A 50,017-nucleotide genomic window follows, 5' to 3' on the forward strand; every position below is an offset into this window, starting at 1 on the left:
CTAAGTGTATGTCTGAGGCCTTATCGATGGGGTTGTTGCTAAGTAAGTCTGTTGCGGGTTTACCATCAAACACATCGAGAACGTTGCTCTGAAGAGTTTGTGGGTGCTCACTAAAGTTACACAGAGCCAACAGTTTTTGCCCATCATCTGCTACCCGGCAGTATACAAAGCAATGCTGGTTGGCAGTTTGTAAAATATGGGTGCGGGCCTTACCAAACACAGCATGTTCTTTGCGCAAATTAATCAGCTGTTTGATTCCGGCAAAAATCGCTTTTTGGGTTTTTCGCTCGAGTGAGTCAGTGGCTGTTGGCGCAGCTTCAATATCGTCGATGTGTGCTGAGGTGACGGCAATTCTGTTTACCCAGCGATCATCGTGAGCTTTGGCCGGATCGTCACGATAACTGTAGTCATTAAGTAAACCCATTTCATCACCGGAATAAAGCAAAGGTATGCCGCCGATGCTCATAATTACCCCGTGAACCAGCATGATGCGACGCATAGCGGTGTCGATTGCCTGTTGATCATTGGCCTGTAACGCCCCTTCCAGGCCGCATAACGATGCCAGTGATCCACACACCCGGCAATCACCGTTTGACGGATTTTCTGCAAACGGCACGCCGTTGGCAAATGAGCCCTCGAAGCGACCGGTAAAGAACTGATTCAGGAAAAAGCGATGATCGTAGGGGTTAATGCCCAGTTGGTGGGCCACAGCGTCATCAAAAGTCCAGCCGATATCATCATGGCAGCGTACATAGTTTACCCAGCTGCAATCCTGTTCAATAGCAAAGCTCTTTTGCATTGAACTGGTGAGCAGGCGCGTCTTGCGCGTAGCCAGGCTGTTCCAGATAAGGGCCATTAACAGTGGATTATAGGAAAGCTGGCATTCATCCTGACGAATATATTTAAGCACTTCGTCGGGGTGAACAATGGCTTCTGACTTAAACACCACCGCCGGTGCTGTGATTTGCAGGCAGCAGTTAAACGCCTGGATCAGTTTGTGTGCATTTGGCTGGTTTTCGCAGTTGGTGCCCATCTGCTTCCAGATGAAAGCCAGCGCATCCAGGCGTAATGCTGCGCAACCAATGTTTGCCAGAAACAACATTTCTTCGGTAATGGCGTTAAATACTGCCGGGTTGCTGTAGTTAAGATCCCACTGAAAACTGTTGAAGGTCGTCCAGACCCACTTTTGCATTGTCTCGTTCCAGGTAAAGCTGCCACGGCGAACTTGCGGAAATATCTCACGCAGACTCTGCTCATACTGGTCGGGGATAGTGCGGTCATCAAACAGGTAGTAATAGTTCTGGTAATTTTCGTCGCCTGTCAGGGCGGCTTTTGCCCAGCGGTGTTCGTCGGAGGTGTGGTTAAATACAAAATCCAGGACCAGATTAATACCGGCATCCCGTAACGCTTTAGACAGCGCCTCGAGCTCTTTCATATTGCCCAGTACCGGGTTGACTTTACGATAGTCAGACACGGCATAACCGCCGTCGCTGTCACCTTCCGGCGAGGCATAAAGCGGCATAAGGTGCAGATAAGTAAGCCCGAGTGACTTAAAATAAGGGATCTTAGCCTGCAATTCGGTGAGGGTAGGGCCCATCAGATCCACATAGCAAGCCATACCTACCTGGTTCTCTTGCTGGTGCCACAGCTTGTCATCGTGGCTTCTGGCCTTATCCAGGCGTTTGAGATCGGCTTTACGGTTTTTAAGCCCCATGGCCAGCGACAGCACCAACTGTGACAAATGATAATAACAGTCGAACTGATGTCCGTAGACATCCACATAACGTGTGAACAATTCGTGAAAGTGGCTGTTAAGACGATTGGTGAAAAGCTTGAGATCGCGCTGTGACAAAAACGATAAGTCTAACCCTGCCAGTATTCTGCTCAGGCATTGTTCACTCGACGCCGCGTAATTCATCAGTATTCTCCAGCCAACTGACTTGCTTCAGGTGGTTTTACAAAAGTTTCACAAATTTGTTTACAGCAAAACTAAGCTTTGCTAGCTTTAATCTTAAACGATTAAGTTAATTTAGCAAGAAATTTACAAGTAAATATCTATCGAAAGTCATGGCTTACTGGTAAGGGCTTTATTTGATTACTAATTTCTTAATTTAAGTTAAAAGATTAAGTTTTTGTGTTTGTGTTATTTTTGTTAATTGTCGGCTTCTGGTTGTGCAGGCACAATCTTTGGCCTGATACTTAACACGCAGCAAACTCAACGGATATAAATTCAACCGAAACGATGTCATGATAATCCGCAGCAATACTGTGGGTTTATTGAACAACGCTTGCAGAACTTTGAGGCAATAGCAGATGGCGTTAACTGATCCTTATTACGCGGTGATTGAAGCCGGCGGTACCAAATTTAACTGTGCAGTAGTGACTCCCGGGCGCGATATCATGGCGGAAATTCGCATTCCAACCACAACCCCCGAAGAGACCTTAGCTAAAACGGTGGCGTTTTTTCAGCAGCAGCGTGACGCGGGCCATGCTTTTACTCAGATGGGGATTGCCAGTTTTGGCCCCCTGGATCTGAATCCTGCGTCGGCCACCTATGGTTACATAACAAAAACACCCAAGCCAGACTGGAGTCATACCAATTTAGCTGGTCACCTTGCTGCTCAACTGGCGTGTGAAGTGACCATTGATACCGATGTTAACGGTGCGGCGCTGGGCGAATATCGCTGGGGCGCTGCTCAGGATACCAACGTGGCGGTATATGTTACAGTAGGCACCGGTGTGGGCGGCGGCGTGGTAATCAACGGCAAACCCTTGCACGGACTGGTGCATCCGGAAATTGGTCACATGCTGGTGCAGCCTCCTGCTGGCATTCAGGGTGTGTGCCCCTTTCATCAAAACTGTGTTGAAGGGTTAGCTTCGGGTACCGCGCTGGGCAAAATATGGTCGCAGCCTTCTGACACGTTTGCCGATGATCATCCGGGCTGGGATGGTCTCAGTGAAGTATTGGGAGATATGTGCCATAACCTGATGGTGACGTTAAGTGCTGAAAAAATCATCCTGGGCGGCGGCGTGATGCAAAAACATGGCCTGGTTGAAAAAGTGATTGCGGCTGCCCGTGGCAAACTGAATGACTATATTGTTATGCCCGAAGGGATAAGCCTGGAAGACATCATTTGTTTACCAGGCCTGGAGACGCGCTCCGGGCTGTTTGGTGCATTGGCGTTACTGGACAGCTAAATTTCGTAGAGCTCCAGTGGTAAGCCATCAGGATCGTTAAAGAAAGTGAAGCGGCGCTGGGTGTAAGGATCTACCCTGACCGGTTCACATTCAACCTGATGGCCGGCCAGATGTTTGATAGCAGCATCGATATCCGAGACTTTAAACGCCAGGTGTCGAAGCCCCTGGGCTTCCGGCCGACTGGGTCTGGTTGGCGCACCGGGAAAAGAGAACAGCTCAATCTGTGTGCCATCGGCTAACGCCAGGTCACATTTATAAGAATCGCGCTCAGCCCGGTAATTCTCAGCCACTACCTGAAACCCCAGCACCTGTTGATAAAACGCCTTGGATGTTGGGTAATCGTTACAGATAATGGCTACGTGGTGTATAGCGTTAAACATATTATGGCACTTCCTGACCGCGGGCAGATTCGAACAGCTGATACCAGTGTTCACGGGATAGGGTTAGTGTTTCTGCTTCTGCGCAGGCCGCTATACGCTGCGGATTAGTGGTACCAATGACCGGTTGGATACCGGCCGGGTGGCGCATTAGCCAGCCCAACACAATCGCTTCTCTGCTCACGCCATAACTGCTGGCTAATTCACTTACCAGTTTGCTGGTGGGGCAGTCTGCATCGCCATTGCCAGAATACTTGCCCTGTGCCAATGGTGCCCAGGCCTGTAACTGCACGCCCTGTTGCTGACAATATTCCAGCGTGCCCGGTGTATAACCGTTCTGGCTATTATGCGGGCTATTGGTGCAGATCCCTTCTTCTACCCAGTCACGGTAACCGAGACTCATTTCCAGCTGATTAGCAATCACCGGAAATGGCAACAGCTTATTAAGTGCATCAATCTGATACCAGTGCATATTAGACACGCCCAGGTAGCCAAATTTACCTTCCTGATGTAATCGTGTGAGGCACTCGGCCACCTCGGGTAAATCGGCCAGTGGATCCGGGCGGTGTAGCAATAACACATCAAGATGTTCTATATTGAGTCTGCTCAGAATGCCTTCCACCGAAGCTGAGATCCACTCTGGTGAAAAGTCGTAGCGCTTTGGCCCCTGATTGTCTTCAAAGCGGATCCCGCATTTAGACTGAATGATCATATTATCGCGCCAGTCCGGCTGATTGTTCAGCACGTCGGCAAAAACCTTTTCGGCGTTGCCATGGGTATAAATATCGGCGTGGTCGAACACCGTAATACCCGATGATAACGCTTGCTCAACAGCCTGGGTCGCCAGATTCAGATCGGCTTTGGTGTAGGGTTGGTGAGACCAGTTCCCGCCCAGTCCCATACAACCGAAGATAAGTTTGGAGGCATGTGGAAATTGTGTTTTTAGCATAATGATTTTCTATTTTCTTATATTGGCAACACCCTATCTTAAACCTTTAAGTGATACAAACATAGTTGACGCTCGTATTGAGGGCTGACATCAGTTTTGGTTACAAGGAATTATTATGTTTCGTTTTTTAACGGTCCTTTCCACTGTGTGGTTAGTGTTCGGGTGTACGTCGGTGCCGGAAGGCGTTAAACCGGTGCAGGGCTTTGAGGCCGACCGCTATCTGGGAACCTGGTACGAAATCGCCCGGTTTGATCATAGTTTCGAGCGTGGCCTTTCGCAAATTACGGCCAACTACTCTATGCGCGATGACGGTGGTATTCGGGTACTTAACCGTGGCTACAACGCCGAGGAAGGCGAGTGGAATGAGGCTGAGGGTAAGGCCTATTTTGTTGAGGATGAGCAGACGGGGCATTTAAAAGTGTCTTTTTTCGGTCCCTTTTATGCCAGTTATGTGGTGGCTGAACTCGACAAGGAAAATTATCGCTATTCGCTGGTGACCGGCCCCGATAAAACGTATCTGTGGATACTGGCGCGAACGCCGGAGTTACCTCAGGAAGTCCTGGATAGTTTACTTGGCAAAGCAAAAGCGCTGGGGTTTGATACATCCAAATTGATTTGGGTTGAGCACAAGGATAGCTCAAGCTAAATAGGTGTATTGCTTATTATAAAATACATGGCTTGTGCTATACTCGCGTTTTTTTACTTTCGGGCAGAGACAATGGCAAACGAACAAGCAGTATTTAAACGTGCAAATGACGCATGTGAGTTATGTGGCAACAGTGAAGGACTGAGCCTTTATATGGTGCCAGAATCACCCAATGACTCAGATAATTGCGCAATAGCAGTTTGTTCGACCTGTTTACCGCAGTTAAACGACGAGAATGAGGTGGATGTGAATCACTGGCGCTGTCTGAATGATGCTATGTGGTCTCAGGTGCCGGCAGTTCAGGTGGTTTCATGGCGAATGTTAAAACAGCTGGAAAGCGAAACCTGGGCTCAGGATTTACTCGATATGTTGTACCTCGACGATGACACGCTGGAGTGGGCTAAAGCGGGAATTGATGACAGAGAGCCTACTCTGGACAGCAATGGCGATGTACTCAAAGCGGGGGACTCAGTGCACCTGATTAAAGATCTCACCGTTAAAGGCGCCAACTTTACAGCCAAGCGTGGCACCCCGGTTCGAAATATTCGCCTGACTAACAACCCATTGCATATCGAAGGCAAGGTTAACGGCCAAACCATAGTAATCATCGCAGCATATACTAAGAAATAGCCCAACCTCCGGTTGGGCTATTTCTTACCCCGGAAACACCGAAGGTGTTATCCGGGGCCTCCTTAAATTGTATTACTCCCGAAATATCATGCTAAGAGGTCCCCGCCAAGAGCACGCGGGGATGACGTAGTTGTTGTATCTGAATTGCTCGCCGAGTTGTTACCCTTTATTTCTGAATTCAGTCGGCGTCATGCCGGTCCAGTCCTTAAAAGCATGCCGGAAATTGGAGGTATCCTTGAACCCTAAAGATTCGGCAATATCATCAAAAGAGAGTTGGGTTTCACGGATATATTGCTTGGCGAAACTTTGTTTTACGGTGGCGCAAATTGTTGAGAAAGAAGTGCCTTGCTCCGAGAGTTTTCGTCTTAAGGTGCGCTCAGAAACAAACAATTCCTGCGCGATACGATCTATTTTTAGCTCATTGTGGATGTTTTTCGATACCCAGTTATACACCCGCTCAACGATTTCATCTTCGTGAGCAAAGTCGGGTATATGTTGCTCGCACATTTGTAATAAAAGCGGCACTGCCAGAGGGTTGGATTTTAAAGGGGATTTGGTGAGATCTTCTTCGCATAACTCAATAAATGTATTCTCTTGCCCGTAAAGCACTTCACTTCCAATAAAATCTTCAAGTTTTTCAGAGTAAGACGGTCTGTTAAATTCAAAACTTACTCTTACGGGAGAGAAATCCGGGGTTCCGAGCACTTCGCGAATTAGTGTCAAATTAATCGCAATTTGCATTTCCAGGTTAAAGCTTTTTATCTCGGGTGCAAACAGAATATCTGAGCACCCGTAAATGCGCTTTCCGTCTTTTGGGGGCTCAAGATAAAGGCGGGTGGTGCGGGTAACCAATGTATGATATTTGATAGAGAACAGCAGAGCGTCCGCCAGAGTCCTTTTACATAAAAGGGTGCAGCCATACAAACCATAATCACCACAGGATATGCGACTGCCTATCCTGAGCCCGATAGCAGGGGTGTCGATTTTGGATAACCTGGTGTACAGCGTTAACAGATCCTGAAACACCACTGTTTGTTTATGTTCGTCTGCTGGATTAAGTTTTGCCAGAAGAGATTCTAAAAAGGGGTCTGATTCAATGCCAATTTCCGTCAGAGACTTTTGAATAAAATGCAATTTTTGCGCACTTACGCGGACTTCTTTACCGCAATCTGACGACTTATTTATCATCTTTTTACCACCTGAGGCTACGCTGAATTGATCTATGTTGTCCGTTTTCCACATTAAGAATGGCCACTTATAACACAGTGTGAATGTTATTCAAATGTTACCGTTGTGTGAATGGGGGCCTGGCGTGTGTTGATGGTGGGCTCCCTATACGCATTTGGAATACACATAAACATTAAAAAACAACTGTGTTGTGGAGAGTTCGCTATGAAATTATGCCGTTTAGCAACAGTAATATCGATAGCTCTGTATGGAGTATCAGTGAGTGCTTTGTCTCAGGAAAACCCGTCGAATGAGGCCGCCCGAAATGTGGAGGCTAGTGACACGCCTCAGGTTGAGTTAATCGAAGTCACTTCACAACGCAGGGTGCAAAATATTCAGGACGTGCCCATTTCTGTGCAGGCCTTCGGCGCTGCTCAATTGGAGCGTGCATCCATTGATAAAATCGAAGATCTGCAATTGTATGTGCCAAACCTTAATCTCGCAGAATCGGGGCTCAGTACTCAGTTATTCATCCGTGGTATTGGTTCTGGTAACAATCAGGGGTTTGAGCAGTCCGTTGTTCAGTTTGTGGACGGCGTTTCTTATGCTCGCCAACAACTCAGCCGGGCGCCATTTTTTGATATGGAAAGAGCGGAGGTGTTGCGCGGCCCTCAAAGTATTTTGTTTGGTAAAAATGCCATTGGTGGAGCGCTCAATTTTACCACTGCTTCGGTAGAGGAATACACCAGCGCCCGATTGTTTGCTCAGGTAGGGGAGTTTGGGATCAGGGAATATCAAGGGGTAATTAACGGGGCGCTTTGGGGTGATAACCTGTATGGCCGTTTGTCGGTGAGACATTACGAGGAAGATGGCTACATTGACAACGTTACCCTCAACCGTTCTGAGCCAAACCGCAAGGACCAGACGATAAGGGCAAAGCTACTCTACAACGTTAACAACGACTGGAGCCTGCACTTCAAGTACGAGAAAAACGATTTTGAAACCGTAGGCCGCCAGATTGAAATCCTGCAGGATGAAGGCAATCCTGGCAATCCATTTGGGGCAACCCTGGCCGTGGGGTTTGGTTTACCCAATGCGCTGCCTGAGACCAACCACGACTATTCGCGGGTCAGTAATGGCGACAGCAGTTTCAATAGTTCGCAGAACCTGACCTTTGAAGTAAAAGGGATGTTGGGGGAGCTGGAGTTCGAATCCAGAACCTCATCATTGCAGTACGATTTTCAGGATATCTGTGATTGCGACTACCTCGGGGCCAATATTTTTACTGTGCCAATGGATGAAGATTATAAGCAGTTTAGTCAGGAGTTCAGAGTTGCCTCGGATTCTGCCAACCGGTTCTTCTGGCAAGCTGGTGTATTTTACCAAACCAGCGAACTGGTGTTTTCTGACGCCATTGTGCTGCCCACCGCCGAGATTGGGCAAACCGATCTTGGCGTGCTTCCTACCGCGGTATTCGCGCTTACTGGCAGTGCTGTGCAAGGTGAAGCCTTATCGGGCATTAGTGCCAGACGTGACTTCACCCAGGATACCGATGCCTTGTCAGCGTTTGCACAGCTGACCTATAAAGTCACCGATGCGACGCAGGTAACGCTAGGAGCTCGTTTGTCCAGAGAAGAAAAAGAAGGCTTTCGCACGATTAATGCGAACGACACCAGCACCGGTCTGCCTACCACTAACCCAGTTTCACCGCTGGTGCTCAACGGCTTATTTGCTATCGAAAGCGAACAAACCAGTGGCCACTACTTAACTGGCGAAAGAACGGAAACCGCATTTGATCCCAGTATCAATATTCAGCATTACCTGAATGACGATGTGATGCTGTATGCGAGCTGGTCAAAAGGTTCAAAGGCCGGAGGGTTTGATGCGCGTGCCAATACAGTCAGCTCATTTGAATTTGAAGATGAGCAGGCTACGGCTTTTGAGCTGGGTATGAAGAGTACTTTCTGGAACAGGCGGGCGAAACTTAATGTCACTGCTTTTGCTACCGACTATAAAGGCCTGCAGGTCAGTCAGTTTGATGGCACCCTTGGCTTTGTGGTGGGTAATGCCGATGCCGAAATGCAAGGGATAGAAATTGAAGGTTCCTTTGCGATAACCGAAGACCTGACATTCTCTTACTCAGGTGCTTACCTGGATCATGAATTTACCAATTACGAAGAGGGTAATTGCTATTACCGACAGCAGTTTGATACTGACAACCCGGATATGGCGGCCCGTTACAACGAAGAGACCGGGCTGTGCAGTTACAATGGTTTAACCGGACAGTACGTCCCTGAGTTTAGTGCTAATACCAATTTAGATTACTACACCGATATAACGGCAGACTCGGTGCTGCATATCAATCTGAACTATAACTATTCCTCGAAACAAAATACCCACCAGAACCTCGACCCTGTGTTCGAACAAGACGCCATCGGTCGTGTGGATGTGAATATCGCTATTGAGTTTAATGATTGGGGAATAGAGCTGTTAGGCAGAAATATCACCGATGAAAAATTTGTTACCTATTCGGGTAATAGTCCGCTTTCCGGAACTTTCGGAGCCGACACTATCTATGGGTTCGTCGCGGCTCCTGCAACCTGGTCACTGCGCGCCTATTACAATTTTCAGTAAATATAGAAATGAGTGGTAAATCGATATGAATAAAATAGAAACACTCGGCGACTTCGTTGAATCAGCGATGGATCGATATGCTGACAAAGTCGCCTTTCAATGTGCAGGCCACCGATTAACGTTTACTGAACTTGAAAGATTAAGTCGGCATGTAGCAGTTTGGCTGCAGGCCAGATTTAATTCTGGCGATCGAATAGCTATTCAGTTACCAAACATAAATCAGTATCCGATCATTGCTATGGGGATACTCAGGGCCGGTATGGTAGTAGTAAACACTAATCCTCTCTACACACCACGGGAAATGAAACATCAGTTCAAAGACTCTGGTGCAAAGGCTTTGTTTATTCTTTCGCCTTTACTTGGCGCGTTGTCGCAAATCCTTGACGACACCTTACTTTCAGACGTCGTTGCAGTGGACCCGGTTGATTTAATTAAGGAGCCTGAACCACAGAAAGATTGTTACCGGTTATACGATGTGCTCAAATCCACTCCATCAGGCCTGCTAGCCACCCGAACAGGGCAAACTGGTAATGATATTGCGATGTTGCAATATACTGGAGGAACAACAGGAGCCGCGAAAGGTGCTTGCCTGACGCACTTAAATCTGTTGAGTAACATTGAGCAAATCCGGCATAGGCTAAGCCCTGTGTGTACTGAAGGGCAGGAACTTTTCGTTTGCCCGTTGCCGCTTTATCATATCTATGCGTTTACCGTTAACCTCTTGTATTTGTTAGGTATTGGGGCTTGCAACGTGTTAATCCCTAATCCCAGAGACATTGATGGGTTTGTCAATCAGCTCAAAGAGCATTCTTTTACAGGGATGTCGGGTATAAATACATTGTTCTTGGGCCTTATGGCTCATGAACAATTCAGAGAACTCGATTTTAGTCATCTTAAGATGACTATTTCCGGCGGCACAACACTTGTAGCTGATGTGGCCAATTTATGGACCAAAGTCACGGGCTCGTCCATTACAGAAGGTTATGGCCTGACTGAAACGAGCCCGGTTGCGCTATTCAATATACCCGGCCAGGAAGAAATTGGTGCCATAGGCGTTCCGGTGAAGGATACTGAGGTTGCTATCCGTGATGGCAAAGGCGAGCCGGTTAAACAAGGAGAGGCGGGTGAGTTGCTGGTTCGGGGGCCGCAAGTAATGATGGGATACTGGCAAAACCGTCAGGCCACTGCGAATGCATTTACACACGATGGATTTTTTAAAACTGGTGATATTGCGCTTCAACAAGCCAATGGCAACTATAAAATCGTCGATCGATTGAAAGACATGATTTTGGTGTCTGGTTTTAATGTTTACCCCAATGAAATTGAAGGCGTGCTGAGTTCTCACGCAAATGTGATGGAAACCGCGGTAGTAGGCGGACCGTCAGTAAAAACAGGCGAAGAAGTGCTGGCTTATGTAACGACCTCTGGAGAGGTAACTTCTGAGACGCTATTAGCATATTGCCGGGAAAACCTGACAGCATATAAAGTCCCAAAGAAAATTACGATTTTAGATGAATTGCCAAAATCAGCGGTTGGCAAAATTTTAAGGCGGGAGCTACGAAACACTGTATAGGACGGTACTCTCATGAAAGTAGTTTTTGCCATACTAAGCAATGCTCAATCAACAATATCATGCAAAGAGATCCCCGCCAAGAGCACGCGGGGATGACGGGTTTATTCCGTCATACCGGTCTTTGTGCCGGTATCTCCTGAAAAGCTTGTTTAGCCTGCATTTCAGTGTGTTGGTTAATGTACTCTTTAAAGCTCTCGAATTTTACCGGTTTGGAATAAAAGTAACCCTGCGCATAATCGCAGCCTAACGCTTTTAACTTTGCAGCGGTTTGTTCATCTTCTACCCCTTCAGCCACCACAGAGCAGTTCAGCTTATGGACAAGAAAGGCGGTTGACTCCACTATGGCAAAGTCGGAGTTTGACTGAGCCATCTGACTGACAAATGAGCGGTCAATCTTAATTTGCCCAATGGGTAAATCACGCAATATTGCTAAAGAAGAAAAGCCGGTACCGAAATCGTCAATGCTAAACACCAATCCTGCTTCTGAAATACGTGACATGGTGTGGCATACCTGATCGATATTGGTCATCATTGCACTCTCGGTTACTTCGAGCATAAGCTGATGCTGTGACAGAGAATGTTCATCAAGGATTTTGCGAACGTTAGGCACAATCAAATCTGACTGTAAATCACGAACCGATAAATTAATATGAACGCACAAATCAAATCCGCATTGTTTAATCGCTTATATATCTTTTGTGACCTGAGTAAAAAACCAGTCGGTGATTCGATTGATAAGTGAGCTTTGCTCCGCAATGGCAATGAATTTTTCTGGTGAGATGAAGCTGCCATCGGGCTGAGGCCAACGGATAAGGGCCTCTGCTCCATGTATCTCGTTGGTTTGTAAATCAATGATTGGCTGATACCAAAGCTCAAACTCTTCTTCATCGAGAGCGTGTTTGAGACGTGCCGAAATCTCAACTCTCTGCGCGGCGTCAGATTCCAACGACGGTTCATAGGTCTTGTACAGTTCACCCTTGTTTTTCGCTGCATACATGGCGAGGTCGGCCATTAATATCAGGTGATTTTTATCGCGACTATTTTGTGGAAAGTGGCTTATACCGATACTTGCGCCCACACTTAGCTCGTAGTTGTCTATTTCAAAGTGCTGCTCTAACGATTGGTGCATAGCCAGTACAAAATGCTGAAGCTGAGTTGGCGGCATAAGAGGAATTACAATGGAAAACTCATCACCACCAAGTCGGTAGATGGTTGCGCCTGGTGGGAGTGTAGCTTTAAATCGTTTGCCGACCTCTACCAGGACAAAGTCACCATAATAATGACCAAGCGCATCATTAATTTGTTTAAACCTGTCGAGATCGATAAGCAGTAAACTAAATGGTTTACCTTCTTTTTGCTTTGCTTCCAGCGTCTCGTGTAAGTACTTGCGGTTTGCTAAACCTGTCAGATTGTCATGCAATGCGTTGTAACGTTGTTCGTTTACTGCGCGCTCAATCTTTAAAATACTCTCCGGCTGTTTTGGTTAAAATTAATTACAAATTAAACAGTTACCTTAGCGATGAAAACGTTTATCTTAATTTGTGTATTCAACGCAATCGTAAGCGAACACGCTAATGAGGAATAAAAATGACTAATAAACAAAGCCTTGAACAGCAGCGCATGGATTTTGCGAACCGCCGCTTAATTGCTACCCCGATAGCCAGCCTTATAGCCTGGTGTGTGGTGGCTGTTGGTTCGCTGTTCCTGGAGCCGGTAGCGCTTAGCCTGCTAACTTTCGCAGCAACCGGTTCAATTGTCTATTTGGGGCTTTTAGTTTCTAAATTTACCGGTGAAAATTTTCTGGACAAAAGCCGCCCCAAAAACACGTTTGATAACTTGTTTATGTTATCTGTTGGAATGGCTGTGCTGGTTTACGCCATTGCAATACCGTTTTTTTTGGTTGATTACACCTCGTTACCACTGACTATTGGTGTCTTAACAGGGCTTATGTGGTTACCCATTTCCTGGATCATTCAGCACTGGATAGGCATTGTGCGTGGTGTAATGCGAACGGTACTGATAGTGGCAGTATGGTATCTGTTCCCGGAAGATCGCTTCCTGGCTGTTTCACTGGTGATTATTGGGTTATATGTCTTTGCCATTACAGTGCTGGAAATGCGCTGGCGAGCTTTGCAGATTAAATGAGGGGAGCTTCCGGCGAAGAGCTCCATATTATAGAGCCTGATATCCGAATCTATAGGGGCGTGGTACAATTGGCGTTTTAAAAAGCCAAACGAAACCTCCATGTTGTATCACATCCTGGGAGCCATAAGCGCACTATTATTTATTCTTACCTGGCTAGGGTTATGGGCGCAAATTAGCAATATATACCGGCATCGCAAACAAAACGGCTCAGGCACCCAAAGCTTATCGCTTAACCAATTCGGGTCCAGTTTTTTTGCCTTTTATGCCAATTTTATTTTTGGCATTTCAGTTGAGCCATTTAACCATTATCTGGTTTGGACACGATGCGGTGCTCTGCTGCTTACACTGTTTATTTTGTGGCATATCTGGCAGGAGCGTCATAACAAAGTAACAGCGCTAACGCTATTGGCTGCAACAGTTGCTCTTGTTGCAGGCTTTGCATCGATAACGTTCAGGCCTTTTCCTGTATTTGCTCAACTTGGCGCCAACGGCTTAATGCTCGTCGTGACCCTTATATTGATACAAGGAACCTATCACCAATGGTTACTACTGTATAAATACAAGCAAATCGGCGCGCTATCGTTTGGGTTGTTCAGAAGTATTTTGGTGAAAGATATCAGCACATTACTTTTCGGGCTGACCATGCCGCTTAACCAGGCATGGCCGTTGTTGGTACTAAATGGTGCCAGCGTGATAATGCGGGGCGCCGTGTTGATTCAAATGGAAGTGATTAAGCGCAGAAACCACTGCAACGTACTCCAGGATTAACTAATCGGGAAGTGTTTAAGGTACTTCGCTGATTATCTTGCTATACTGCGCCGGATTTTCTTTAGCTGAGTTTCCGGGGGCATCAGACCATGCAAAGTATCACTATTCGTCAGCCAGATGACTGGCATCTTCACTTTCGCGATAATGAAATGTTAGCTGAAACCGTGCCGGCAACGGCCCGTTGTTTTGCTCGCGCAATTGTAATGCCCAACCTGGTGCCGCCGGTAACGAATGCATCGCTCGCTATGGCTTACAAAGAGCGGATCCTGGCAGCACGCCCTGAAGGAAGTCAGTTTGAGCCGTTAATGACGCTGTACCTGACAAACGAAACTACCCCTGCAGATATTACCGAAGCCAAAGCGGCCGGGGTTACGGCGTGTAAACTCTATCCTGCTGGTGCAACCACCAACTCTGATGCGGCGGTAAAGGGCATTAACGCGCTGTATCCGGTGTTTGAGCAAATGCAGAAAGAAGGTGTTTTGCTGCTGGTGCATGGTGAAGTTACCGAATCCCATGTGGATATCTTCGACCGTGAAAAAGTGTTTATCGACGAGTACATGGTGAAGATTGTTAAGGATTTTCCGGCGCTGAAAGTGGTCTTTGAGCATATCACCACGGCCGATGCGGCCGATTTTGTACTGGCCCACGGTGATAACGTTGGCGCGACCATTACCCCACAACACTTATTACTCAATCGTAATGATTTGCTGGTGGGCGGAGTTCGCCCGCACAACTACTGTTTACCGGTATTAAAACGTAATACTCACCAGGCACGACTGCGAGAGGTGGTTGCGGCAGGTTCGAAAAAATTCTTTTTAGGCACCGATTCAGCGCCCCATGCCAAGCACCGTAAAGAAAATGCTTGTGGCTGTGCGGGGTGCTACAGCGCATGGAGTGCCATTGAACTCTATGCTGAAGTGTTTGAGCAACTGGGTGCTATAGACAAGTTCGAAGATTTTGCCAGTAATAACGGACCGGATTTCTACGGACTACCACGCAACAAAGGCACTATTACACTGGTAAAGGAAAGCTGGCAGGTGCCTGAACTGGTTACCCTGGCCGATGGTACTGAAATGGTGCCGTTTTTTGCCGGACAAACCCTTAACTGGAAACTGGCTTAATTTATTTATGAGTGAACTGTTTAGCGACTACAATCTGCGCCCTGAATTAATATCGGCAATTGCTCGTGCGGGTTATACTGCACCTCGTCCTGTGCAGCAGGCGAGTATGCCGGCCATTCTGGCCGGACGGGATGTGTTAGCCCAGGCACAGACGGGATCGGGGAAAACCCTGGCCTTTGCAGTAGGTTGCTTGCAGCAACTCAACTTCAACAAAAACGCCATGCAGGCTATCGTGCTGTGCCCCACCCGGGAGTTAGCTGAGCAGGTGGCAGAGCAGTGTCGTGTGCTGGCCAAGGATATGCCAAATGCTAAGGTGCTGACGCTGTGTGGTGGTCAGCCAATGGGGCCACAAATTAACTCGCTACGACATGGATGCCACATCATTGTAGGCACTCCAGGGCGGGTTATGGACCATGTCCAGAAAAAACGCATCACGCTTAAGCATTTAAAAGTGCGCGTATTCGATGAAGCCGACCGCATGTTGGATATGGGCTTTACCGACGACCTCGCGGTGATTTTTGCCGGCTTACGCGGGCCGGTTCAAACCTTGTTCTTTTCAGCCACCTTTACCGAGGCAACTACTGCTTTGGCGCAGGCCTATTTACGCGACCCGGAATCGATTAAAGTGGATTCTGAGCAGCGTGCTAACGTGAGTGAGCTGGTATACACGGTGGAAGATGGTCAGCGGTTTAATGCCTTAAAAGCGTTACTTACCACTGAACAACCCAACAGCGCCATGGTGTTCTGCCGAACCAAACGAACCACCCAGGAAGTTGCCGATATGCTGGCCCAGGAAGGCTTTGTGGTGGCGGCAATTCAGGGTGATATGGAGCAGGTAGACCGTAACCGGGTGCTGATGCGCTTTGCCAGTGACTGCTTGAATGTGCTGGTGGCTACTGATGTGGCTGCCCGTGGTTTGGATATCGCGGGTGTGGATTGTGTGGTGAATTATGAAGTCAGCGAAAACCCGGATGCGCATATTCACCGCATCGGTCGCGCTGGCCGGGCCCAGCAGCCGGGTATGGCTTTTACGCTGATGAGTGAGAGTGAAGGTGCGGCGCTGGCGGCGATTGAAATTCACACTAAACAGGATTTAAAAAAGAAAGGCGCACAGAGTCTGCGTTTTCATGCCAATCGGATTATTGAGCCGGAGTTTGTCTGTCTGAATCTCAACGAAGGTAAGAAAGCGAAATTGCGACCCGGTGATATTCTGGGCGCGCTCACTAAAGATGCCGATGTACCGGGCGAGGACATTGGTAAAATTAAAGTGCAGGCCAACGAGAGTTTTGTGGCAGTTAAGCGGCGCAGCGTGAAGCGCGCATTAAAGCTATTTCGGGAAGGTAAAATCAAAGGTAAACGGGTTAGAGCGTTTAAACTGTAAGGGGAAGTTATGACAGGGGAAACAGATTTAGATACGCTGCTTGGTGGGCTTAATCCGGTACTACAGCCAGAATCCTGGGTATTTGTCAGCATCCTGGTGCTGGACCCGGAAGTGTTTGTGAGACTCGACCCTAAGGTAATGTTCCGCGAAAAAGAGGGCGTGACCCTGGTATTGTTACAGTCGGTGGCCGACGCCGAAGGCTTTGCCTATGAGACGGTGTTTAATTGCATTACCTGCGAAATCCACTCCAGCCTGGAGGCGGTCGGGTTAACTGCGGCAATGTCTAAGGCACTTACCGAGCAGGGGATTAGCTCAAACGTAATAGCCGCTTTTTATCATGATCATATTTTTGTCCCGCAGGCCGATGCTGAGCGGGCGATCGCAGCCCTCAAAGCACTGACCGCCGAACATAATTAATGTTACTTCATATATTCATCGAGCCAGGCAATCACTTCCTGCTGCATGGTCTGACGGTTTTTAACCAGGCCATGATTGTCGCCTTCATAGATAACCAGTTTGTTTTTGTGCCCCACGTTGTCCAAGGCGGCAGCCAGTAAACGGGATTGCTCCGGGTTGACCCGCTTGTCTTCGCTGCCATGGAGCAGTAACACCGGTGCATCGGGCAGTTCGTCCAGCCAGTTTATTACCGAGCGAGCAGCGAGGGCGGCTGATTTACTGTTGTCGTAGTCGGGAATGCGGCCGCGGCACACTTTTTCCATCATCAGGCGCCAGTTAAGCTCCTTTTCCAGATCGGCAACGCCGGCAATGCCGACAATCGCCTGCACATTATCCAGCTCTCTGGCCGCAAGGTATGATTGCATCGCGCCGCGACTCCAGCCTACCAGTGCAATATTACTGGTGTCTGCCATAGGAATATCGGCCGCTACATCGACCAGTGCAGTTACATCCTGTACATCAGCGCCACCGAATTCATCGGCCCCGTTATTACTAGTAAGACGTGCGCTTGCGCCGCGATACTGACTGCCACTACCTACATACATGGCCCAGGGCAAGTTTTGCCTGAAGCAGTAACTTTTTGGCAAACATCATATAACCAAATCCGGCATTGCCGCTGCGATTACATATGATTACCGTAAGGCGGTCTGGGGCTCTTTAGCCGCGAGGTAATAGCCTTCGACGGTCAACCCAACTACTTCATAGATAAAATCATAGCAATCCACGGATTGTTTGATGTGGTTGTATTTTGTTCGGGAAACGCCCATTTGAAGGCCTCTTTTTTAAAATTTGGCTTTTTACTGGCAAGGGTGTTTTTCCATGTTTCGCTACATAATAGCTGCTGAACAGACCGCGGAAACAATCTTTCACTGTCGCGCTTTCAAAGGTTGCCTGAACAACAACTGATCAAGCAACAGAAAAGTAACCGTAATTTAGTTAACATCATGTTAAGTCTTTTTTGATGAGAAGAGTTAGGTTTAAGCGGCCATAGCTTAACCAATGACCGCAGCGGTTCTACCTCTTATGTGTGAATCCGTGTAAAAAATATGAAGCGACTCCCACCGGCCAAATGAATAACCATGCTCATAATAGGTGCATTACTTTGCATCGTATTGGGCCATCAAAGGTTAACCATTGAGTTATTTGTACCCGATTTGTGCGTAAAGTTCACACAATCGTCTACTATTAGTAGTTAATCGTATATTTTATAAGTTTAACCCTGTCTGTGAACAAGCTGGCACCGGCGGTGCATCCGTATGCGCATCCATTAGTTTTTAGGGGTTTTTTCGTTGAATCATCACACTATGAGCCGTCGGGCATTGCTGGGCTGGATAGGTAAAACAGCGGGCGCAGGTGCAATGTATCAGGCCATGACGTCCTTGGGCTTTGCGGCAGAGTCATCACACCCGGATAAGTTAAATCTGGGCGGGGCAAAAAAAGGCGCCACGGTGTTGGTGCTGGGGGCGGGACTGGCCGGAATGACATCGGCTTACGAGCTAAGGAAAGCAGGCTACAAGGTAAAAGTACTCGAATTTAATGGCCGTGCCGGTGGGCGCTGCTGGACGCTGCGTGGCGGCGATACCTATACCGAACTAGGCGGCGAGACCCAACAATGCCAGTTTGCCGAGGGTAATTATATTAACCCGGGGCCATGGCGAGTGCCCTATCACCATCATCATGTGATGTCATACATCAATGAGTTCAATATCGCCATAGAGCCTTTTGTCCAGGTTAATTACAACGCCCTGGTGCATTCTACTAAGGCGTTTGGGGGGAAACCACAGCGGTATCGTGAAGTACAGGCCGACTATCAGGGCTATGCCGCTGAACTGCTTGGGAAAGCATTAAATCAAAATGCGTTGGATGAAGCGTTGACCCATGAGGATCGGGAAAAGCTTTTTGAATCGTTGCGCCACTGGGGGGCTCTGGATGCTAAGGGGGATTATAAAAAATCCCATGAAGTCAGTTTGCGTCGTGGCTTTGCCATTCCCCCGGGCGGCGGGTTATCACCGAAGCCAGAACCCAGTGAGCCTTTTGATCAAAGCACCCTAATACAATCTGAGTTATGGAAATACATCGTTAACGGTCAGGATATTGAGTTTCAAAGCAGTATTTTTCAGCCCGTTGGCGGCATGGACAATATCGCCAAAGCGTTTGAGAAGCGCGTGGGCGAGCTGATTGAATACAATGCCAAAGTCACCAAAATTGCTCAGAGCGACACCGGTGTAACGGTAAATTACGAACAACAGGGCGTAGCAAAAACCGCCCAGGCAGACTGGTGTGTGTGTACCATTCCTTTATCCATCCTTAGCCAGATTCCGGTGCAGACCAGCAGCGGTATGCAGGCCGCTATTCGCTCTTTACCCTATGCCGCCTCAGTAAAAGTGGGCCTGGAATTTAAGCGCCGTTTCTGGGAACAGGATGAAGCCATTTACGGTGGCGTGAGCTACACCAACCTGCCGATCACCAATATCAGTTACCCCAGCACCAAATTCTGCGACAAGGGCAAAGGCGTACTGCTGGGGGCCTATGTGTGGGGCGCTAATGCTTTTGAATTTACTTCCCTGTCACCTAAGGAACGAGTAAAGAAAGCGGTGGAATATGGCAAGCAAATTCATCCGCAGTATGCCGAGGAATTTGATAACGGTATCTCCGTGGGTTGGCACCGTGTGCCATGGACCCAGGGCTGCTATGGCCTGTGGACGGAAGAAAAGCGCGCAGAGCATTACGAGAATCTTTGTCAGGTTGACGGCCGCCTGGTGCTGGCAGGAGAGCACGCTTCTAATTTACCAGCCTGGCAGGAGGGCGCTATCTCTTCGGCCCACGACGCAATTAAACGACTTCACCAGAAAGCCCTGAGTACGATGGCTTAATAATTTGAGGATACACTCATGAATAAAACTATAAAATTATTAATATCAGTGTTTTTATTGTTTGTAAGCACTTGCTTATATGCTACTGATGATGCCGGGTTTTCCGAAGGCGCTAACTTCGAGGAAGTCACCGGCGAAGCCCTTTATCATGCCATTTGCCAGGGCTGTCATATGACTAATGCCGAAGGCGCACAAGGTGCCGGGAAGTATCCGGCATTAGCCAAAAACCCCAAGCTGGCTGCCGGTGCTTATGTGATTTATATGGTCAGCAACGGCATGGGCGGTATGCCGCCGCTCAAACAATATCTGTCTGATGAACAAATTGCCGAAGTGGTGAATTACACCCGCAGCCATTTTGGTAATCACTTTACCGACGTAGTCGACGCCGACGACGTTAAAACCATTGCACAACGATAAACACTAACCAGAATACAGGAACACAACATGAAAAAATTATTCCTTGCTCCACTGCTGCTAAGTGCAGTATTTGCCACTACCGGATGTAATGATGCCGATGCCACTTCGCCGGCCAAAGAAACGGTTATTCGCCACGGCCTGATTGGGTCTGACTTCCCCATCCTGCGCGCTTCGGAAGTACCGGCTACCAGCACCATTGTGTTTTTAAGCGGGTCAGTGCCCGGGGTCAGTAATCCTGATGCGCCAAAGGGCAGTATGGAAGCCTATGGTGATACTGAAATGCAAACCGTCAGTGTGCTGAACCGCATTGAGGAAAACCTGAAAAGCCTGGATCTGACCATGGGGGATGTAATGAAAATGCAGGTGTTTTTAGTCGGCGATCCGGCGATGGAAGGTAAAATGGACTTCGCTGGTTTTATGCGTGGCTATAAACAATTTTTCGGTACCGAAGAGCAGCCTAATCTGCCTTCCCGCTCGGCTTTTCAGGTGGCAGGCCTGGCCAACCCTAATTACCTGGTAGAAATTGAAGTTACCGCTGTTCGCCCTTAATAAGCAGGGATGGCTATCAGGCCTGCACCACAGGCCAGGTAAACAGCAACAGGTGGGTGGTATTGAGTCCCCAGTGACAAAGTACCGCCCACAGTAACCGGCCGGTGAGCAGATAAACCAGGCCGTACAGCAATCCGGCTAATGTGGCCAGCAGCATATACCAACCGCCACCGGCAATGTGAGCGAGGCCAAACAGGCCACTGGCAATCGCCAGCCCGCCAAACATCCCCAATTTTTTGTGCAGGAAATTTTGCAGCCCCCCGCGAAACAGTAACTCTTCGGTAAAACAGGTATTAAGCAGGTTAGATAAGATGATGATTGCCAGCAATCCGGAAAACCCCGGTTGCCATTGCAGTAAGCCAAGCTGAACAGCCAATAGCATGATTAACGGAATTGCCAGCAATGGTAGTGTTAGCCTGACCCATGCTGCCACGTGCGGGGCGGTGTGAACATTTTTTTGCCATACCGGTATCCACTGTAATAACGCCCAGGCGATCAGCACCTTGTCGGTATTCAGGTAAACGCTGGCCGCCAGGCTATTGGCTTTTACCTGGGTGTTATCGGTTAAAAGAAACCCCTGGTAACCCGGCAGCAGGTGAGTGAGCAATCCAACGCTAAAAACGCCCCACAGGACCCAGGCTATTATCTTCGGCCACCGGCCTGACAGGCGTTGTTGATGCAGCAAATAAGTAAGGCCGATATAGGCCGTCGCCTGCACGGCAAAAAGCAAGCTTCCAGCAAAACTTAACGATAACCACACGGCCGCCACTGGTATACCGAAACGGATAGCGGCTTTTGTTGAGCCGGTACAAAGTAGTAATAAGGCTGAATAAAGCAGCGCGGCCAACAAGTGGTAATCAGGCAGAGTCATGGGCTGGTTGGTTAATCGTCTGTTTGGGGCCAAGATAACACAGGCAGTGATAATGAAAATACACGCTATCTACTCCTCAATCGGAGCAGGGTTGTTATAGTGGTGATCCTTTAATCTGTTATGTTATCAGGGAGAACGTAATGACCATCGAATTTTCATCTGTCTCAACATGCGAATATGCCGATGCACTGCCGCGGGAGCAATTTATGGATTATGCCATCCATTCACTGTGGCAACCTGCGCCTAAAATTTCGGGCCCTGCGTTTACCGTTAAATGCCAGCCAGGCGATCACCTGATGTTACATGCGGCTATTTACCGGGCAAACCCGGGGGATATCATTGTGGTGGAAGCTGACGATCAGTTTGCGGTATCCGGAGGTAACGTGTGCGCGATTGCCCAACGCCGAGGCATAGCCGGCTTTGTGGTAGATGGTGTGATCAGGGATTTAGCCGAAGTGCGTGAGATGGGCTTTCCGGTGTTTGCCCGCGGCGTGATCCCTAAACCCGGTGCGAAGAAATGCGTTGACCCACTCAACCAACCGATCAACTGTGGTGGTGTGACAGTACATCCCGGTGATATCATTGTCGCTGACGAAGAAGGTATTGCCGTCGTTCCACAAGCCTCTGCTGCCGAAGCCTTTGATATAGCTAAAAAACGCGCCGACAAAGACAGCAGTATGACTCTGGATGAATGGCAAGCCAAACACCACGACAATGTGGAAGCTATCCTCAGCAAACTGGGGTTCAGCGACACCTGATAATAAGCAAAAGGCCTGATGTTTTCTTTTTTTGAGCGATTAACCAACCCATTTCCAGCCGAAACTCCAACCCAGCCACCAACCGGTATGGTGGCTTTTTGTAAGCATTATACCAAGGGAATGTGGGCGGTATTGCTTACGGTTTCATTGCTCAGCGCTATTGTAGCGATACTCGAAGTGACATTATTTGGTTTTATGGGCAAGCTGGTGGACTGGTTTGCCGAAAGAGATCGCGCCACCTTTGTTGAGCAGGAGAGCAGCACGCTTATCCTGATGGGCATCGTGGTATTAGTGCTCATACCGGGCTTTATATTGTTACGCTCATTGTTTTCCCGCCAGTCGCTTTTGGGGAACTATCCCATGCGAATTCGCTGGCAGGCCCACCGTTATCTGCTTGGTCAGAGCTTATCGTTTTTCCACAACGAATTTGCCGGCCGGGTAGCCACCAAGGTAATGCAAACCGCCCTGTCGGTGCGCGAAACGGTAATGAAACTGCTCGATTTAATGGTGTATATCGGCGTTTACTTTATTTCCATGGTGGTACTGATTTTTACCGCAGACTGGCGTCTGGCGTTACCGCTGGTGGTGTGGCTTGGCGTGTACATCGGCATTTTGCGGGTACTGGTCCCCAAGTTAAAGCAAGTGTCACAATATCAGGCCGATGCGCGCTCGTTGATGACCGGCAGAATTGTAGATAGTTACACTAATATTTCCACGGTAAAACTGTTCTCTCACAGCCAGCGCGAAGCCAGTTATGCTCAGGAGAGCATGGATAAATTCCTGCATACCGTGTATCCGCAAATGCGCCTGGTGACGATCCTTGAGTTCTGCGTGGAGCTGAGTAATGCATTACTGATCTTTAGTGTCGGCGCGTTGTCGGTATATTTATGGTTACAGCAACTCGTCACGCCTGGTGAAATCGCGCTGGCAGTGAGTTTATGTTTACGTTTAAACGGCATGTCGCACTGGGTGATGTGGGAAGTGGCGTCATTATTTGAAAACCTGGGTACCGTACAGGACGGGATTAATACACTGGCCCAACCCATTGCAGTGAAAAATGTAGACAAAGCCCCGGCGCTAAACGTGAGTGGCGGGCAAATTCACTTTAAGAATATGAGCTTCAGCTATCCCGGAGCCAATGACCAGCCGGTGCCGGTATTTAAAAACCTCGACTTAAATATTAAACCGGGTGAGAAAGTTGGTTTGGTAGGGCGTTCCGGCGCGGGTAAGTCAACTTTGGTGAATTTACTATTGCGCTTTTACGATACCACTGATGGGCAAATACTGATCGATGGGCAGGATATCAGCCGGGTCGATCAGGAGTCGTTACGGGCACAAATTAGCATGGTGACCCAGGATACCTCACTTATGCACCGCTCAGTGCGGGATAACATTATCTACGGCCGTAACGATGCCGATGATGCCGCCATGATCAAAGCCGCAGAACAAGCCGAAGCCTATGAATTTATCCAGCAACTATCCGATAAAGATGGCCGCACAGGGTTTGATGCGCAGGTTGGCGAACGTGGTGTAAAGTTGTCTGGTGGCCAGCGTCAGCGCATTGCGATTGCCCGTGTGCTACTTAAAGATGCACCGGTGCTTATTCTCGATGAAGCGACTTCAGCGTTGGATTCTGAAGTGGAGTCGGCGATTCAGGAATGCCTGAATAAGGTAATGGAAAATAAAACGGTACTGGCCATCGCCCACCGTTTATCCACCATTGCACAAATGGACCGCCTACTGGTGCTCGACAATGGCGAAATAGTAGAGCAGGGCACTCACCAGGAACTACTGGAAAAAGGCGGCATTTACGCCAAGTTATGGGCTCACCAGACAGGTGGATTTCTCGGTCTTGAATAAGCACGCTGGCGTGCTTATTCAGACCTTAGAAATCCCCTGTCCCGGAATGCGCGCAGCGCATATCCGGGACCCCTGAAAAGGTTTTATAATCGAATGAGACCCAGGAAACCTCCCGTCCCGTAAAATCGACACCGTCGTCCCGGAAAGTGCACAGCACTTATCCGGGATCTCCTTTACAGGCTGGCTCACCCACAACTACCTTTCTGCGAAGGTCGATTAGACACTACGATAACAGGCAAGGAGATCCCCGCTCAAAAGCCTGCGGGGATGACGGATATTTGTAATCAACATCGTCGTCCCGGAAAGTGCACAGCACTTATCCGGGATCTCCTGAACAGGCTGGCTCACCCAAAACTACCTTTCTGCAAAGGTTGATTAGACACTACGATAACAGGCAAGGGGGTCCCCGCTCAGGAGCATGCGGGGATGACAGTTGTTTTTTAGTGCGGGGATGAAGGGTGTTTTATTAGTGCAGGGATGACGGAGTATTTGTAATCAACACCGTCGTCCCGGAAAGTGCTTTGCACTTATCCGGGACCTCCTGAAAAGTCTGCCTCATCCAAAACAACCCTTCCGCGAAGGTCATTTAAAGCCAACGATAACAGGCAAGGAGATCCCCGCCCAAAAGCATGCGGGGATGACGGTTTTCTTGTAGTGCGGGGATGACGGATATTTTGAACTTCGGGATGACGGGGTATTTGTAATCAACATCGTCGTCCCGGAAAGAGCGAAGCTGTTATCCGGGATCTCCTGAACAGGCTGGCTGACCCAATCTAACTTCCGGCAAAAGTTATTATATTCAGTGATATTCCGCTTTATTCCACTCGTTATTCCTGAAAGACTAGCTAAGACTATATGCGAATTGTTAACCAAGGGATCCGTTTATGACATTAGGACATCGCATTAAGCAATTACGGCAGGAGTTTGAACTCAGCCAGCCGGAACTGGCAGATAAAATAGGTATAGAGCAGTCTTATCTGTCGAAACTGGAGAATGACAAAGCGTTGCCGTCTAAAGATATTTTTGCGGGTATTCTGACTGCATTTGATATGACGACGGGGCAACTATTGCAGCCATTAATGGCTGAGGGGCTCGATGCAAAGTTGTTGCAAATCACGCAGATTGAGCAGTACTACCAACAGTGTAAACGAAGCGGAATGAATCAGTTAAAACGTTATGTCATTACCTGTATCGCTTTAATAGCCGTCGGGTGTGGCTGTCTGTATGTCAATTTTTCTAAAAGCGTATTCCCCGAAACCATGTATGAGTACATGTCGGAAGGGGTAGTACTAGCTGGTGAGCCCGAAGATGTTTTTGTTGCGTGGCGAAGGTTAACAGAAGATAGTCGTGACGCCTTTGAACAAAAGCAACGGGAGATGATTGCTCGTGAAAGCGTAGATATTCTTTTACTGCCTGCATATGCTGGTAGAAAATTTCTTACCCCGGTATCAGGCGGTAACCGTTTCTATCGTTTTCAGGAGCCGGTAGTGGTAACCCGCCCGGTTAATGGCTTGTTCGGGATGGGCGGTGTTGTACTGTTTATTATGGGGATACTCGGGCTGGTATTTGAACGCAGGCTATTTAAATCGGGCGTCTCTGACAGGTACTTATTGTCACATTAAAAGGCCAAAAACAAAGTCGTCATTTACTGTTATTTTCGCTAGTGAGGGCGGTGTTTTGGCGTTATCCCCGTTTTGAACGGGGATAAAACTATTGGGCTTAGAGTTATAAAGCCCTATTGTGGGCTCAACGTAAAATATTGATCCCGTGTTCTGGTGCCACACATGCCTCTGCCGATGCCAAAGTCTTCGATAACTAACGTGTCGTAACCTGCTTTTTCAATGGTCAGATGATAGAAACCGTTGCGGTCGCCTAGCATGGCAATTTTCTCATCGTCTTCACATGAAGGGGCGTCATTAACAAACGTCTCAGTGAAGCCTGCTTCATCTGATACGGTTACCGTTGTTCCACAGCCAATAGGGTCGTATGTATCTTCATCGACAATGGTTAGCTTCAGTGAGTCGTCTACTACCCACGCAGCACAGCTTAACTGATCTGCCGGAATGACAACGTCTACCGTAATCGTATATTCGTCATCTGCAACTTGTTCATTGCGGTCGACCCTTATGAGGGTGGGGTAACCGAGCCCTTCGGTGTACTCAACTTCCAGAAAATCAGCGCGGCTTTCTTCTAACGCGATCAGGTCGAATAATTCATCTACTGTCCAGACCGATACCAGCTCTGGCCTTAACGCTTTATTGTTGTTGCTATCCACACCATAACCTTCAGTGCCAATGGATATGGATGGCCCAAAACGGGTTGCAACCTGCGAAACCACCTCATTATTTTCAATAAGCGCTATTCGAGGTGCCGTTACTTCATCCAGGCAATTACAGGTATGGGTAAATTGCATTTCGTAGTCTGAGATGTTGTGGCTTTCCCAAATTTGCCGATGTTTATTCAGCTCTTCCAGAGTCGTATCGGAGTCACTGTTGCAACCTGTAAGGGTGGCTGAAATGAAAATGGCAGCTATCAATTTGCTGTATCGAAGCATAAACGTCCTTTTACTTTACTTGTTCCTGAATGATGAAATCGTGAGCTTTGCAGTATGATTTGTATGATATCTACGTGCAAGATAAGTTCAGTTTTTCGGTGCCAGCACTTTCTTTACCACATAGTCTTTGAACGCTTTTACCTGCACTGGTTTGCAATACAGATAGCCCTGGCCTTCTTCGCATCCCATAGCCATAAGTTCTTTGCTGTGCTCTTCGCTTTCGATGCCCTCTGCTACTAGCCTTAAGCCCAGTGCCAATGCATTGGGCGTATTGATTAACGATATTCTTGATCTGTCTAAAATAGAGGCCGGCAAGCTGGATTTGGTACCGCAAACCTTTGCGCCGCGGGATTTGGTTGAAACCCTGTGTAAATCCATGGCTGTAAAAGCTTATGAAAAAGGCCTGGAGTTTTTTATTGACGTAAGCGGTATCTCGCACAGTCAGGTAACCATGGATAAGAACCGCTTCACGCAAATTCTCAATAACCTGATCAACAATGCCTGTAAGTTTACTCACAAGGGGTATATTTGGGTTAGGGCCTGGGACGAAACCTGCGAAAGTGGAGATTTGCAGCTCTATGTGAGCATTACCGATACCGGTATTGGTATTTCTGAGCAGAATCAGGCGAAATTATTTGAGGCATTTACCCAGGCTAAGTCGACGATTGCCATCCACTACGGTGGTACCGGACTGGGACTTTCTATCAGCCGCCAACTGGCTATTTTGCTGGGCGGCAATATTCACTTTACTTCCACCGAGGGCAAAGGCAGTGAGTTTACGGTAGTGGTTAAGGCTGATAAAGCCATTGAAGACACACCGGAAACTCAGCTGCCGCTTAAGGACAAACGTATAGCTTTGTGTGCCAGCAATAAGAATGTCAAACACTGGGCCGAGCGCATTTGTACCACCCTGGGTGCTCAGGTATACGGTGCTGATTCACTGCCTGCCAGTCAGAGCGGAGTACAATATAATCGAAAAGCAGTGGATGCGCTTATTGCCGAGCAAGACTGCCTGCTCGATAGCCCCTATTCGGATGCGTTGGAAAGTGGTGAGTACGATACACTGCCGCCAATACTGCTGATGACCGCCCCGGGTGAAGAGCTTAAGTTTCAGTATCGTGCCGGTCCGGTCATCCAGCTTTACAAACCAGTATCAGAAAATGAAATTGTCAGGGCGCTGCAAGGCGACCGTCTCTCAGCGCGTGAACGCATATTGCCAGTGCCAGATTCTGATGAGGTAGACAGTCAGACGTTAAAACAAATAAAAGGCGCATCCGTGCTGATTGTGGATGATAACGAAACCAATCTGGCTATTGCGGTAGGCATTTTGGAGCATCTCTCACTGACTATCTATACCGCGGCAAATGGCTTACAGGCTATTGATAAGCTTAAAAGTCTGGAACAGCAGAATACCCCTTGTCACTGTGTGCTGATGGATTGCCAGATGCCGGTATTATCCGGTTACGATGCAACCCAACGCATCAGGGAAGGGATGGCAGGAGAACTACATACTAATGTGGCCATCGTGGCCATGACGGCCAATGCAATGTCTGGTGAGCGGGAACATTGCATGGCTTGTGGAATGGATGATTATATTACCAAGCCGCTTAACTTCTTCGAAGTACAACAATCAGTGATTAGCTTTATCACCAAAGCATATAGCAATAATGATGCGGAACAGACACAGGCGGAACAGGCTCTGGAGGCAGTGAAAAGCCCCGAAATGCATGTCAGTGATATTATTGCCTGGGATAAAAATGCTGCGTTAAAACGATTACGGGGCAAAGAATCGCTGTATAAAAAAGTGTGTGGGTTGTTTGTACAACGCCTGCCAATGAAAATCCAGGAGCTGGATGATGGCCTTAAAGTAGAAGCCTTCGATGAGATTCGCAAGTCTGCCCACGCGTTAAAAGGCATGTGTGCTGATATTGGGGCTCATCAGATTGCTGCCGCTTTGCAAAATATCGAAACCGATGCCGCTAAAGGCGGATCCCCAGAGCACCTCATTGCTTCCTTTGAGGAAGTGAAAGCACAGCTGTGGCAGTTACTGGAACTGGTTGAGAGCTATCTCGATAACGGATAAACGTCTGGTATTAAGGTATGAAGTAACCCCTGTTAAGCCACAATAATGGGCAAGGAGATCCCCGCTCAGGAGCGTGCGGGGATGACGGATGTTTTAAAATCCGGGGATGACGGGGTTTTATTAGTGCAGGGGTGACGAAGTATTTGTAAACAACCCCGTCGTCCCGGAAAGTGCTTTGCACTTATCCGGGATCTCCTTAAAAGGCCGTCTAACCTAAAACAACCTCTACGCAAAGGTCATTTAAACTTTACGATAAAAGGTAAGGAGATCCCCGCCCAGAAGCATTCGGGGATGACGGGTGTTTTTAAGTGCGGGGATGACGGATGTTTTATTAGTGCAGGGAATACGGGGGTTTTTAGTACAGGGATGTTTCTTTATCTACTCCTGAGCCTTTATACTGGCGAAAAATAAATCGCCGGAACAATTACACTTCTATGCCTTTATCAGCGCCACCTGAAATCGAAGAAAACCGCCAGTTGTCTGCCTCCACACTTAGCTGGATAGCAAGGCACAATTTGTGGAATTTGTGGGTGCCACGGGACTTCGGTGGGCTAGAAGCAGAGCTGCTAGACGGCCTCAGAACCTTGCAATCATTAGCCAGAACAGACGGCAGTCTGGGCTGGACAGTCACTCTGTGCGCAGGGGCTAATTACTTTATTGGGAACTTAAAACCGAAGTTTGCCGCTGAGCTATTTATAGGTAATCGCGTTATACTTGGTGGCAGCGGCGGTTTATTTGGTGATGCCAGTAAAACGGCATCAGGCTATCGTCTGAATGGCCAGTGGCGTTATGCCACGGGAGCTCCCTACTTAACCCACTTTACGCTAAATGCCCGCTTGCTGGATGATGGTAAGGTGCTCAATGATCACCAGGGGCAGCCGAAATTTTCTTCCTTTGTGGTGCCGGCAGAACAAGTGGACGTGACAGACGACTGGCATACCATGGGGCTGGTGGCAACCGCTACCAATAGTTTTAAGGTGCAGGACGTAGACGTAACTGAGCGTCAAGGTTTCCATTATGAAACAGTCTTTTTGCCCCAGGCCATTTACCAGCTTAACTTTAGTGTATTTGCCGACCTTACCCTGTGGGTAAATTACATTGGTATGGCAGAGCATTTTCTATCACTGAGCAGTGATTTCGTGTCCTCCAGCTTATTGCAAACATTGCAGGAAACTCTTACCTATGCCAATCAAATGGTGGAAACTCTGGCGACAGAGTGCTTACAAGTTGTTAGTGACAATGTGAATTTCACTGAGCCACTGGTCAGTAAAGTCCATCGGGAGGCGAGTATGTCGGTTGCGCATATTTCTCAGGCCATTACGGCAATTTATCCTTACACCGGCATCAAAGGGGCCAGTCAAAACTCCGCGATTAACCGGGTGTTCCGTGATTATTTTACGGCTACACAGCATCATATTTTTACTGCCTGAGCGGATGCCTGTAAGGGCAAACAAAGCGCTTGTATCTGCGAGTGTGTTGAGTATAATACGCGTCCCTCCCTTGCGAAGCCGCACTTTTTCTCTAAAAGACGTCATAACTTCACAAGGTGTGTGTAAGTAAAATCAGCCGATAAGCTGATTGTTATTCTTCGAATAAGAAGAGTATAGGGGTGTAGTTCGAATTGGTAGAACAGCGGTCTCCAAAACCGATGGTTGGGGGTTCGAGTCCCTCCACCCCTGCCAAATTTTAAAGTTGTAATGTGCGGGATGGATTGATTCCAAAAGTGCAGTCGGAGAGCAAAACGGTGGAGGGTGAGAACCGCCATCGGGGTTTGACAAATCGTCGGGAACGATTTGTACCGCTCTTGCGCCGCTTGCGGTCAGATACAGGACGTATCTGAGGAAATCCCTCCACCCCTGCCAGATTAATCTGGTTGCGCGTGTGATTTTTTCACTGCGGGTAACTGAAATATGCCGTATTGCTAGGGTCGTGAAATGAGCGAAAAAACGGAAAATGCATCCAATCCAATGGACTTACTAAAGTGGCTGATCGTGTTTGCCTTACTGGCGGGAGTGATTACAGCTAACTATGTGTATGGTGAGTTGTCAGTATTATATCGCGCCATTGGCGCCGTAGCCGGTGTGGCGATTGCAGGCTTCATTGCTGCAACCACTGCAAAAGGCAGCGCATTTCTGACATTTGCTAAAGATTCACGCATGGAAGTACGCAAAGTAGTATGGCCATCGCGTCAGGAATTGAACCAAACAACCCTGATCGTGCTTGCCGCGACAGTTATTGCTGCACTTATTCTGTGGGGCCTTGATGGGATTCTGGTTTGGGTAGTTGGATTTATTACTGGTATTGGAGCATAAGTCATGACTGAAGAAGAAAACAAACCAAAGAAACGTTGGTACGTTGTACAAGCTTATTCTCAGTACGAGTCACGCGTTAAAAAGACCCTGCTTGAATACATCAAAATGCACGGCATGGAAGACTACTTTGGTCAGGTTTTAGTACCGACCGAAGAAGTGGTAGAGATGCGTGCAGGCCAGAAGCGTAAGTCTGAGCGTAAATTTTACCCTGGCTACGTACTGGTTGAGATGGAAATGAACGAAGACTCATGGCACTTGGTAAAGAGCGTGCCACGCGTATTAGGTTTCATTGGCGGTACCTCAGACCGTCCTATGCCAATTTCTCAGCGTGAAGCCGATGCCATTCTTAACCGTCTGGAAGAGTCTGTTGATAAGCCGAAGCCGAAAACACTGTTCGAGCCAGGCGAAGTGGTACGCGTTATCGATGGCCCATTTGCCGATTTCAACGGTGTAGTAGAAGAAGTCGACTACGAAAAGAGCCGCGTAAAAGTATCGGTACTTATTTTCGGTCGCTCTACACCGGTCGATCTGGAATTCAGCCAGGTCGAGAAAGGTTAGACTTTAGATCGAATTACGAAAAAGCCGCAGCACTGCGGCTTTTTTTATGGGCATAGAAAATATCTGGCCTGTAGCGCAGTATCCAAGGATAAAACTAAGATAATAGGGCACTTAGGCATTAGCGAGTAGTTTGACAGCCAACATAGCATTGCCTATATTTCACTCATTAAATGGATTTATACATAGAAAAAGGACGTACTATATGAAGTACCCGCAGATCACCTGTGCCTCATTGAAAGGCATTGCTTTACTAACTGCCCTGTCTCTCACCGCTTGTGGTGGCTCAGACAGCGACTCACCAGAACCAGAACCCAATCCTAATCCTGGCGGCACCACAACCTACAATGTGTCCGGCACCATCGATAATCTCAAACGTGGTGACCTCACTGTAAGCGGAACTGCCAGTGGCTCAACAGAGAGTCATACTTTCACCAATGAAACATCATTTTCATTTGATGCCGATTATCCAGCGGGTACTGAGGTCACCTTTGAAATCACTCAGCAGCCTACCGGCCAGGAATGTGCATTAAGCCAGACCTCACTGACACTAAACAGTGATGTAACTGATTTGGCGATTACCTGTGATGACATAGAGTACAGCGTGAGTGGAACGGTTACCGGTGATGCGCCGGCTGACTTTTCGCTTATCGTTAGCGGTGACCGTGATATAACCGTACCGTTAAGTGGGACAGACCCGTTTACCATAGCAGAAGACTTTATTTACGAGCAGTCCGTCGCACTTGCTATTGGTGATACTCCCGGATATGAATGTGAAGTGACACCTGCTGAGGTGACGGTAACTGCCGAGGTTTCAGATATTGCAGTCAGTTGTACCAGCATTGGCTCAGTAAGTGGTCTTGTGACTAACTTTATCTCGGGTGAAGTGGCCAGTGACGTAACGATTACCACTTATAGCCTGAGTGATACCGGTGAAACTGAGTTCGGTTCGGTAACTACAGACGAAAACGGTCTGTATGAGATGATCGGTGTAGATACCACAGACACCTTTTATCTTCGCGTGTCCAGTACGGAGTACGTAGTTGATGTTGAACGTCATATTGCAAACGGTGAAACCGAACGTGTTCTGAACCTGAACATCCTGCCAATTGACTACTCAACGACTTTCGCCGCGACTGATGCAATCAATATCGGCGAAAGCGCAGAAGCAACGGTGAATATCGTTGAGATTCCGGCGTCAACGCTGGAAACTGCCGATGGCAGCGCGCCAACTGGCGACATCACTGCTACTATCACTGTGATCGATCCTTCGCTGTATGTTGAAGCAATGCCGGGCCTGTATACAACGTCTAACAGTGAAACGGGCGATATCGAGCCGATCGAAAGCTTTGGTGCTTTCTCGTTAACTCTGACAGACGCAGATGGAAACGATCTTGATTTGGTCGACGGTACCACAGCGACGGTGAGAATTCCTCTGGCGAGTGGCGTAGCAAATCCGCCGGCAACTATCCCGCTGTATTATTTTGATGAGTCGACAGCTTTATGGGTAGAAGAAGGAGAAGCAACCTTAACAGTCATTGACGGTGCCTCTTTCTACGTGGGTACTGTAAGTCACTTCACCACCTGGAACGCCGATCAGGTTTACAACACTGTCGAACTTCTTGGCTGTGTGGTTGATACGGAAGGTTTGCCAGTCGCCAACGTTCAGGTACTGTCCGAAGGTACCAGCTATATTGGTCGCAGCAGCGCGTACACTGATGCCGAAGGCGACTTTGTCCTGCCGGTAAGAAGAGATTCGTCACTGTTGGTATTTGCTCGTGCCGGTGGCCAGACTAATACTGTTGTGATTAATACCAGTGATGTAGACAGCCAGTTAGAAAACTGCCTTGTTATCGGTGAAAGCTCTGCCATTGTGAAGCTGACCTGGGGCGCTAACCCACGCGATCTGGATACTCATCTGACCGGACCTCAGGAAGGAACCGATACGAGATTCCGAGTGTATTATGGCAATCAGGATGAAACCATCGAGAATGTAACAATTAATCTGGATGTTGATGATACATCAAGCTATGGCCCGGAAGTACTCACCATTCCAAGTTTCGTATTACCTGGTCGCTATCGTTACGGTGTGCATCATTATTCGGGTTCTGGAACAATTTTCTCGTCCCCCACTCGTGTAGAATTGCGCCTGAACGACAGAACCTATGTGTTTAACCCTGCAGAAGATGTAGATTCGGCGTCTACCAGCTATAGAATGTGGGTAGTGTTCGATCTGATTGTTGATGATGAGTTCAATGTCGAGGTGATGGAAATTAATCAGCATACGACTTACTCTGGGGCTGAAACACTGGGCGTAGAAGCGTTTGGTGGTGGCAAGTTCTCCGCCGAGGCTGCTCAACCATTACCAGAGAAACAATACTAATCAGTAGTAAATCGTTAAAACCCGGCCACATTCGGCCGGGTTTTATTATTTTTGCGATTAAACACAATAACGGGTTGCATCAGGCTATTTGTTAGCCTATAATTCGCGCCCCTTTTATTGGAACCGGGGAGCCGATTGAGCAGGTAATCTCGATATCTGCGAGGCGTCAGACCCACTAACGAGAGCATTTAAAATGGCTAAAAAAGTAACAGGCTTAATTAAGCTACAGGTTGCAGCCGGTGCTGCTAACCCGTCACCACCAGTTGGTCCAGCACTTGGTCAACATGGTGTAAACATCATGGAATTCTGTAAGGCTTTCAACGCAAAAACTGAAAGTCTTGAGAAAGGCGCTCCAGTACCAGTAGAAATTACTGTGTACGAAGACCGCTCTTTCACATTCGAAACCAAGACGCCTCCTGCTTCTTACCTGCTGAAAAAAGCGGCTGGTATCAAGAGCGGTTCTGGCCGTCCTAACACTGAAAAAGTGGGTACTGTTACCCGTGCTCAACTGGAAGAAATTGCCAAGACTAAAGAGCCGGATCTGACAGCTGCTGACCTGGACGCTGCAGTACGTACAATTGCGGGTTCTGCTCGCTCAATGGGCTTGAAGGTAGAGGGTTAATCGAATGGCTAAATTAACTAAACGCGCACGTTTAATCCGTGACAAGGTTGATGCAACCAAAGAGTACGATATTGCTGAAGCGGTTGCGCTGTTAAAAGAACTGGCTACTGCCAACTTTGCAGAAAGCGTAGACGTTGCTATCAATCTGGGTATCGACGCTAAGAAATCTGACCAAAACGTTCGTGGTGCAACTGTACTGCCAAACGGTACTGGTAAAGAAGTTCGCGTTGCAGTATTCACCCAGGGTGCAAACGCTGAAGCGGCTAAAGAAGCCGGTGCTGACATCGTTGGCATGGATGACCTGGCTGACCAGGTTAAGAAAGGCGAAATGAACTTTGACGTAGTAGTGGCCAGCCCGGACGCAATGCGCGTTGTTGGTCAGTTAGGTCAAATCTTAGGTCCACGTGGCCTGATGCCTAACCCTAAGACTGGTACTGTAACGCCAGACGTTGCTACTGCAGTTAAAAACGCTAAAGCGGGTCAGGTTCGCTACCGTAACGATAAGAACGGTATCATCCACGCCAGCATTGGTAAGATTGCTTTTGAAGCAAATCAAATCCAGGAAAACTTAGAAGCATTACTGGAAGCTCTGAAGAAAGCTAAGCCTTCTTCTGCTAAAGGTACTTACATCAAGAAAGTTAGTCTGAGCACCACTATGGGCGCCGGCGTTTCTGTTGATAAGGCGACCGTAGGTCAGTAATGCCCCTTGCTGGTTAGTTTAACCGGCATTCTCTTCGGTTTTGGGTTGGAGCCATTATATCGCTAAGCGAATACTGGCTCCCGTCCTAGACCGCAGGCGTAACGCAGTAAAAGAGGTAAGAGAACTTTTACATTAATGCGTTACTTAATCGACCAGCCTGCGCAGACGGTGGTTTGAACTCAGACTCTCTGGGGTAAGAAACACCGTAGAGCGGTGGCTTCAATTGGTGAAGTCATCAATCTGTGAACCCTGATTAGGTAGTTGCTTTTACTTAATCAGATTTTAAGAGGTGAACTCAGTGGCACTAGGTTTAGCAGCAAAAAAAGAGATCGTAGCAGAGGTTTCCGAAGTTGCATCTCGCGCTCTATCCGTAGCCGTTGCTGAATACCGTGGGATGGAAGTTGCAGATCTGACTGACCTGCGCGTTAAAGCCCGTGAGCAAGGCGTATACCTGAAGGTTGTACGTAATACTCTGGCAAAACGTGCGTTAGCAGATAGCAAATTTTCAGATTTAGAAAGCGCCTTAACTGGCCCGCTTATCTATGGTTTCTCTATCGATGCACCTGGCGGTGCAGCACGTCTTTTCAAAGACTTCGGTAAAACCAATGACAAGCTGAAAGTTACTGCACTTTCAATTGGTAGTGGTCTGCTTGGTCCAGAAAAACTGGATGCAGTGGCGTCTCTGCCTACCCGCGACGAAGCGCTTGCAAAATTACTTGCAACCTTCAAAGCACCTGCCGAGAAATTCGTTCGTACTATCAACGAAGTTCCTGGCAAGTTTGTGCGCGTATTGGCGGCGGTCAAAGACACCAAGTAATTGGCGTTTTTGGCATATTGATTTTTTTAACATTTTAATCCCAGGAGTTTAGAGAAAATGGCTCTAACTAAAGAAGATATCTTAAACGCGATCGCTGAAATGCCAGTAATGGAACTGGTTGAACTGATCGAAGCAGCTGAAGAAAAATTCAACGTATCTGCTGCTGCTGTTGCAGTTGCTGGTCCTGCTGTAGCTGGTGAAGCAGCTGCTGCAGAAGAGAAAACTGAATTTGACGTTGTTATGACTTCATTCGGTGGCAACAAAGTTGCAGTAATCAAAGCAGTTCGCGGCGCGACTGGCTTAGGTCTGAAAGAAGCGAAAGAAGTAGTTGAATCTGCTCCTAAAGCTATCAAAGAAGGCGTAAGCAAAGAAGAAGCTGAAGCACTGAAGAAAGAGCTTGAAGAAGCTGGTGCAGAAGTTGAAATCAAGTAATCTGCACTAGCAGATTGCTTGCCAGAAATGGCACAGGCTGGTGGTTTTTTTGACCACCAGCCTTTTTGCGCTGTAGGGTGTACGGTTTATTACCCTTGTCTGTACACATCATGCGCCACCACCGAGAATAATTTATTTAGCAATAAACCAACGAGTTAACTAAAAATTGGCTAATTTTTGGTGTATGCTATCTGATTGTTCCCTGTGAAAGGGTACTGGAAGTTTGTTGTCGACGTGTATTACGGCAACAGGTTGGGTCTAAAATCAGCAGGCTGAGGAACCCATGGTTTACTCTTATAGCGAAAAGAAACGTATCCGTAAGGATTTTGGCAAACGCCCACAGGTATTGGAAATTCCATACCTTCTTTCAATCCAGCTAGATTCTTTCAAGAAATTTATTGATATCGATGTAGATGGTCAATATGGTTTGGAAGCAGCATTCCGCTCTGTGTTTCCAATTAAAAGTTACTCTGGCAATTCAGAATTACAATATGTAAGTTATCGCCTTGGCGAGCCGGTATTTGACGTTAAAGAATGTCAAATCCGAGGCGTAACCTTCTCCGCGCCGTTAAGAGTGAAACTGCGCCTGGTATTATTCGATAAAGAAGCAGCACCTGGTACTGTAAAAGACATTAAAGAACAAGAAGTGTACATGGGTGAGATCCCGTTAATGACAGAGAACGGTACGTTCGTCATTAATGGTACCGAGCGTGTTATCGTTTCTCAGCTGCACCGTTCTCCTGGCGTGTTCTATGATCACGACAAAGGTAAAACGCACTCTTCAGGTAAAGTTCTCTACAACGCACGTGTAATCCCTTACCGTGGTTCGTGGTTAGACTTCGAGTTTGACCCGAAAGATAACCTGTTTGTACGTATCGACCGTCGCCGTAAGCTGCCTGCAACTATTATCTTACGCGCACTGGAAATGACCACTGAAGAGATCCTAGATACCTTCTTCGACAAAATCCAGGTGCGTATTGCCGATAACAAGATGCTGATGGAAGTCGTTCCTGATCGCCTGCGCGGTGAAACGGCTCAATTCGACATTCTTGATGGCGAAGGCAATGTGCTGGTTGAAACCGGCCGTCGTATCTCTGCTCGTCACACCCGTGCTTTAGAAAAAGCCGGTGTTACTGAGCTGGAAGTACCGGTTGAGTATCTGGCTGGCCGTGTGTATGGCGAGACTTACATTAACGAAGACACTGGTGAAGTGCTGGTTAATGCTAACGACGAAGTAACTCTGGAAACGCTGGCTGCATTGAGCCAGGCAGGTATTAAAGAGTTCACAACGCTGTACATTAACGAACTGGATCACGGTTCGTATATCTCTGATACGCTGCGGATCGACAGCTCAACAAATCGCCTGGAAGCACTGGTAGAAATCTACCGCATGATGCGTCCTGGTGAACCACCTACAAAAGATGCTGCTGAAACGCTGTTCGATAACCTGTTCTTCTCTGATGAACGTTACGATCTGTCATCGGTTGGTCGTATGAAGTTCAACCGCCGTTTAGGTCGTGAAGAACTGGTAGGTTCAGGTACTCTGGATAAGCAAGACATCATCGATGTAATGAAGCAACTTATCCTGATCCGTGACGGTAAAGACGAAGTGGACGATATCGACCACTTGGGTAACCGTCGTATCCGTTCTGTTGGCGAAATGGCTGAAAACCAGTTCCGTGTAGGTCTGGTTCGTGTTGAACGTGCTGTAAAAGAACGTCTGTCTCTGGGTGACCTGGACAACGTTATGCCACAGGACCTGATCAACGCCAAGCCTATCTCAGCAGCGGTTAAAGAATTCTTCGGTTCTTCACAGCTGTCACAGTTTATGGACCAGAACAACCCGCTGTCGGAAGTAACGCATAAGCGTCGTATTTCTGCCTTAGGCCCGGGTGGTCTGACTCGTGAACGTGCAGGCTTTGAGGTTCGGGACGTACACCCGACGCACTACGGTCGTCTGTGTCCAATCGAAACCCCTGAAGGTCCGAACATCGGTCTGATTAACTCATTGGCGAGCTTTGCCCGTACCAATGACTTTGGTTTCCTTGAAACGCCTTTCCGTCGCATTGTAGACGGTGTGGTAACCGATGAAATCGATTACTTATCAGCGATTGAAGAAGGTCAGTTCGCTATTGCTCAGGCAAACGTAGCACTGACTGAAAACATGGAACTGCTTGACGACCTGATCCCTTGTCGTCACCGCGGTGAAACCACTTTGATGCCAAAAGAAGACATCAAATATATGGACGTTTCACCACAGCAGATCGTGTCGATTGCTGCCAGCATTATCCCGTTCCTGGAACACGATGATGCTAACCGTGCCTTGATGGGTGCCAACATGCAACGTCAGGCAGTACCTACTCTGCGTGCTGATAAGCCGCTGGTTGGTACCGGTATGGAAAAAACCATCGCTGTTGACTCCGGTGTAACCGTAGTTGCCAAGCGTGGTGGTGTTATCGACTATGTTGACGCCAGCCGTATCGTGGTGAAGGTTGATGAAGATGAAATGTTTGCTGGTGAAGCCGGTATCGACATCTACAACCTGAACAAATACACCCGTTCTAACCAGAACACCTGTATTAACCAGCGTCCAACCTGTAGCGTCGGTGACCCGATTGTAGCAGGCGATGTACTGGCTGACGGTCCGTCAACGGACTTAGGTGATCTGGCCCTTGGTCAGAACATGCGTATCGCGTTCATGCCTTGGAACGGTTACAACTTCGAAGACTCGATCCTGATCTCTGAGCGTGTTGCTCAGGAAGACCGTTTTACCACGATCCACATTCAGGAACTGAGCTGTATCGCTCGTGACACCAAGTTAGGGCCAGAAGAAATTTCTTCTGATATTCCAAACGTAGGTGAGTCTGCGCTGAGCAAGCTGGATGAATCTGGTGTTGTATACATCGGTGCAGAAGTGAAGGGCGGTGACATTCTGGTAGGTAAGGTAACTCCTAAAGGTGAAACCCAGCTGACGCCGGAAGAAAAACTGTTACGTGCTATCTTTGGTGAGAAAGCCTCTGACGTTAAAGATACCTCATTACGTGTACCAAACTCTGTACACGGTACGGTTATCGACGTTCAGGTATTTACCCGTGATGGCGTAGAAAAAGACAAGCGTGCCCTGGAAATTGAAGACATGCAGTTACGTCAGGTTAAGAAAGACCTGTCTGACGAATTCAATATCCTGGCCGACGGCATCTTCGCACGTGCTGCAAACCTGCTGCTCAAAGCAGGCGTAGACCAGGGTAAACTGGACAGCATGCCGCGTGAGAAATGGTTCGATATCCCACTGTCAGATGCTGATCTGCAGAGCGATTTAGACCAAATCGGTGCCCAGCACGACGAAATCAAAGCCGATTTCGATAAGAAATTTGAAGTTAAGCGTCGCAAGATCACTCAAGGCGATGACCTGGCTCCAGGCGTACTGAAGATCGTTAAGGTTTACCTGGCTGTTAAGCGTCACATCCAGCCTGGTGACAAGATGGCAGGTCGTCACGGTAACAAAGGTGTTATCTCTACCGTAATCCCGGTAGAAGATATGCCATACGATGAAAACGGTACGCCGGTAGACATCGTACTTAACCCATTGGGTGTACCGTCGCGGATGAACATCGGTCAGATCCTTGAAACGCACTTAGGTATGGCTGCGCACGGTCTGGGCGTTAAGATCGACCGTATGCTTAAAGAGCAAGAAGAAATGCAGAAACTGCGTGGCTTCCTGCAAGAAGTGTACGATTTGGGTGACAACCCGAAACAGGTCGATATCAGCACCTTTACCGATCACGAAGTACTGCGCTTAGCCGACAACCTGCGTAAGGGTGTACCGGTAGCAACACCAGTATTCGACGGCGCACGTGAAGCTGAAATCAAAGAGATGTTAAAACTGGCGGATATCCCAGAGAGCGGGCAAATTACCCTGTTTGATGGTCGTACGGGTCGTGAATTCGAGCGTCCGGTTACCGTTGGTTACATGTACATGCTGAAACTGAACCACCTGGTTGACGACAAGATGCACGCGCGTTCAACTGGTTCTTACAGCCTGGTTACTCAGCAGCCGCTGGGTGGTAAAGCACAATTCGGTGGTCAGCGCTTCGGTGAGATGGAAGTGTGGGCACTGGAAGCATACGGTGCCGCTTACACCCTGCAGGAAATGCTGACGGTTAAGTCGGATGACGTTAACGGCCGTACCAAAATGTACAAGAACATCGTTGATGGCGATCACAGAATGGAACCAGGTATGCCTGAGTCCTTCAACGTACTGCTTAAAGAAATCCGTTCACTCGGTATTAATATCGAGCTGGAAGAAAACTAAGCGGGCCGTTTGTTGCCATAATTGATTGAGTTGGCCCGGGTAACCGGGCCATAGAGACTGACTCCGCCGGGAGAGTATTTGTGAAAGACTTATTAAAGTTTCTAAAACAACAAAACAAGACTGAAGAATTCGATAATATTCGCATTGGTCTTGCCTCACCAGACATGATCCGTTCATGGTCTTTTGGTGAAGTTAAGAAACCTGAGACCATCAACTACCGTACGTTCAAGCCTGAGCGTGACGGTCTGTTTTGTGCGCGTATCTTTGGTCCCGTAAAAGACTATGAGTGTCTGTGCGGTAAGTACAAGCGCCTGAAGCACCGTGGTGTTATCTGTGAAAAGTGTGGCGTAGAAGTTACCCTGACTAAAGTACGTCGTGAGCGTATGGGTCACATCGAACTGGCCAGCCCAGTTGCCCACATCTGGTTCCTGAAATCTCTGCCGTCTCGTATCGGTCTGATGCTGGATATGACTCTGCGTGATATCGAGCGCGTACTGTACTTCGAATCTTTCGTTGTAACAGAGCCAGGCATGACTACCCTTGAGCGCAGCCAGCTGCTGAGCGAAGAAGAGTACCTGGATGCGTTAGAAGAGCACGGTGACGAGTTCGAAGCCAAGATGGGCGCCGAAGCCGTATTCGATCTGCTTAAGCACCTGGATGTTGATGCTGACGTTGCCGCAATGCGCGAAGAGCTGCCGTCAATCAACTCAGAAACCAAGCGTAAGAAGATCACCAAGCGTTTAAAACTGCTGGAATCATTCCAACAGTCTGGCAACAAGCCAGAGTGGATGATCATGACCGTACTGCCAGTTCTGCCACCGGACTTACGTCCTCTGGTACCACTGGACGGCGGCCGTTTTGCAACGTCTGATCTGAACGATTTATACCGTCGTGTTATCAACCGTAACAACCGTCTGAAGCGTCTTCTTGACCTGGCGGCACCTGACATCATCGTACGTAATGAAAAACGTATGCTGCAGGAAGCGGTAGATGCACTGCTTGATAACGGTCGTCGTGGCCGCGCTATCACCGGTTCAAACAAGCGTCCTCTGAAATCACTTGCCGATATGATTAAAGGTAAGCAGGGTCGTTTCCGTCAGAACCTGCTGGGTAAGCGTGTTGACTACTCAGGCCGTTCTGTAATTACCGTTGGTCCTACACTGCGTCTGCACCAGTGTGGTCTGCCTAAGAAGATGGCGCTTGAACTATTCAAGCCATTTATCTACGGCAAATTAGAAGGTCGTGGTTTAGCCACTACCATTAAAGCGGCTAAGAAGCTGGTAGAGCGCGAAGCGCCGGAAGTTTGGGACGTTCTGGATGAAGTTATCCGCGAACACCCGGTACTGCTGAACCGTGCACCAACGCTTCACCGTCTGGGTATCCAGGCGTTTGAACCGACCCTTATCGAAGGTAAAGCGATCCAATTACACCCACTGGTGTGTGCGGCATACAACGCTGACTTCGACGGTGACCAAATGGCGGTACACGTACCACTGACCATTGAAGCCCAGTTAGAAGCCCGCTCGCTGATGATGTCGACCAATAACATTCTGTCGCCAGCGAACGGTGAGCCAATCATCGTACCTTCACAGGACGTTGTATTGGGTCTGTATTACCTGACTCGTGACAAAGTTAACGGTCAGGGCGAAGGCATGGTATTTACCAGCCCGCATGAAGCAGAAAAAGCTTACCGTACCGGTAATGCGGAACTGCACTCGCGCGTTAAGGTTCGTATTACTGAATACGACGTAGCGGAAGATGGCGCCAAAACTGAGAAAGTTACCCTGACCGATACCACGGTTGGTCGTGCGATTTTCTCTCTGATCCTGCCAAAAGGTTTGCCTTTTGAGCTGATCAACCAGGCAATGGGTAAAAAGCAAATCTCTGGTCTGCTTAACGCCTGTTACCGTCGTCTGGGTCTGAAAGACACCGTTATTGCGGCTGACCAAATCATGTATACCGGTTTCCACTACGCGATGATCGCGGGTGCGTCTGTTGGTATCGACGATATGGTTATCCCGGATGCCAAGAAAGAAATTATCGACGCTGCTGAAGCGGAAGTTATCGAGATCCAGGAACAGTTCCAAAGCGGTCTTGTAACAGCCGGTGAGCGCTACAACAAAGTTATCGATATCTGGTCAAATGCCAACGAAAAAGTTGCCAAGGCCATGATGGATAACCTGAAAACTGACGTAGTGCTTAACAAAGACGGCGAAGAAGAAGAGCAAGCCTCATTTAACTCTGTTTACATGATGGCCGACTCCGGTGCTCGTGGTAGTGCGGCACAGATTCGTCAGCTAGCGGGTATGCGTGGTCTGATGGCTAAGCCGGATGGCTCAATCATCGAAACGCCAATCACGGCTAACTTCCGTGAAGGTCTGAACGTACTACAGTACTTCATCTCAACTCACGGTGCTCGTAAAGGTCTTGCCGATACTGCACTTAAGACAGCGAACTCGGGTTACCTGACTCGTCGTCTGGTTGACGTAGCCCAGGATCTGGTTATCACTAACTCAGACTGTGGCACTTACGAAGGTGTACTGATGACGCCACTGATTGAAGGTGGTGACGTTGTTGAGCCTCTGCGTGAACGAGTGCTTGGTCGTGTGGTAGCTGAAGATGTTTACATTCCGGGTACTGAAGAAGTCCTGCTTGAGCGTAACACGCTGCTCGACGAAGCCCTGGTAGACCTGCTGGAAGCCAACTCTGTGGACCAGGTAATGGTTCGCTCAGTAATCACCTGTGACAACGATTACGGTGTGTGTGCTAACTGTTACGGTCGTGACCTGGCGCGCGGTCATATGGTTGGTAAAGGTGAGTCTGTTGGTGTTATCGCTGCTCAGTCAATCGGTGAACCGGGTACACAGCTTACCATGCGTACCTTCCACATTGGTGGTGCGGCATCAAGAGCGTCTGCAGAAAACAGCGTACAGGTCAAAACGGCCGGTAACCTGAAACTGCACAATGCTAAGTACGTACGTAACACCGACGGCAAGCTGGTTATCGTTTCACGTTCAACCGAACTGACCATGACCGACGAGCAAGGCCGTGAGAAAGAACGTTATAAAGTACCTTACGGTGCAACCTTAACCGTTGATGACGGTGCGGCAGTACAGGCTGGCGACGTAGTGGCTAACTGGGATCCGCATAGTCACCCAATCATCGTTGAGCGTGCATCGAAGATCTCATTTGCTGATATCGATGATTCAAACACCGAGATGCAGCAGGATGAACTGACCGGTCTGACCCGTGTGGTTGTAAAAGACCTGTCTAAGGTTAATGCTAAAGAGCCTAAGCTGATTCTGGAGAGCGACGAGTTCGGTCTGCAGGAAATCCGCCTGCCAAGCTTCACCACTATCGAAGCGGCTGACGGTAAAATGGCTAACGAAGGTGACGTGCTGGCACGTATTCCTCAGGAAAGCTCGAAAACACGTGACATCACCGGTGGTCTGCCACGGGTTGCTGACTTGTTCGAAGCGCGTAAGCCGAAAGAACCAGCTATCCTGGCGGAAGTATCAGGTTCCATTGGTTTCGGTAAAGAGACCAAAGGTAAGAAACGTCTGGTTATCACACCGAAAGATGGCGACCCATATGAGGAGATGATTCCGAAGTGGCGTCAGCTTAACGTGTTCGAAGGTGAAAACGTTGAAAAAGGCGAAGTTATCGCTGACGGTCCTGAGTCACCACACGACATCTTACGTCTGCGTGGCGTGAGCGCGGTATCTAACTACATCGTGAACGAAGTTCAGGAAGTTTACCGTCTGCAGGGTGTAAAAATTAACGATAAGCACATCGAGGTTGTTATCCGCCAGATGCTGCGTAAGTGTTTGATCACCGCTCCGGGCGATACACAATTCCTGGAAGGCGAGCAGGTTGAAGTGGCTGCGGTTAAGATCGCTAACCGTGAAATGGAAAAACAAGGCAAACTGCCTGCGCTTTACGAAATCCAGTTACTGGGTATCACCAAAGCGTCGCTGTCTACAGAGTCTTTCATCTCTGCAGCATCGTTCCAGGAAACAACCCGCGTTCTTACCGAAGCAGCGGTTCAGGGCAAAGAAGACGATTTACGTGGTCTGAAAGAAAACGTAATCGTTGGTCGTCTGATCCCAGCTGGTACCGGTTTCGCTTATCACGAAAAACGTGCGCAGCGTCGCCATGAAGAAATCGCTGAACTGTCAGTGTCTGCTGCTGAAGCAGAACAAGCACTGACCGAAGCGTTAAACGCTGAAGTATCATCTGACGAGTCATCATCAGACGAATAAGCGCTTAAGCAAGAGATTGGGGCACTACCGCAAGGTAGTGCCCCATTTTGTCATCTGTACAGGCTAAATACCGGTTTATTCTGTGGTTAACCTTTGTACATCTTGACAGCACCGGCATTGATCTTTAATATTCCGCGACCCAAAAATGGTAGCAGGCTTTTAAGCCGCCCAGGCAGGGCACGGTTTTTAGATTCAAAGTCATCAGGATCGTAACGAGCATATGGTCTGACAACGATGTGAAAGTCGTAAATAATCGACCCGGACTAAGGCCCGGGTTTTTGTAGTTTTTAATCAGGAGCTAGTTAATGGCAACAGTTAACCAGTTAGTGCGCAAGCCACGCAGAAAGCCCGTTGAGAAAAGCAACGTTGCTGCCCTGCAAGCTTGTCCGCAAAGACGTGGTGTATGTACTCGTGTATATACTACTACGCCTAAGAAACCAAACTCAGCACTACGTAAAGTATGTCGTGTGCGTTTAACCAACGGTTTTGAAGTTTCTTCATACATCGGTGGTGAAGGCCACAACCTGCAGGAGCACAGTGTTGTTCTTATTCGTGGCGGTCGTGTAAAAGATCTGCCAGGTGTTCGTTATCACACTGTTCGCGGTACTCTTGACTGCGCCGGCGTGAACGATCGTAAACAGGCCCGTTCTAAGTACGGCGCCAAGCGGCCCAAATCTTAACGGTTCTCCGTTAGTAAGGCCAAACTGAATTAATTGAGTTTTGGGTTATCCCTGAATTCCACGGAGAATAGAAGATGCCAAGAAGAAGAGTCGTAGGTCAACGTAAAATCCTACCAGAACCAAAATTTGGTTCACAGCTGCTTGCTAAGTTCATGAATGTCGTAATGCTCGACGGCAAGAAATCGATTGCAGAAAAAATCGTTTACGGTGCGCTTGATATTGTTGCTGAAAAAACCGGCAAAGCACACTTAGATGTATTCGAAGAAGCTCTGGACAACATTCGTCCTACTGTAGAGGTTAAGTCTCGCCGCGTTGGTGGTTCAACTTACCAGGTTCCAGTAGAAGTTCGTCCTGTTCGTCGTAATGCACTGGGTATGCGTTGGATGGTAGAAGCGGCACGTAAACGTGGCGAAAAGTCAATGGCTCAACGCCTTGCAGCCGAAATGTTAGATGCAGCTGACAACAAAGGTTCAGCGGTTAAGAAACGTGAAGACGTTCACCGTATGGCCGAAGCGAACAAAGCGTTCGCACACTATCGTTGGTAATCAACGTTTAACTGAGAGAGATGTATGTCGCGTAAGACCCCAATTGATCGCTATCGGAATATAGGCATTGTTGCGCACGTTGATGCGGGTAAAACCACAACAACCGAGCGCGTGCTGTTCTATACCGGGTTATCGCATAAAATTGGTGAAGTGCATGATGGTGCAGCAACCATGGACTGGATGGAACAGGAACAAGAGCGTGGAATTACTATTACTTCCGCAGCGACTACCTGTTTCTGGGCCGGGATGCAGCAACAGTTTGATCAGCATCGCATCAATATTATCGACACCCCCGGACACGTTGACTTTACCATTGAGGTAGAGCGTTCATTACGTGTTCTGGACGGCGCGGTAGTTGTATTTTGTGGGTCTTCTGGCGTAGAGCCTCAATCAGAAACCGTTTGGCGACAAGCGGATAAATATCACGTTCCGCGCATGGTCTTCGTCAATAAGATGGACCGTGCCGGGGCGGATTTCGAACGGGTTGTTGGTCAGATCCGTAAGCGTCTGGGTGCTAATTGTGTACCTATTCAGCTTAACATCGGTGCTGAGGAAGAATTCAGCGGCGTCATTGACCTGATTAAAATGAAATCCATTAACTGGAATGCAGAAGATAAAGGCATGACCTTTACTTACGAAGACATTCCGGCTGATCTGTTGGACAAAGCAGAGCAATACCGCAGTGAGATGATCGAAGCGGCTGCCGAAGCGACCGACGAGTTAATGGACAAGTATTTAGAAGGCGGAGAACTGACTGAAGATGAAATTCACGAAGGTCTGCGCATTCGTACGCTAAACAATGAAATTGTGTTAGCAACCTGTGGTAGTGCATTTAAAAACAAAGGCGTTCAGGCAGTACTTGATGCTGTGGTTCGCTACTTACCAGCACCTATCGATGTGCCGGCCATCAAAGGTATTTTACCTGATGAGAGCGAAGGCGAGCGTCGTGCTGACGATCAAGAGCCGTTCTCTGCGCTGGCGTTTAAGATTGCCACTGACCCATTCGTGGGCACGTTAACGTTCTTCCGCTGTTACTCTGGTGTGGTAAACACCGGCGATACCGTGTTTAACCCGGTTAAAGGTAAGCGGGAACGCTTTGGTCGTATCGTGCAGATGCACTCGAAAGACCGTGAAGAATTAAAAGAAGTACGCGCGGGTGACATCGCGGCCGCTATCGGCATGAAAGATGTGACTACCGGCGATACGCTGTGTGATCCAAACAACGTGATCACACTGGAACGAATGGAATTCCCTGACCCGGTTATTTCGATTGCGGTAGAGCCAAAATCAACCGCCGATCAGGAGAAAATGGGTATTGCCCTGAGTAAGCTGGCTGCTGAAGATCCGTCGTTCCGCGTTAAAACCGACGATGAGACCGGACAAACCATCATTTCCGGCATGGGTGAGCTACACTTAGATATCATTGTCGACCGCATGAAGCGGGAGTTTAAAGTTGAATGTAACGTTGGTAACCCACAAGTGGCTTACCGCGAGACTATCCGCAAGCAAGTGGAAGTCGAAGGCAAGTTTGTCCGTCAGTCGGGCGGTCGCGGCCAGTTTGGTCACGTCTGGCTGCGCATAGAGCCGAATGAAGAAGGCGCTGGGTACGAGTTCGTGAACGAGATTGTTGGCGGCGTTATCCCTAAAGAGTTTATTCCTTCGGTGGACAAAGGCATTCAGGAGCAAATGCAAAATGGTGTGCTGGCAGGTTACCCGGTTCTCGATGTAAAGGTAACTTTGTTCGACGGTTCTTACCATGATGTTGACTCTTCTGAAATGGCGTTTAAGATCGCCGGTTCAATGGGCTTTAAGAAAGGGGCCGCTGAGGCGAACCCGGTATTGCTTGAGCCCACAATGAACGTTGAAGTAACCACTCCGGAAGACTGGATGGGTGACGTCGTTGGCGACCTGAATCGCCGCCGTGGTATGATTGAAGGTATGGAAGACGGTGTGGCCGGTATAAAAATTGTACGGGCAAAGGTGCCACTTTCCGAGATGTTCGGTTATGCTACTGACCTGCGTTCTGCTACGCAGGGGCGCGCCTCCTATTCAATGGAGTTCTTCAACTATGCAGAAGCGCCTAATAACGTGGCGAAAGCAATCATTGAATCACGAAGCTAATAAATTTGAAGGTTCGGTCCGGTCTGCTATTGGAGCGGACTTTTAACTTAGGAAACGAGAAAAATGGCAAAAGAAAAGTTTGAACGGTCGAAACCCCATGTAAACGTGGGTACTATCGGCCACGTTGACCACGGTAAAACCACTCTGACTGCAGCAATCACTACCGTATTGTCTAAGACTTACGGTGGTTCTGCTCAAGCGTTCGACCAAATCGATAACGCTCCGGAAGAAAAAGCACGTGGTATCACCATCTCTACTTCACACGTAGAGTATGACACTCCTACTCGTCACTACGCACACGTAGACTGCCCAGGACACGCTGACTATGTTAAAAACATGATCACCGGTGCTGCACAGATGGACGGTGGTATTCTGGTAGTTGCTGCGACTGATGGTCCTATGCCTCAGACTCGTGAGCACATCCTTCTTGGTCGTCAGGTTGGTATCCCTTACATCATCGTATTCATGAACAAATGTGACATGGTTGATGATGAAGAGCTGCTTGAGCTGGTAGAAATGGAAGTTCGTGAACTGTTATCAGAGTACGATTTCCCAGGTGATGACCTGCCAGTAATCCAGGGTTCTGCACTGAAAGCCCTTGAAGGCGACGCAGAGTGGGAAAAGAAAATTATCGAGCTGGGCGAAGCACTGGATTCATACATCCCAGAGCCAGAGCGTGACATCGATAAGCCGTTCATTCTGCCAATCGAAGACGTATTCTCAATCTCAGGCCGTGGTACTGTTGTAACAGGTCGTGTTGAGCAAGGTATCGTTAAAGTAGGTGAAGAAGTAGAAATCGTTGGTATCAAAGATACTACCAAGACTACTTGTACTGGTGTTGAAATGTTCCGTAAGCTGCTTGACGAAGGTCGAGCAGGTGAGAACGTTGGTGTTCTGTTACGTGGTACTAAGCGTGACGACGTAGAGCGTGGACAAGTACTGGCTAAGCCTGGTTCAATCACTCCACACACCAAGTTTGAAGCGGAAGTATACGTACTGTCTAAAGATGAAGGCGGTCGTCACACTCCATTCTTCAAAGGTTACCGTCCACAGTTCTACTTCCGTACAACTGACGTAACCGGTGCCGTTCAACTGCCAGAAGGCGTTGAAATGGTAATGCCTGGCGACAACCTGAAGTTCGAAGTAGAACTGATTGCGCCAATCGCTATGGAAGAAGGTCTGCGCTTCGCAATCCGTGAAGGTGGTCGTACAGTAGGTGCTGGTGTTGTATCTAAAATCATCGAGTAATCGATAATTACACCAAAA

The 50,017-nt window shown here is 48.2% G+C and carries 38 protein-coding genes, 1 tRNA gene and 1 pseudogene (1 of these 40 running past the window's edge); 32 read left to right on the forward strand and 8 right to left on the reverse strand.

Translation table 11 applies throughout. From position 1 onward, the window contains the following. On the reverse strand, positions 1–1,918 hold the 5' portion of the coding sequence (locus tag D9T21_RS04805) for an alpha-amylase family protein (RefSeq protein WP_123323968.1). The gene continues 32 nt to the left of window position 1, outside the view; only the first 1,918 of its 1,950 coding nucleotides appear in the window; it begins with the start codon at positions 1,916–1,918; its stop codon lies beyond the left edge, outside the window. Between the two features lie 395 nt (positions 1,919–2,313). Here D9T21_RS04805 and D9T21_RS04810 point away from each other — a divergent pair, with 395 nt between their 5' ends. Beyond that, positions 2,314–3,198 carry an ROK family protein gene (locus tag D9T21_RS04810; protein WP_123323969.1) on the forward strand — a complete coding sequence of 295 codons (885 nt, stop codon included), beginning with the start codon at positions 2,314–2,316 and terminating at the stop codon, positions 3,196–3,198. Here the strand turns inward: D9T21_RS04810 and gloA2 are convergent. Together gloA2 and D9T21_RS04820 are read right to left on the reverse strand one after the other, a co-directional pair. Continuing rightward, positions 3,195–3,578, reverse strand: coding sequence for an SMU1112c/YaeR family gloxylase I-like metalloprotein (gloA2, locus tag D9T21_RS04815; protein ID WP_123323970.1), 384 nt, complete (start codon positions 3,576–3,578; stop codon positions 3,195–3,197). The two genes, D9T21_RS04810 and gloA2, sit on opposite strands and share 4 nt — an antisense overlap. 1 nt (position 3,579) lies before the next feature. Further along, positions 3,580–4,524 (reverse strand): aldo/keto reductase, encoded by a 945-nt coding sequence (locus tag D9T21_RS04820; RefSeq protein ID WP_123323971.1) that lies wholly within the window; start codon positions 4,522–4,524, stop codon positions 3,580–3,582. Positions 4,525–4,639: 115 nt separating this feature from the next. On the opposite strand from D9T21_RS04820, the gene D9T21_RS04825 reads away from it, so the two are divergent. Then, positions 4,640–5,170, forward strand: coding sequence for a lipocalin family protein (locus tag D9T21_RS04825; RefSeq protein WP_123323972.1), 531 nt, complete (start codon positions 4,640–4,642; stop codon positions 5,168–5,170). 72 nt (positions 5,171–5,242) lie between these two features. Further along, a complete protein-coding gene (locus tag D9T21_RS04830) occupies positions 5,243–5,800 on the forward strand; it encodes a PhnA domain-containing protein (RefSeq protein ID WP_123323973.1) in 558 nt (185 codons plus the stop codon). Positions 5,801–5,959: 159 nt separating this feature from the next. Here the strand turns inward: D9T21_RS04830 and D9T21_RS04835 are convergent, their stop codons facing one another. Then, positions 5,960–7,042 carry an AraC family transcriptional regulator gene (locus D9T21_RS04835; protein WP_123323974.1) on the reverse strand — a complete coding sequence of 361 codons (1,083 nt, stop codon included), beginning with the start codon at positions 7,040–7,042 and terminating at the stop codon, positions 5,960–5,962. A 204-nt stretch (positions 7,043–7,246) separates the two neighbouring features. On the opposite strand from D9T21_RS04835, the gene D9T21_RS04845 reads away from it, so the two are divergent. Further along, a complete protein-coding gene (locus tag D9T21_RS04845) occupies positions 7,247–9,601 on the forward strand; it encodes a TonB-dependent receptor (RefSeq protein ID WP_164464575.1) in 2,355 nt (784 codons plus the stop codon). Between the two features lie 25 nt (positions 9,602–9,626). Next, positions 9,627–11,174: an AMP-binding protein gene (locus D9T21_RS04850; RefSeq protein WP_123323976.1), complete on the forward strand. Its 1,548-nt coding sequence runs from the start codon at positions 9,627–9,629 to the stop codon at positions 11,172–11,174. 109 nt (positions 11,175–11,283) lie between these two features. Here D9T21_RS04850 and D9T21_RS22920 read toward each other — a convergent pair. Continuing rightward, positions 11,284–12,594, reverse strand: a pseudogene (locus D9T21_RS22920) (putative bifunctional diguanylate cyclase/phosphodiesterase). 167 nt (positions 12,595–12,761) lie between these two features. Between D9T21_RS22920 and D9T21_RS04865 the strand changes: the two are divergent. The 5 genes from D9T21_RS04865 to D9T21_RS04885 all read left to right on the forward strand — a co-directional run bounded on the left by D9T21_RS04865 (position 12,762) and on the right by D9T21_RS04885 (position 17,006). Continuing rightward, on the forward strand, positions 12,762–13,319 hold the full coding sequence (locus D9T21_RS04865) for a DUF7010 family protein (protein WP_123323979.1): 558 nt from the start codon (positions 12,762–12,764) through the stop codon (positions 13,317–13,319). Positions 13,320–13,418: 99 nt separating this feature from the next. Continuing rightward, positions 13,419–14,087, forward strand: a complete 669-nt coding sequence (locus D9T21_RS04870) for a hypothetical protein (RefSeq protein WP_123323980.1) — start codon at positions 13,419–13,421, stop codon at positions 14,085–14,087. A gap of 89 nt (positions 14,088–14,176) precedes the next feature. Beyond that, positions 14,177–15,208, forward strand: coding sequence for a dihydroorotase (gene pyrC / locus D9T21_RS04875; protein WP_123323981.1), 1,032 nt, complete (start codon positions 14,177–14,179; stop codon positions 15,206–15,208). Between the two features lie 7 nt (positions 15,209–15,215). Further along, positions 15,216–16,589, forward strand: a complete 1,374-nt coding sequence (gene dbpA / locus D9T21_RS04880) for an ATP-dependent RNA helicase DbpA (protein WP_123323982.1) — start codon at positions 15,216–15,218, stop codon at positions 16,587–16,589. 9 nt (positions 16,590–16,598) lie between these two features. Further along, positions 16,599–17,006, forward strand: a complete 408-nt coding sequence (locus tag D9T21_RS04885) for an ACT domain-containing protein (protein WP_123323983.1) — start codon at positions 16,599–16,601, stop codon at positions 17,004–17,006. A 2-nt stretch (positions 17,007–17,008) separates the two neighbouring features. Here the strand turns inward: D9T21_RS04885 and D9T21_RS04890 are convergent, their stop codons facing one another. After that, entirely contained in the window at positions 17,009–17,602 is a 594-nt protein-coding gene (locus tag D9T21_RS04890) for an alpha/beta hydrolase family protein (RefSeq protein WP_164464577.1), read from the reverse strand. Between the two features lie 732 nt (positions 17,603–18,334). Between D9T21_RS04890 and D9T21_RS04895 the strand changes: the two genes are divergently transcribed. The 3 genes from D9T21_RS04895 to D9T21_RS04905 are packed head-to-tail and all read left to right on the forward strand — an operon-like array spanning position 18,335 to position 20,884. Continuing rightward, positions 18,335–19,918: a flavin monoamine oxidase family protein gene (locus tag D9T21_RS04895; protein ID WP_206427232.1), complete on the forward strand. Its 1,584-nt coding sequence runs from the start codon at positions 18,335–18,337 to the stop codon at positions 19,916–19,918. A gap of 18 nt (positions 19,919–19,936) precedes the next feature. Then, positions 19,937–20,335 (forward strand): c-type cytochrome, encoded by a 399-nt coding sequence (locus tag D9T21_RS04900; protein ID WP_123323985.1) that lies wholly within the window; start codon positions 19,937–19,939, stop codon positions 20,333–20,335. 27 nt (positions 20,336–20,362) lie between these two features. Next, the gene (locus D9T21_RS04905; RefSeq protein ID WP_123323986.1) at positions 20,363–20,884 is read left to right on the forward strand and encodes a RidA family protein; all 522 of its coding nucleotides are present in this window, start codon (positions 20,363–20,365) and stop codon (positions 20,882–20,884) included. Between the two features lie 16 nt (positions 20,885–20,900). Here D9T21_RS04905 and D9T21_RS04910 read toward each other — a convergent pair whose 3' ends face one another. Beyond that, positions 20,901–21,788, reverse strand: a complete 888-nt coding sequence (locus D9T21_RS04910; RefSeq protein ID WP_164464578.1) for a CPBP family intramembrane glutamic endopeptidase — start codon at positions 21,786–21,788, stop codon at positions 20,901–20,903. A gap of 107 nt (positions 21,789–21,895) precedes the next feature. Here D9T21_RS04910 and D9T21_RS04915 point away from each other — a divergent pair, with 107 nt between their 5' ends. From D9T21_RS04915 to D9T21_RS04925, 3 genes are all read left to right on the forward strand, one after another. Next, complete coding sequence (locus D9T21_RS04915; protein WP_123323988.1) at positions 21,896–22,513, forward strand: RraA family protein; 618 nt, start codon at positions 21,896–21,898, stop codon at positions 22,511–22,513. 18 nt (positions 22,514–22,531) lie between these two features. After that, a complete protein-coding gene (locus D9T21_RS04920; RefSeq protein WP_123323989.1) occupies positions 22,532–24,373 on the forward strand; it encodes an ABC transporter ATP-binding protein in 1,842 nt (613 codons plus the stop codon). A gap of 884 nt (positions 24,374–25,257) precedes the next feature. Further along, positions 25,258–25,995, forward strand: coding sequence for a helix-turn-helix domain-containing protein (locus D9T21_RS04925; RefSeq protein ID WP_123323990.1), 738 nt, complete (start codon positions 25,258–25,260; stop codon positions 25,993–25,995). Positions 25,996–26,108: 113 nt separating this feature from the next. On the opposite strand, the gene D9T21_RS04930 is transcribed toward D9T21_RS04925, so the two are convergent. Further along, a complete protein-coding gene (locus D9T21_RS04930; protein WP_123323991.1) occupies positions 26,109–26,927 on the reverse strand; it encodes a DUF6174 domain-containing protein in 819 nt (272 codons plus the stop codon). A gap of 223 nt (positions 26,928–27,150) precedes the next feature. Here D9T21_RS04930 and D9T21_RS04940 point away from each other — a divergent pair, with 223 nt between their 5' ends. The 16 genes from D9T21_RS04940 (at position 27,151) to tuf (ending at position 49,999) form a co-directional block, all read left to right on the forward strand. Continuing rightward, positions 27,151–29,010, forward strand: a complete 1,860-nt coding sequence (locus tag D9T21_RS04940; protein ID WP_123323992.1) for an ATP-binding protein — start codon at positions 27,151–27,153, stop codon at positions 29,008–29,010. A 434-nt stretch (positions 29,011–29,444) separates the two neighbouring features. Beyond that, positions 29,445–30,440, forward strand: coding sequence for an acyl-CoA dehydrogenase family protein (locus D9T21_RS04945; protein ID WP_123323993.1), 996 nt, complete (start codon positions 29,445–29,447; stop codon positions 30,438–30,440). Positions 30,441–30,615: 175 nt separating this feature from the next. Next, a tRNA-Trp gene (locus D9T21_RS04950) sits at positions 30,616–30,692 on the forward strand. A gap of 252 nt (positions 30,693–30,944) precedes the next feature. Continuing rightward, positions 30,945–31,322, forward strand: coding sequence for a preprotein translocase subunit SecE (gene secE, locus D9T21_RS04955; protein ID WP_105935322.1), 378 nt, complete (start codon positions 30,945–30,947; stop codon positions 31,320–31,322). A gap of 3 nt (positions 31,323–31,325) precedes the next feature. Continuing rightward, complete coding sequence (gene nusG, locus D9T21_RS04960; RefSeq protein ID WP_105935321.1) at positions 31,326–31,880, forward strand: transcription termination/antitermination protein NusG; 555 nt, start codon at positions 31,326–31,328, stop codon at positions 31,878–31,880. A 202-nt stretch (positions 31,881–32,082) separates the two neighbouring features. Continuing rightward, positions 32,083–34,260, forward strand: coding sequence for a hypothetical protein (locus D9T21_RS04965; protein ID WP_123323994.1), 2,178 nt, complete (start codon positions 32,083–32,085; stop codon positions 34,258–34,260). A gap of 193 nt (positions 34,261–34,453) precedes the next feature. Then, on the forward strand, positions 34,454–34,882 hold the full coding sequence (gene rplK / locus D9T21_RS04970) for a 50S ribosomal protein L11 (protein ID WP_073316563.1): 429 nt from the start codon (positions 34,454–34,456) through the stop codon (positions 34,880–34,882). Between the two features lie 4 nt (positions 34,883–34,886). Beyond that, complete coding sequence (gene rplA, locus D9T21_RS04975; RefSeq protein ID WP_105935320.1) at positions 34,887–35,582, forward strand: 50S ribosomal protein L1; 696 nt, start codon at positions 34,887–34,889, stop codon at positions 35,580–35,582. A 298-nt stretch (positions 35,583–35,880) separates the two neighbouring features. After that, on the forward strand, positions 35,881–36,399 hold the full coding sequence (rplJ, locus tag D9T21_RS04980) for a 50S ribosomal protein L10 (RefSeq protein WP_105935319.1): 519 nt from the start codon (positions 35,881–35,883) through the stop codon (positions 36,397–36,399). Positions 36,400–36,456: 57 nt separating this feature from the next. Further along, positions 36,457–36,831, forward strand: a complete 375-nt coding sequence (gene rplL, locus D9T21_RS04985; RefSeq protein WP_123323995.1) for a 50S ribosomal protein L7/L12 — start codon at positions 36,457–36,459, stop codon at positions 36,829–36,831. Positions 36,832–37,114: 283 nt separating this feature from the next. Continuing rightward, on the forward strand, positions 37,115–41,143 hold the full coding sequence (gene rpoB / locus D9T21_RS04990) for a DNA-directed RNA polymerase subunit beta (RefSeq protein ID WP_123323996.1): 4,029 nt from the start codon (positions 37,115–37,117) through the stop codon (positions 41,141–41,143). Positions 41,144–41,223: 80 nt separating this feature from the next. Further along, positions 41,224–45,405, forward strand: coding sequence for a DNA-directed RNA polymerase subunit beta' (gene rpoC / locus D9T21_RS04995; RefSeq protein ID WP_123323997.1), 4,182 nt, complete (start codon positions 41,224–41,226; stop codon positions 45,403–45,405). Positions 45,406–45,710: 305 nt separating this feature from the next. Next, on the forward strand, positions 45,711–46,085 hold the full coding sequence (rpsL, locus tag D9T21_RS05000; protein WP_071980814.1) for a 30S ribosomal protein S12: 375 nt from the start codon (positions 45,711–45,713) through the stop codon (positions 46,083–46,085). A 74-nt stretch (positions 46,086–46,159) separates the two neighbouring features. Next, entirely contained in the window at positions 46,160–46,630 is a 471-nt protein-coding gene (rpsG, locus tag D9T21_RS05005; RefSeq protein ID WP_070178456.1) for a 30S ribosomal protein S7, read from the forward strand. A gap of 24 nt (positions 46,631–46,654) precedes the next feature. Further along, entirely contained in the window at positions 46,655–48,751 is a 2,097-nt protein-coding gene (fusA, locus tag D9T21_RS05010; protein ID WP_123323998.1) for an elongation factor G, read from the forward strand. Positions 48,752–48,814: 63 nt separating this feature from the next. Beyond that, positions 48,815–49,999: an elongation factor Tu gene (gene tuf / locus D9T21_RS05015; protein WP_123323999.1), complete on the forward strand. Its 1,185-nt coding sequence runs from the start codon at positions 48,815–48,817 to the stop codon at positions 49,997–49,999. Positions 50,000–50,017 lie beyond the last annotated feature (18 nt).

This window comes from Marisediminitalea oceani, from assembly GCF_003731635.1.
Classification (GTDB): Bacteria; Pseudomonadota; Gammaproteobacteria; order Enterobacterales; family Alteromonadaceae; genus Alteromonas; species Alteromonas oceani.

Bases quoted from the DNA above. Each gene is read 5' to 3' on its own strand.
- D9T21_RS04810 (WP_123323969.1), top strand. From the start codon at position 2,314: ATGGCGTTAACTGATCCTTATTACGCGGTGATTGAAGCCGGCGGTACC.
- pyrC (WP_123323981.1), top strand. From the start codon at position 14,177: ATGCAAAGTATCACTATTCGTCAGCCAGATGACTGGCATCTTCACTTT.
- D9T21_RS04870 (WP_123323980.1), top strand. From the start codon at position 13,419: ATGTTGTATCACATCCTGGGAGCCATAAGCGCACTATTATTTATTCTT.
- secE (WP_105935322.1), top strand. From the start codon at position 30,945: ATGAGCGAAAAAACGGAAAATGCATCCAATCCAATGGACTTACTAAAG.
- dbpA (WP_123323982.1), top strand. From the start codon at position 15,216: ATGAGTGAACTGTTTAGCGACTACAATCTGCGCCCTGAATTAATATCG.
- rplA (WP_105935320.1), top strand. From the start codon at position 34,887: ATGGCTAAATTAACTAAACGCGCACGTTTAATCCGTGACAAGGTTGAT.
- D9T21_RS04920 (WP_123323989.1), top strand. From the start codon at position 22,532: ATGTTTTCTTTTTTTGAGCGATTAACCAACCCATTTCCAGCCGAAACT.
- gloA2 (WP_123323970.1), bottom strand. From the start codon at position 3,578: ATGTTTAACGCTATACACCACGTAGCCATTATCTGTAACGATTACCCA.
- fusA (WP_123323998.1), top strand. From the start codon at position 46,655: ATGTCGCGTAAGACCCCAATTGATCGCTATCGGAATATAGGCATTGTT.
- D9T21_RS04945 (WP_123323993.1), top strand. From the start codon at position 29,445: ATGCCTTTATCAGCGCCACCTGAAATCGAAGAAAACCGCCAGTTGTCT.
- D9T21_RS04905 (WP_123323986.1), top strand. From the start codon at position 20,363: ATGAAAAAATTATTCCTTGCTCCACTGCTGCTAAGTGCAGTATTTGCC.
- D9T21_RS04925 (WP_123323990.1), top strand. From the start codon at position 25,258: ATGACATTAGGACATCGCATTAAGCAATTACGGCAGGAGTTTGAACTC.
- D9T21_RS04850 (WP_123323976.1), top strand. From the start codon at position 9,627: ATGAATAAAATAGAAACACTCGGCGACTTCGTTGAATCAGCGATGGAT.
- D9T21_RS04940 (WP_123323992.1), top strand. From the start codon at position 27,151: ATGCCCTCTGCTACTAGCCTTAAGCCCAGTGCCAATGCATTGGGCGTA.
- D9T21_RS04885 (WP_123323983.1), top strand. From the start codon at position 16,599: ATGACAGGGGAAACAGATTTAGATACGCTGCTTGGTGGGCTTAATCCG.
- D9T21_RS04930 (WP_123323991.1), bottom strand. From the start codon at position 26,927: ATGCTTCGATACAGCAAATTGATAGCTGCCATTTTCATTTCAGCCACC.
- D9T21_RS04830 (WP_123323973.1), top strand. From the start codon at position 5,243: ATGGCAAACGAACAAGCAGTATTTAAACGTGCAAATGACGCATGTGAG.
- rpoB (WP_123323996.1), top strand. From the start codon at position 37,115: ATGGTTTACTCTTATAGCGAAAAGAAACGTATCCGTAAGGATTTTGGC.
- D9T21_RS04900 (WP_123323985.1), top strand. From the start codon at position 19,937: ATGAATAAAACTATAAAATTATTAATATCAGTGTTTTTATTGTTTGTA.
- rplL (WP_123323995.1), top strand. From the start codon at position 36,457: ATGGCTCTAACTAAAGAAGATATCTTAAACGCGATCGCTGAAATGCCA.
- D9T21_RS04965 (WP_123323994.1), top strand. From the start codon at position 32,083: ATGAAGTACCCGCAGATCACCTGTGCCTCATTGAAAGGCATTGCTTTA.
- D9T21_RS04835 (WP_123323974.1), bottom strand. From the start codon at position 7,042: ATGTGGAAAACGGACAACATAGATCAATTCAGCGTAGCCTCAGGTGGT.
- D9T21_RS04825 (WP_123323972.1), top strand. From the start codon at position 4,640: ATGTTTCGTTTTTTAACGGTCCTTTCCACTGTGTGGTTAGTGTTCGGG.
- D9T21_RS04820 (WP_123323971.1), bottom strand. From the start codon at position 4,524: ATGCTAAAAACACAATTTCCACATGCCTCCAAACTTATCTTCGGTTGT.
- rpsL (WP_071980814.1), top strand. From the start codon at position 45,711: ATGGCAACAGTTAACCAGTTAGTGCGCAAGCCACGCAGAAAGCCCGTT.
- D9T21_RS04865 (WP_123323979.1), top strand. From the start codon at position 12,762: ATGACTAATAAACAAAGCCTTGAACAGCAGCGCATGGATTTTGCGAAC.
- rpsG (WP_070178456.1), top strand. From the start codon at position 46,160: ATGCCAAGAAGAAGAGTCGTAGGTCAACGTAAAATCCTACCAGAACCA.
- tuf (WP_123323999.1), top strand. From the start codon at position 48,815: ATGGCAAAAGAAAAGTTTGAACGGTCGAAACCCCATGTAAACGTGGGT.
- D9T21_RS04915 (WP_123323988.1), top strand. From the start codon at position 21,896: ATGACCATCGAATTTTCATCTGTCTCAACATGCGAATATGCCGATGCA.
- nusG (WP_105935321.1), top strand. From the start codon at position 31,326: ATGACTGAAGAAGAAAACAAACCAAAGAAACGTTGGTACGTTGTACAA.
- rplK (WP_073316563.1), top strand. From the start codon at position 34,454: ATGGCTAAAAAAGTAACAGGCTTAATTAAGCTACAGGTTGCAGCCGGT.